Source organism: Nonlabens sp. (assembly GCF_039941875.1).
GTDB lineage: Bacteria > Bacteroidota > Bacteroidia > Flavobacteriales > Flavobacteriaceae > Nonlabens.
The window spans coordinates 57,672-115,342 of sequence record NZ_JBDVDQ010000007.1 but is presented as its reverse complement, the minus strand read 5'-3'; the positions used below and the strand labels follow the sequence as shown (position 1 = coordinate 115,342).

The following is a 57,671-nucleotide window of genomic DNA, read 5'->3' as shown; positions in this document are numbered from 1 at the left end:
TAGTAGTTACGTTAGTACTCATAGTTTTTTTTTATTTAAAGGTATGAGACGAATTACTGTAATTGCGTTAATAAAAAATCAAGACTTCTCATTATAATCTTTAATTAACAAGCTATTAAAAGTCTATTAACAAAGGAGGTACGAATCGTTAATGCTTTTAAGAATTTATCTCATACAATCATGTGCACTGAGACGCAACCATTACGATAGCTTTTATACTATAAGATGTAACCTAAATTATAAGCTATGAAAAACCTTAAAAAAATTATCCTTTTGCTCATAACTGTATTAAGTATAGTTTCCTGTACGTATGAAGATTTTGATGACACTATAACAAAAGATTTAATAGCAGTTGATTCTGAATTATATGAATTGCTAACTGACGTATCTGGAGATGCTGAAACTGATGAAGAAACTATCTCATGTATTCAGGTAATATACCCTATAAACGTATTTACCTACAACTCAAACGATATGGAAATAGCTAATACCTTTATTATAGGAAATCAAGCCTTTCGTGATTTTTTAGATGTTTTACCTAGCACCAACTCAATAAGTATAAGCTACCCTATCTCTGCTACCTTAACAGATGGAACTGCTATTGATATCAATACTAATGAGCAATTAAAAGAGAGTATAGATAATTGTATCGATGAAGAATTAGAACTTATACGTTACTGTCAGGGTTTACTAGATGAATGTGTATGGGAAGTAGGTTATTCTAAAACCTCTTCTAATGACTACCTAGGAGGCTCATTCTTTGTAGAAAATGGAGTGATGAACTTTAGTTACTATTCTGATACAGCGACAGGGTCATGGACATCTATCATGATAGAAAGTCAATTACATGTAAACATAAGTCTAAGTGCTGATGTTGATACAGAAACTCAATTTAACCGCAACTGGAAAGCTGAAATTCTAGATTCAGATTCCATGAGGCTTACTGACGGACTAGATGAGCTGATCATTCACAAATACTGTAATGTATCAAATGATGATTGTTATGACTTTAACTTTACAAAGTGTGAAGATGTTGCTACACCAGGTTTTACAGAATTGACTTTGAATGAATACGATAACTGCATCTATGAAATTTTACAAGAAGACAATAACTTAATAGATATTACCTACTACAGTTCTGAGGCAGATGCTGATACAGAAACCAATCCTATAGATAGTACTGTTCCATTTATGAACACTATAGAAACAGAGACCTTCTTTGTAAGAGTTGATAATACTGTAGAAAATACCTATTACATAGTAGAAATAAGTGTTACTGTAGAAACCTGTCCATAATTAGTATAAAGACTAAAACGTAATTAATTATAAGCATGCTGGGTCTAAAGACTTAGCATGCTTTTTTATTAATTCAAAATCTGTTTTAATTCTTTGCGGTATTTACTAGCACTCTTTCCTGTAAATTCTTTAAAAATCTTGTTGAAGTGAGAAAAATTATTAAAGCCGCACTCAAAGCAAATCTCAGTTATACTCATTTGAGATTCTGATAATAGTTTTGTGGCATGCACAACTCTATATTCATTTACTATTTTAGTAAAGGTCTTACCAGATGTCTTTTTAAAATACCTACAAAAAGCAGGAACCGTCATACTTACCTTACTAGCTATTTCTTCTAGAGGTATTTGCTCTTTATAATTCTGATTAATGTACTTATATATTACCTCGGTCTTCGAGTTGTCTTGCAGTTCTGTTTCAAAAGTGAAGGTTTCTGCATTTAAAACCTCATAATCATCAGTAGTGGCTAGATCATGTAATATTTTTAATAAAAGAATAGTTCTTTCAAAGCCATGTACATCATTTAAATCGTGTATTTGTGTACCTAATCGTTCTATAGTATCCTTCTTAAAAAGCAATCCATTCTTTGCACGTTCAAATAACTGTTTAATAGGTGCCATTTCTGGTACGGTGAAAAAGCCTTCTCCTAAAAAATCAGGAAGAAACTGTACCAATAATTCAGATCCATGATTGGGTCTATCTGTATAACCTATATGCGGTAACATCGAACCTATAAGTAGTAACTGACTGTCATTATAATAAGACATATGATTACCTATATGTCGTTTTCCTTTTCCTTCATTTACATATACAAGCTCTATCTCTGGATGAAAATGCCAGAAAGGCTTATTATCACCTCTTTCTGTTGTGCTTTTTTGAACAAACACAGAACCACCGAATTCTGGCTGTATTTTTTTTAAAGTAGCTTTCTTATATAACATCCAGTAAAATTTTGATCAAAACAATGATTTTAGAGACTACAAATATCGCTATTTTAAACTCAATATTATAGTATATTTACACTATAACGTTATAGCTAAATCAATAAAGTTAATTTACCATATAATTAGATCAAATATGTTGTTTTCTGTGCTTGCATAGCATCTTACATTTGTCATGTAAATCATCATTAAAATATTATCGAGATGAAAGCAATGAAAAACCTATTATTTGTAGCTCTTATGTTAACCGTATTAACAAGCTATGCAGCAGACGTAACATCTATCGTACCACCTAAAAGTGTAACTGTAGTACAATTTGACAATGTTAAAAAAGGACATCAATTAACTATTAAAGATGCCGCTAACATTACTTTATATAACGAGACAATTAGTTTAACTGGAAATTATACAAAACAATTTGATTTAACTACTCTAGAAAATGGTAGTTATACTATAGAATTAAATAAGGATAGCGAAGTACTGACTAGAACTTTTAATGTAGAAAACGGAATCGTAGATCTTTCTACAGAAATGACTTTTTACAAGCCTGTAGCAACTAAAAGAAATGATCAGTTATTTGTTTCTCAACTAAGCTCAAATGACGAAGTTCTTGATGTGTTGATTTACTATAACAATGAATTAGTACATAAAGAAGCTATTTCTGACTCATCTAATCTAAAACGTGTATTTCAATTATCTCCAGATAGAAAAGGTGAATATTATATCATAATGAAATCTGCAGGGAAGTCATTTTATAAGACATTTACTTTATAGGGAATAATAAAATTTTAGGTAAAGGCTACTTTTTTAAGTAGCCTTTTTTTTATGTCTTTATTTTTCTGTTTAAAATTTAACACCTCTCTAAGCAGTAGTTAACTAATTTATTTAAAAATACGTAATAGTTAGCCGTGTCTCTTTTCTCATTTCTTCACTGTGCTTCTATTTGTAATCATTATCTCTCTTTCTCGCCTTCTCTTCTTCTCGCCTTCCCTTCTTTTTGCCTCATTTCTCTAATTGATCTAGTAAATGAGCTCACTCTTTCTATTGATATAGATATTAGTACATCTTTTACTTTATCTACTCTCTATAGTTCTTCCTTATTAAATAGAAATAGTCCATAAACATACTGTATATAATTAGGGTAGTTTGCTACGAAAATAAGGAATCAATAGAGAATAAAACGATCATTTTGAGCAATAATAAAAACGGCATTTAGCCTTTAAAATACACTATATTCACACTATAACGTTATAGATGTTTTAATAAAGTTAATATAGTATACAATATGGTCAAATACGATGTTTTCTAAACTTGTATACTGTTCTACATTTGTCATGTAAATCATCATTAAAATATTAACAAGATGAAAACAATGAAAAACCTATTATTTATAGCACTTATGTTAACCGTGTTAACAGGCTATGCAGCAAACGCAACATCTATCGTACCACCTAAAAGTGTTACTGTAGTACAATTTAACGACGTGAAAAAAGGACATCAACTGACTATTAAAGATGCAGATGATATTACTTTATATAGTGAGAAGATTAAAGAAAACGGTAATTACACACAACAGTTTGATTTAACTACTTTAGAAAACGGAACCTACAGTATTGAATTAAATAAAGACTGTGAGATCCTTACTAAATCTTTTAATGTAACAAATGGTATCGTAAAATTCTCTGTAGAAAATACTTTTTACAAGCCCGTAGCAGTTACTAGAGAAAATCAATTATTTATCTCTCAACTAGCCTCTACTGACGAAGTCCTGGACGTGAACATTTATTACAACGATGAGTTGATACATCAAGAAGCGATTTCTAACTCTTCTAATTTGAAGCGTATATTTCAATTATCTCCAGATAAAAAAGGAGATTATTTTATCATAATGAAATCTGCAGGAAATACTTTTTATAAGTCATTTACATTATAAGAACACATCCTCCGTTTAAAAAAAGGCTACTTATAACAAGTAGCCTTTTTTTATGCTTTATAATCTGTGATAACTATTTATTACATTTACCCTAAATAGAATTCATATTTTAAGTAAAGGACAAAAATTAATTAATATCATTCTCCTCATTCTAGCAGGAGAAGCAAATTTTATACTTCCTTTTGTACTAGCACGTATTTTTAGACCTACCGTCTTAGACGTTTTTGAACTCACTAACCTAGAGCTAGGAGCCTGTTTCTCCATATACGGCATAGTAGCATTTGTATCTTACCTCATAGGTGGTAGCCTTGCAGATAAGTACCAGCCGCGTTACCTCATGGCCATTTCTTTACTCCTTACCTCACTAGGCGGTATTTATATGTCTACTTATCCTTCCTATTTAGGACTGACTATACTTTATGGATACTGGGGATTTACTACCATATTTTTATTTTGGGCAGCGATGATTAAAGCAACTAGAGTTTGGGGCGGTACATCTAGACAAGGTTTAGCTTTTGGACTACTAGATGGCGGTCGCGGTTTAGTCTCCTTTGCATTCGGATGGTTAGGTATTCTTATATTATCTGTCGTTTTTATAGATGGAACAGAAACCGCAAGTCTATTGGAGCGTAAAAGTGCTTATCAATATGTAGTCATTATAACTTCTATAATCGTAGCACTAATAGCTTTATTATTAATTTTCATTTTAAAGGACCATAACAGTGATAGGAAACAGTCTCCTAAAATATCTAATAGACAAGTTCTTAAAAATTATATAGCCGTTTTAAAAATCCCATCGGTATGGTTATTAATGGTCATTATTCTCTGTGCTTACACAGGTTATAAAATTACCGACATATACTCACAATATGCAAACGAGGTCATGGGATATAGTAAGACAGAGTCTGCTGCGATAGGCAGTAATCTGTTAGGTATACGTATTATTATAGGTATTATCATAGGTGTACTAGCAGATAAAACTCGCTCTTCTCTAATGATGATTATAAGCTTTGCAATAACCATTCTAGGCGCTCTACTATTTGCTTCTGGCCAGATAGAACCTCATACCACGCTCTTTTTTGGTTTTACCATTATCACTGTTGCAACAGGTGTTTATGCCTTTAGAACCCTATATTTCTCTGCTATACAAGAAGGTAAAATACCTATGGCTGTCACAGGTACCGCAGTAGGTTTAATGTCTATAGTAGGATTTACTCCAGATATTTTTATGGGACCTGTTATAGGTATTTTATTAGACAATTATCCTGGAGAATTGGGCTTTCAAAAAGTATTTTTAATGCTTTCCATATTTGCGCTCATTGGTTTTATAGCCTCTTATGCTTTTCATTATATCAATACTAAAAAAGTATCTCGTTAGATGGATATTTATTCCGCTTTCGCGAAAGCGGAACACAAAAAAAGCAACCTTCTCAGATTGCTTTTTAAATAATAAAATAAGTATGACCTCTATCTAGGATTCAAAATTAAATCTACACGAGCTAAAAGGTCTTCATAATGGTAACGATTTACCTTACTAGATGAAGCATTTCTTTTACTGCGTAAAGTAGACTGTAACGTTTTAAGCTCTCCTCTTACTAGCGCTCTCACATCACTTTGCGCTACATTATAACCAGAACGTCTAGGAGTTTCTGTCATTAGATAGTTTAATCTATCCACATAAGCTCTTTGAATATTTCTCTTGTAAATATCTACTTTAGCACTAGAAAACACTGCTTTTCTTACATCCTGTAACATATCTAGTGCGCTGTAATAATCTGTGTCCACAGTCTCAGAATTGATCAATCTACCTATACGATCGTGACTTAAAAGACTATTTAGGTGTCTTACTTGTACAGACCTAAGCACATCAAAGTAACCATCTGGATTTATGTTTTGAACGATTTTCTTATCTACTAACCATGTAGGCGTTTCTATCACGTTATTCTTAATCCACTCTACCGACTCTTTTTGCGTTTTTTTATCTACCGTACGGTACACTGTTCCCGACTGTGTAGGTTTTTTAAGGTCTTCATTAACACCACCTACATTAGTCACTACATGACCTACATATCTAGAATACACACCTAAAAGTTCTCTGTAAAGCTCTTGAAGATCGTCATAATTATCAGTTTTTTGTGAGGTCCATTCTGGTAAATTTAAAGCAACGTACTTTAAGTTTTTCACACCATATGTACTCGCTTTAATAGGATCGTTACCTATAGCCTCAGTTTGCGATTGCGGATCAAATCTACTGCTCTGACGACCAAATTTATATACCGGATCGTTTGCCTTTTCCATAATCCAGCTATTCAACGTTGCCGTTTCTTGTTCTGGAGATGTTGCGTTAGGTATAACCCTATAACCCCAGTTAGTAGCATAATGATCATAAGGTCCCATCTGGCGTACAAATCTTATGTTCTTATCACCTGGTTGTGCTATATAGTTGTAACGTGCATAATCCATAAGACTCGCTGCGATACCATTCTTTTGAGTAAACTCACCATTTCTATAGTCTTCTACATTATAAGCATAACTAGCTGCCATGTTATGAGGAAAACCTAATGCATGACCTACTTCATGCGCTATTACCTGGCGCATCATCTCTCCTATTTCCTTTGCGTCTGTATCTAGAGTTCTTGCATTTGGGTTTGCAGCACCAGTTTCTAATAAATACCTATTTCTATAAGATCTTAAATGGTTGTGGTACCATATAATATCACTTTCTATTATCTCACCACTACGTGGGTCACTTACCGATGGACCTACCGCATTACGCGTGGTACTTGCTACATAACGCACTACGGAATAACGTATATCCTCTGGGCTAAATTCTGGATCTTCTTCAAGTGTAGGCGCATCTTTTGCAATAATGGCGTTCTTAAATCCTGCGGTTTCAAATGGTTTCTGCCAGTCTTCAATTCCCTGTTTGATATATTCTTTAAGACTCTCTGGTGTTCCAGGATCTAAATAGTAAACGATAGGTTTTACAGGCTCTACTAACTCACCACGAGCATAAGCCTCAGGATCTTTAGGCTCTAGTCTCCATCTACGTATGTACGTTTTCTCGTCTGCTTTGAGAGCCTGACTAGAATAATCTATTTGGTCTACGGTAAAGAAACCTACACGTGGGTCATATAATCTAGGTTGCATAGCTACCTCTGGAAGTAAAATCATAGATTGATTTACTTGCATACTTATAGAACCTACAGATCCGTTAGATGGCGGCTCTGATGCTGTGAATGTAAAATCTTGCTTTACCTCTATATTTTCTGGAAACGATTTTACCGAGTTGATAAAACTCCTGCTCTTATCCAGACTTCTTACTTTATATTGTTTTCTCAATCTAGGATTTAAACCACTTATAGAAGGAACATCAGAGTTAAAAAACTTAGTCACATTAACTACTACAGCTGTAGAATCTTTACTGAAAGCCTGTATATCAAACGCATACATAGTAGGCTCATAATTATTTACCTTAACCGAGTTGTTAATAGCCGCAGTTTCATCCAGTGCTACTTCAGAATAAGACTTAACTTTAAGTAAAATCTTATCTTGAAAACGCTGCCATGACACTACTTGCTGGTTAGTCTTACTTCCAGCATTCATATAACCACCACCTAAATTAGAAGGGATTTGTGCTATACGAGTAACCCATAACATGTCTTTTTCTAATAAGTCAGTTGGGATCTCATAGAAAAAATCTTCGTCTACTTGGTGCGTTTTAAATAAACCGTCATCAGTTACCGCATCGCTTGTAATAACTTTAGAATACGATTTAAACTTAGGTTTCTTCTTACTACTTTTTTCTGTAGGTGATTTACTTTTTGCAGCAACGGCATCTCTAGTCGTTTTACAACTACTCGACAGTAAAACGAGCGATAGCAACATACTAGTTATAATAATTCTTTTCATTTGTATAGGGTAAAGTTTAATAGGATGACAAAATAGAGCATAAATCTTATCTATAAATTGAGATCATAAAAGCTTAACAAAAATCTAAGAAATACTCTACCATTTGGCAGATTTTTCTTATAAATTTAGAACCTTGATCCTGTGATATGAAAATTAACTACTTTATCTTAAGTCTTAGTCTTAGCCTACTCTTCCATTCTTTTGCTCAACAAAAAGAAGAAATGATTATTAAGGATGCTAGATTCCATTTAAAAACTGTAGACTTAGAAAATGAAAACCTAGCCTTTTACTGGAAAGATGAAACAGGAAACCAAATCAACACTTTTAAAAACCTTGAAAAGCACTTAAAACTTAAAGACCAGAAACTTATCTATGCTATGAACGGCGGTATGTATTTAAAAGACCACTCACCGCAGGGTTTGTATATAGAAAATAGTCATGTAATTAAAGAATTAGACACGGTGCAAGAGGCCTATGGTAATTTTTACCTTCAACCTAATGGAGTTTTTGGGATTCATAAAAATGGATCGCCCATTATACTATCCAGTACATCCATCAATATCAAAGATTTAAAATATGCTACACAGTCTGGTCCTATGCTTGTGATAGATGGAAAAATACATAAAGCATTTAATGAAGGTTCAAAAAATGTTCACATACGCAATGCAGTCGGCATTTTACCAGACGGCAAATTACTTTTTGCTCTTGCTAAGGAAAAAATAAACTTCTATGACCTGGCTACATTCTTCAAAAAACAAGGTTGTAAAAATGCTTTGTACCTAGATGGATTTGTATCTAGAGTTTACGATTTAGATAATAACATAAAACAAATGGATGGGAATTTTGGTGTTATGATAGGCGTTTATAAATAAGAAGTGATGGATGGTTGTTCCGCTTTCGCGAAAGCGGAATAAAAATACCTTTCTAGAAAGCATAAAATAATTGCTCATATCCACAAAGTAGCTTAACTTTACTATATATGACTGATGTCGAGATTAAAGAAGAAAACAAGCAGATAGCTAAAGGTTATAAGGACCTTTTAAAGATAAGTTATCAAATGCTCACTGACGAAGATAAAAAGCTGATTAGAAAGGCTTTTGACATCGCGGTGGAGGCACACGCACCACAGCGCCGTAAATCTGGAGAGGCCTACATCTTTCACCCTATCGCAGTTGCAAAAATAGTTGCTAAACAGATAGGTCTAGATGCCACTGCCATCGCTGCAGCGTTACTACATGACGTTGTAGAAGATACAAAGTACACGTTATCTGATATTGAGCAACTATTCGGTGAGACCATAGCACGCATAGTAGATGGACTTACTAAAATAGCGCATCTTAAAAAGGATGCAGATATATCTCAACAGGCAGAAAACTTCCGTAAGATGTTGCTTACTCTTAATGATGACATACGTGTTATTATTATTAAGATAGCAGACAGGCTGCACAACATGCAGACTATGGACAGTATGCCTGATTATAAGCAGGTTAAAATAGCGAGTGAGACTTTATATATTTATGCACCTATTGCTCACAGACTAGGTTTATATAATATTAAAACAGAGTTAGAAGATCTAGGTTTAAAATATACAGAACCAGAGGTTTTTAATGATATTCAAAAATCCATAGTAGAGAGTAAAGAAGAACAAAAAGCATATATAGAAGATTTTAGTCATGTTATAGATGACAGTTTACAAAGAGAAGGTCTAGAATACCGTATTTCTGGTAGACCTAAATCTGTTTTTTCCATACGTCGCAAGATGTTAAAGCAAGGAGTCACCTTTGATGAGGTGTACGATAAGTTTGCGGTGCGTATCATATTTAGAAGTGATCGAGCAAACGAGAAGTTTCTTGCATGGAAAATTTACTCTGTAGTTACAGACCACTTTACACCTAATCCGGTACGATTAAGAGACTGGATAAGTTCTCCTAAATCTACAGGTTATGAGGCATTACACATCACTGTAATGGGACCTGATGGTAGATGGGTAGAAGTACAAATAAGATCTGAGCGTATGCATGAAATAGCCGAAAAAGGTTATGCTGCACATTATAAATATAAACAAGGTAGTAAAGAAGACGGTCTAGAAGAATGGTTAAATAGACTTCAAGAAGCTCTAGAAAATCAAGATGGCAATGCCGTAGACTTTGTAGAGCAATTTAAACTGAATCTTTACAGTAAAGAGATATTTGTCTTTACACCAAAGGGAGAATTAAAATCATTACCTAAAAACTCTACACCTCTAGACTTTGCTTTTTCTATACATACAGAAGTAGGCTTGCACACTCGTGGTGCACGTGTTAATGGTAAACTAGTACCACTATCTCATGAATTAAAGAGTGGTGATCAAGTAGATATTATTACATCTGAAAATCAAAAACCTACCAAAAACTGGCTAGATTATGCTACCACGGCAAGAGCTAGGGCAAAAATAAAGGGTGCACTTAAGGAAGATCAAAAGCTTATCGCTGCAGATGGTAAAGAGATTTTAGTAAGAAAATTAAAATCTCAAAAAATCAACTTAGATGAGACTAGTGTTAACCAGATGGTTACTTTCTTTAAGTTAAAAACAAGTCACGATCTGTTTTATAGAGTAGGAAATGGAACGATAGATAATAAAGCTATTAAGGAATATGCGAGTAGCCGTAGTAATGCGCTCTACTCCTTTCTTAAAAATAAAATTAGAAAACCGAAGGAAAATCCTGATATTAACAAAGAAGAGGTAACAGAGAATTATGATGCTCTAGTATTTGGAAAAGAAGGTGCTACACTAGATTATACCTTATCTAAGTGTTGTAATCCTATTGCTGGTGATTCTGTTTTCGGCTTTACCACGGTGAGCGAAGGGATAAAAGTACATAAGAATAACTGTCCTAATGCCATAAGTTTGCAAAGTAAATTTGCTTACAGAATTATAAGTGCCAAATGGATAGATTCTACTCAAAGAGAGTATAAAGCAGAATTAAAATTAACTGGTATAGATAGAATGGGACTGGTACAAGATATTACCAAACTCATTTCAGAGAGTATGCATGTGAATATTAGAAATATTTCTTTTAATAGTAATCATGGAATATTTACGGGAGAAATTACAGTAGTAGTTCCTAATAAGAATTTACTGACTTCTCTTATACAAAACCTAAATAAATTAAATGGTATCGATAAGGTAACCAGATCATAAAATATGAGTGAAATTATTAACACCCTGGAAAAAGAGCAGGAAATAGTAAGGAATGTTTTTACTCAATTTCTAAGTGAAAACAAGCATCGCAAGACACCAGAACGCTATGCGATATTAGACGAGATTTACGCTAGTGAAGATCATTTTGACGTGGAGTCATTGTACGGTAAAATGAAAGAGCAAAACTACCGTGTAAGCCGCGCTACGCTTTACAATACCATAGAATTATTATTAGAAAGTAAGCTGGTAAGAAGACATCAATTTGGTCAAAATCAATCGCACTATGAGAAGTCATATTTTGATAGACAGCATGATCATTTAATTCTTACAGATACGAGTGAAGTGATCGAATTTTGCGATCCAAGAATAGAGTCGATAAAAAAGACAATTGAAGAGGTATTTAATGTAAAGATTACCAATCATTCTTTATACTTTTACGGCGTTAAAAACACAACTGAAAAACAGTAAAAATGGCAGTAGATTTATTGCTCGGTCTTCAATGGGGCGACGAGGGAAAAGGTAAAATTGTAGATGTTCTAACTTCTAATTATGACATTATTGCAAGATTTCAAGGTGGTCCAAACGCTGGACACACCCTAGAATTTGACGGTATTAAACACGTATTAAGAACTATTCCTTCAGGTATTTTTCATGAGAAATCTACTAATGTAATAGGTAATGGTGTTGTTATAGACCCTGTAGTATTTATACAAGAACTGGATGGGTTAAAACAATTTGATTTAGATATCAAGAGCAAATTAATTATTTCAAGAAAGGCTCACATCATCTTACCTACACACCGTTTATTAGATGCAGCATCTGAAGCATCTAAAGGAAAGGCAAAGATAGGATCTACACTTAAAGGAATAGGCCCTACTTATATGGATAAGACAGGTCGTAATGGTATTAGAATAGGTGATCTAGAACTAGATAGCTGGAAAGAAAAATATAGAGCTCTTGCTAACAAGCATGAAGAACTTATTGCTTTTCACAATGTAGATATTCAATACAATCTTGTAGAGATGGAAGAAGAATTCTTTAAAGCAGTAGAATTGCTTAAAGAACTTACTTTCATCGATTCTGAAGAGTATTTACAAAAAGCACAAAAGAATGGTAAAACTATTCTTGCAGAAGGTGCTCAAGGATCTTTATTAGATATAGACTTTGGTACATATCCATTTGTAACATCTTCTAACACCACTGCTGCTGGAGCATGTACTGGTCTAGGTGTTGCGCCTAATCAAATAGGTGAAGTTTATGGAATCTTTAAAGCATACACAACTCGTGTAGGTAGTGGACCATTCCCTACAGAGCTTTTTGATGAAGTAGGTGCAGAAATGGCAAAGGTAGGTCACGAATTTGGCGCTGTAACTGGTCGTGCACGTAGATGTGGATGGTTAGATCTAGTAGCTCTTAAATACACTTGTCAAGTAAATGGGGTAACTCAATTAATGATGATGAAGGGTGACGTACTTTCTGGTTTTGATAAACTTAAAATCTGTACAGCTTATGAATATAAAGGAGAAGTAATCGATCACTTACCTTATAACATAGAGCCAGAAAATGTAAAACCTATTTATTCTGAGTTTGACTGCTGGAAAGAAGATCTTACTAAGATGAGAGAACCTTCTCAGTTTCCTAAAGAATTAAACGAATACATAGACTTCTTAGAAAAAGAATTAGAAATTCCTATCAAAGTAGTAAGTGTAGGTCCAGATAGAACACAGACTATTCATAGATAAACCGTTCTTTCTTATATAACTATTTTAAATCCCAAGCTTCAAACACTTGGGATTTCATTTTAAACAACCATTATGTCTTTAAATAAAAATATCACTACCGTATTAAAAGGACTACTCATGGGCGCGGCAGATGTTGTTCCAGGAGTTTCTGGTGGTACCATCGCATTTATTACAGGTATTTATGAAGAATTAATTAAAACCATAGATAGTCTTGATCTTCATGTGTTTAAAGACTTCTTTAAAATAGGATTTAAGAACACTTTTGTAAAATATAACCTTGGTTTTCTATTAAATCTACTCGCTGGTATAGCTATAAGCATATTAAGTCTATCTAAGCTTATCACCTATTTACTGCACACCTTTCCTGTATTAGTATGGGCGTTTTTCTTTGGACTGGTGCTAGCTAGTGTTCTCTATATAGGTAAACAAATTACTAAATGGAATCTAGCCGTTATAATAGCTATAATTATAGGTACAGTCATTTCTTATTACATTACTATAGCAGAGCCATTAGGGTCTCCAGATAGCTGGTGGTACATTATATTTTCTGGTTTTATAGCCATTATAGCTATGATTTTACCTGGAGTCTCTGGAGCTTTTCTACTATTACTATTAGGTAGTTATAAAACCGTTTTAGGTTCTATATCCGGATTTCTAGAAGCTGTTCTAGCTGGTGACTGGACAGCGGCATGGGATTATTTTGTGAATCTATTCCTATTTGCCATGGGTTGTATAGTGGGATTAAAAGTCTTTTCTAGAATATTAACTTGGTTATTTGAAAATCAGAAGAATCTAACCCTAGCCTTACTAACTGGTTTTATGATAGGTTCTTTAAATAAATTATGGCCTTGGAAACAAGTCATTAAGACACGTATAGATAGTCATGGTGTAGAAGTACCGTTTTTAGAAAAAAGCATATCACCTTCTTCATTTAATGGAGATCCACAAATATTATATGTAATTTTACTTACCATCACAGGCTTTTTATTGATACTGGCGTTAGAAAAATGGGCAAATAAAAAACCAGCATAATTGAGACAATCCACGAGAAGCTTTACCGATAAACTATTCCTTATTCTAAAAGGAGTAGCAATGGGAACCGCAAATAAGGTTCCTGGTATAAGTGGTGGTGTGGTTGCATATGTAGGTGGTTTTTATGAAGAATTTATTTACTCGCTTCAAAAACTTAATCTCAAAGCTTTTAAATTACTTATTTCTGGAAGGTATGCGACATTTTTCCATTATATAAATGGACGTTTCTTAACCTTATTAATTCTAGGAGAAGCACTTAGCTATTTTACTGTTAGTAAAGGTTTTGATCTATTGATCCAGTACTACCCTATACTCGTATGGGCTACTTTCTTCGGTATGATATTGGGCTCTATTTATTATATATCTAGAAGTTATGGAGAATGGACACGTAATAATGTAATAATTCTTATCATAGGTATAACCATAGGTGTCGGCACTTCCCTACTCGATCCTGCTAGAGAAAATCCCAATCTTATATTTGTCTTCTTTTGCGGTATGGTGAGTATATCTGGGATGACCTTACCTGGTCTCAGTGGTAGTTTTATACTTATCCTTTTAGGTAATTATGTCTTATTATTAGTAGACAGTATCAATACTTTTTTTGATACTATGGTAGCTGTTGTACAAGGTGATTTTTCATGGTGGTATGATCCATTGCACATGGATATGCTGGCTATTCTCACCTCGTTTGTTCTAGGTTCTATAGTAGGTCTTATCAGCCTTTCTCATCTCTTAGGCTGGACTATTAAACACTATCGCAATGAGACTAATGCTATGATTATAGGTTTTATCGCAGGTTCTTTGGGCGTAGTATGGCCATGGAAAAAAGAAATTTATCAACTAACAAATACAGGCAGTATAGCCATAGATGCTAGTGGTAAAAAAATATTAGAAAACTACAGCCGATACTGGCCAGAAATTAATGAAACTCACACCTGGATAGCCATAATAATGGTTGTCATAGGTTTTTTAAGTGTATACATATTAGACCGTTATGGAAATAAAGCAAATCCCATCTAGTGTTTTTGGATTAGTAGGAGAACGACTAGATTATAGTTTTTCACGTGCCTACTTCTCAGAAAAATTTGAGAATTTAAAGTTGGATGATCATCATTATAGAAACTTTGAAATGAGTAGAGAGTTTTTGCTGTCTCGCTTTCGCGAAAGCGTAACCTACAACAAAGATTCTCGCACCACAAATGGCAAACCTGAAATTATAAGAGGTCTTAATGTGACCATACCTTATAAAGAAGATATGCTAAAAGTAGTAGACGTGTTAAGTGATGAGGCAAAAACAATAGGCGCGATAAATACGGTCACTATAGAAGATAATGTATGGACAGGTCACAATACGGACTGCTATGGATTTGGAAAAAGTCTGGAGCCTTTTCTTCCTATTCAAAAAAATGCATTGATTTTAGGGACTGGCGGTGCGTCTAAGGCAATAGCTTATACCCTAGAAGCGTTACAGGTGCCGTATCTCTTTGTAAGTAGAAATCCACAAGATGAATTTACTATAGATTATAAATCTATTACTAAGGAAGTTATGGAAATGGTAAGCCTTATCGTAAACACAACACCACTAGGTGTAACGCCAGATGTGGAGTTGAGACCTAATATTCCTTATGAATATCTTAATGAATCTCATGTTCTTTATGATCTGGTGTACAACCCTGCATTAACCATGTTTATGAAACTAGGACAGCAAAAAGGAGCACGAGTTACTAACGGATATCAAATGTTAGTTCACCAAGCAGAAAAAGCTTGGGAACTTTGGAATAAGTAAACAGCTATAGAATTGTGGTTCAAGAAAATCTATTTATCTTGCCACTACTATTAAAAAATAGATAATGGATAAGAATGACAACCTGCACAACGCAGACGGAAACCAACCAGAAATGGATAATGTACATATGGAAGCACAAGATTCTCTTGAAAATGCAATGGTAGAAGAATCTACCACGCCTAAGCAAATGCTTGAAGGTCAAGAAACAACAGACAGTGATGGTTCTAATGATGAGCCGATTAAGGAAGGTAGTAATAAAGTAGAAGAAATGGTAGAAGATGCCTCTACTACTCATGAAGATGCTATCGTAGAAGAAAAAGATACTGTAGAAAACAGTGCAGATCCTATCGTAGAAGTGGATGAAGATGATAACGAGCCACAGGATGATAGCGTAAAAGAAATCCCTGAAAAGGATTATAATGCTATGGAAATGCCAGCTCTTATTGCAGAGCTAAGAGAGTTAATGCAGGAATACCCTATCAACAGTTTTAGAACACAAGCTGATGATATCAAAAAAGCATTTGAAACTGCAGATGCTGATGCTAAAAAAGAGGCACAAGCAAAGTTTACAGAAGAAAATCCTCCTGTAGAAGATGAGCCAGCACCAGTATTTGAATATAAAAATGAACTAGCAACTCAATTCTATGAGCTGCATTCTTTATATAGAAAACAAAAAGGTCAATTTCAAAGAGATAAGCGCAAGCAACAGGAAGATAATCTTGAAAAGCGTCGTCAGATCATTGAAGGAATCAAGCAATTGATTAACCAAGAAGAAAATATAGGAACTACATTTAAAAAGTTCCATAATTATCAAGATGAATGGAAAGCTACTGGTAACATACCACACGATGCTTATAACATTACTTGGGAAGATTATAGACTAGCGACTCAAAATTTCTATGATTATATAGATCTAAGTAAGGAGTTAAGAGATAAAGATTTTGAACGCAACCTTGTGTTTAGAAAGAAAATTATAGCTCGTGCTGTAGAATTAGGTGCTGAAGAGAACATTCATAAAGCCCTTAGAGAGTTACAAGAGCTACACCGCATGTGGAAAGAAGATGCTGGTCCTGTTGCTAAGGAAGAGCGTGACCCTATTTGGGACGAATTCAGTGCTGCTACAAAAATAATTCATGATAAGAGACAAGCTTATTATGAAGAGCGTGATAAAATGAGCGCACAAAACCAGCTGGTAAAAGAGAACATCGTTGCCGAAATTCAAAAGATTACGCACCAAGGGGCTAAAAATCATAAGGAATGGCAGGATAGACTAGAAGAAATCAATGTATTAAGAGAATTATTTACTAAAACAGGTCCTGCACCTAAAGCGGTAAACAATGAATTGTGGAACCAGTTTAGAAACGGTACTAGAGAATTCAATAAAGCCAAAAACGATTTCTATAAAGGTCTTAAAAAAGAGCAACAAGATAATCTAGATGCAAAAATGAAATTGATCGCGATTGCTGAAGAGCATCAAGACAATGAAAATTTTGCTGAAGGTCTTCAAATCATGAAGCGTGTGCAGGCAGAGTGGAAACAGATAGGTCATGTCCCTAGAAAAGATAGTGATAAGATCTGGAAACGTTTTCAAAAGGCTTGTAATGGTTTCTTTGATAAGAAAAGCGCTCAAAAGAAAGAAGACAGTAAGGAAGAACTGGAAAACTTTGATGCTAAGATGAAAGTCTATGACGCATTAAAAGAAATGATTCCTCAGGATGATAAAAAAGCAATGCTTGCAGATGTTGAGCAACACATGTCACAATGGGCTGCTATAGGTCGTGTACCTTACAACAAACGCATGATTCAAGAAAAATTTGAAAAACTGCTTCATGCAAAATTAAAGGCTGCTGGATTAAGTGCTGTTGATGCAGAAATGTTGAAGTATCAAAACAAACTAGCAAGTCTAGAAAATGGCGATGCAAACGATTTTAAAAACGAGCGTTTTTACCTTAAGAAAAGACGTGATGAAATACAGGATGAGGTTAGACAACTAGATAACAACCTGCAGTTTATCAACGCAAAAGATGATAAGAATCCATTCTTAGTTCAAACTAAGAAAAACATTGCAGAGCTTTCTAAAGAACTAGATGTTATTAAAGAAAAGCAAAAGCAATTGAACATTCTTCAAAGACAAATAGTAAAGCAGGAAGAAGAAGCGGCCGCAGCTGCTGAAGCTGAAGCGGCAGAAAAAGCTAACGAAAACGAAGCTTCAGAAGAAAACGAGTAATATTTCGTATAATTATTTCAAAAAGCGCTGATTTACATCAGCGCTTTTTTAGTTTTAATCATCTTAAAATAGGTTATTATGTTTAAATATTTAGAAAAATTATTAGGTAAACCCATCAAGTATTATGAAAACTTAATGGCTAGTAAAAAAGAACATACAGAGATTACTAAGTTAGAGATAGAGACTATTACAAATACTTTAAAGCCTCATGTTTTAAAAGCCTATGCACTAGAAAAGGATACCATGCACTTTGATACCTATCCTCTGACTGACATTTATCCTATCCCACAGAATAAAAAAGAAATCCCTTTTAAATACACTGGGACTTACCTATTTGATAATGTAGCCATAAGTTTATACATAGATCTAACTAAAGGTTTTAATGATAAAAAGAATTATGACTATGTAGTACATAAATCAGAAGATTTACCTGCTAGCTTAAAACAAGAAGTATCTAATATTGAGAAAATAGAACAACAAAGTCTACCTATATGGGAAGAGGTAATTCATAGATTTCCAGACATACATAAAGCGATAACGACCATGGAACCACAACATCCATGGACACTTTACAAGAAGGTTAAAGAAACTTTTAAACCTACTAACGCTCCTATTGTAATGGGCGGCTATCCTCAATGGCGTGTTAATGATGTTGACTTTAGAAAACTCAAGAACTTACAATTCTTAATGGAATATAGAGTGAACGAAAAAGATTATTCTATTTATTTTTTTAACGATCTTACCACTGAACAACTATTAATAATGGAACAAAAAGCATAGTTTATTAAGGAAAATTTACAATTAGGACATACAATGTTGATGATTAATAAACGTTAAACTTGTATAATGTGAAGTTGTGGACTAATTTTGCATACCCCTAATTTTAAATTCCCCTGAATGATTAAAGTTAATAAAATCGTTCCTACCGAGATTACATTTGGTAAGGAGCAATTGAGATATCAATGGTTGCCCTTTGATGATCGAGTAACTGGAGGTAAATCTTCTAGTATAATAGAACAGCATGATAACCACATTACTTATAGTGGTACGATAAGAAATATAAATAATAGTGCATGGAGCTGCATAAGATCTAATAAAATAGATCAAGATTTAAGTCAGTACACTTCTATAGAAATAAAACTTAAAACAGATGGACGTCCTTATGCATTTGAAATAGAATACAATGAAGGATGGCAACATGAAAAAATAGGTTTTATGATACATACTTTACCAGATAACTGGACTACTGTTCACTTTCCTATTGCAGATTTTCAACATGTAAAGTTTGGTGAGATAGTAGCTCACGACGTAGACCTTTCTGTTCTAAAGCACATTCTTAGATATAATTTCTATGTGGCCGAAGGTATCGTAGGAGATTTCAAGTTAGAAATAGAATCTATTAAATTCTTCTAATTCATCTATTTTTATAAAACAAAAGCCGTTTCTATTTTACAGAAACGGCTTTTGTTTTTAATAAATTTGAAATTATTATTTTGCTTTCAATTTATTGATATGGTATTTCACTAAACCATCTATAGGCCTGCGTACTATATTACCTACTTCATAATCAAACTCGTCTGCAACCTGTTTGATACGTCGTTCTGCAAAATGTGCTATACTACCTACAAAATGCACTTTGTACTGTTTGATCTCTTCATGAAACTGAAGAATCATATTTCTAGAGAATTTTCTCAATCCGCGACGTAATACTTTTTTAATATAAGGTTCGTCTAGATTTTGAAAAATAAACTCGGCATGAGAAGCTAGAAATGCATTAGGATTAGGTTCTTTATATAGATTGCGTTTCATATAATCACATTCTAGATTATAATTTGCTGCAAAACGTTCTCTGATAATTTCTGGCATTCTTTTAAAGCTGTAATCTCTTATCAACTCTTTACCATACCAGTTCCCACTAGCCTCATCCATAATTGTATAACCTAGAGAGACTACTTTCTGATGGATTTTTTTTCCGTCAGAATAACAACAATTAGATCCTGTACCTAAAATACAAACTATACCAGGCTTATCTCCTACCGCCGCAAATACTGCCGCAGCTGTATCTTCTCTCACGACTACCTCGCTTGCCTTATCAAAATAGGACTGCAGTAAATCTTCTAGTGTAGCACGTGGCTTTTCAGTACCACATCCTGCACCATAAAAGTAAACTCTTTCTACCTTTTCTTTTACTGCAACTAGCTCATCACTAGCTAGAATACGTTCTTGTAGCTGCTCAACGGTTAAAATAGCTGGATTTAAACCTTGAGTACGTACTTTAAATAACTGTTCACCATCGTTATTAATGGCTATCCAGTCACATTTAGTAGAACCACTATCTGTTATGAGGATCATAAGTAATGTTTAATTTTGTGTAAAAATAAAAAAGCTGCTAGATGATTACCTAACAGCTTTGATATTTATTTTATAAAGAGTTAACTTCCTCTGCTAGGTCAACTAGCTTGTTAGAATAACCAAACTCGTTATCATACCAGCTTACTAATTTGAAGAAAGTAGGATTAAGCTCTATGGCAGCACTTGCATCATAGATACTTGTGCGGTCATCGCTTACAAAGTCTTGAGATACAACAGCCTCAGTAGTATAACCTACTACACCTTGCATATCAGCTTTAGAAGCTTTTTCAAAAGCAGCATTAATTTCTTCTATGCTAGTTTCTTTTTCCAATTTAACTGTAAGATCTACAACAGACACATCTACTACAGGTACACGGAAAGCCATACCTGTTAATTTACCAGCTAATTCTGGAATTACCTTAGTTACTGCTACAGCAGCACCAGTAGTTGCAGGAATGATGTTATTTAAAGCACTACGTCCTAAACGGTAGTTTTTCTTACTAGGTGAATCTACAGTTTGTTGAGTTGCCGTAGCAGCGTGTATAGTAGTCATTAATGCTTCTTTGATACCAAAGTTGTCATTAAGGATTTTTGCCATAGGCGCAAGACAGTTAGTAGTACAAGATGCATTTGAAACGATCTTATGATCTGCAGTTAATTCAGAATCATTAACACCCATTACAAACATAGGAGCCGTTTTTGATGGAGCAGATATTACTACCTTCTTTGCACCAGCATCTAGGTGAGCTTGTGCACTATCTAGATCTGTAAAGATACCTGTACAGTCTGCAACAACATCTACATCTACTTCATTCCACTTTAAGTTCTTAGGGTCGCGCTCGCTAGTTACACGTACTTCAACACCATCGATAACTAGATTACCATCTTTAATTTCAATAGTACCACCGTATTTACCGTGTACAGAATCATATTCAAGTAAGTATGCAAGTTGCTCAACATCTACAAGATCATTGATAGCTACTACTTCTACATTTTCTCTCTTTAATGTAGCTCTAAAAACGATACGACCGATACGACCGAATCCGTTAATTCCTAATCTAAGTTTTTTACTCATCTTTTAATATTTAAATTTTTTAATAATCTTTTTTAAGTAATTAATAAAGCAGCAAAAAACTGCTTTATTAATTTTCTTGCTTTCTCCTTTTATACAGTTAGAGTCTGTTAATTATTTATTCTAGTAATTAGAATCTATTTTAAGTAGTCATAATATCACTTACACGTATTAACTCTAGATCTATATCTGTTTCACCTTTTACCGCTTTTTCTATTGGGCAAAGAACCATTTTAGTGTTTTGTATACCTACCATAAAATTAGTTTTACCTTCTAGTAAACTTTCTACAGCCTTTACGCCCATTCTACTCGCAAGAACACGATCCCAACAAGATGGAGAACCACCGCGCTGCATGTGACCTAATACAGATACTCTTACCTCATACTCAGGTAAGTTTTCTTCTACATAATCCTTAAGTTCAAAAACATTGTCACCAGTCTTATCACCTTCGGCAACCACTACTATACTAGATGACTTTCCAGACAGTCTAGATCTTTTAAGACTTTCTATTAAACGTTCTTTACCTAAGTTTTCTTCTGGGATTAAAATTTCTTCAGCTCCAGCACCTACACCAGCATTGAGAGCTATGTGACCTACATCACGTCCCATTACTTCTACAAAGAATAATCTATTATGAGAACTGGCCGTATCACGTATTTTATCTATCGCTTCTACCACGGTATTTAGTGCTGTATCATATCCTAGAGTAGAAGATGTACCATAAATATCATTATCAATAGTACCAGGAATTCCCATAACAGGAAAACCAAATTCTTGAGAGAATACCATCGCACCAGTAAAACTACCATCTCCACCTATTACTACTAGTGCATCTAGCCCTTCTTCTTTCGCTTTCGCGTAAGCGGTAACACGTCCCTCCTTAGTCATAAACTCTTTAGAACGAGCACTCTTTAATATAGTACCACCTTTATTAATGATGTTATTAACGCTACGAGCATTCATTTGTTTAAAATCACCTTCTATCAGACCTTGATAACCTCTGTAAATACCTACACATTCTATTTCATGAAATGCACACGTACGAACTACGGCTCTTATCGCGGCATTCATTCCAGGAGAATCACCTCCAGAAGTCATAACACCTATTTTGTTTATCTTGATATCCATTGCTTTTTTGATAATAACTACGCTAATCTATTAAAGTTTTGCGATTATAAACAGTCATTTATTCTATATTTAGCTTTTTAATAAAATTCAAACGTTATCGTTAATAACTTTTATTCATGAAATTAGAATTAATCGACATTTGCATCATTATTGTCTTCTTTTTAATATCTCTAGCCATAGGTGTAATAGTCTCTAAAAAAAGCTCCAAAGACAGTTCTTCCTTTTATTTATCTGGTAGAAATATGCCCTGGTGGCTCTTAGGGGTTTCCATGGTCGCAACTACATTTGCGGCAGACACGCCCAACCTTGTTGCCGGTCTCGTACGCTCAGACGGTGTTTCTGGTAACTGGGTCTGGTGGGCATTTTTACTTACCGGTATGCTTACCGTATTCTTTTATGCTCGTTTATGGCGTCGCAGCGGTATCACAACAGACTTAGAATTCTATGAAATGCGATACAGTGGTAAGAGCGCCGCATTCCTACGAGGTTTTAGAGCCTTATATCTAGGTGTAATTTTTAATATTATCATTATGGCTACCGTGTGCCTCGCTGCTATTAAGATAGGACACGTTATGTTCGGTTTTGATGCGTGGACCACACTTACCTTTGCCTCTATCATTACCCTAGCCTATTCCTTATTAGGTGGATTAAAAGGCGTTCTAATAACAGATTTTGTACAGTTTATCATCGCCATGGTAGGTTCTATATGGGCTACCTGTTACATACTCGACCTACCAGAAATTAATGGAATGGCAAATCTTATTACACATCCTAATGTACAAGGCAAACTAGATTTACTACCAGATTTCTCTAACACCGATTTACTCATGGGTATATTTATAGTTCCCATAGCCGTACAATGGTGGAGCACCTGGTATCCTGGAGCAGAGCCTGGCGGTGGTGGTTACATCGCACAACGCATGCTGGCGGCAAAGGATGAGAAAAATGCCACCTGGGCAGTACTTTTCTTTAACCTAGCACATTATGCCCTACGTCCATGGCCGTGGATTATCATAGGACTCGCATCACTTATTATATTTCCTAACCTAGAATCACTAGCTGTAGCATTCCCAGACCTAGAACCAGGTTTTATAAAAGACGATCTCAGTTATCCTGCCATGCTTACCTTTTTACCAGCAGGATTATTAGGACTAGTCGTTACCTCGTTAATAGCAGCCTTTATGAGCACCATTTCTACCCATTTAAATTGGGGTTCTAGTTATGTAGTAAACGATTATTATGCTCGATTTGTAAATAAAAAAGCTACCGAAAAGGAAAAGGTAATCACAGGCCGTCTCTCCATGATAGTTATGATGGTAGCCGCCGCATCACTCTCCTTTGTGTTAGAAGAAGCAAAATTCGCCTTTGAACTTATTATACAAATAGGTGCAGGATCTGGATTATTATTTATTTTAAGATGGTTCTGGTACCGTATTAATCCATGGTCAGAGATCACCGCTATGGCAGTATCCTTTACCATGGCAGTACTCTTTTTTATTAACTCTAGCGAACTATTAGGGCTTGAAGGACAGCTTTTTGGTGAGTTGCTCAACTGGCACATGATATGTATAAACGTACTTATTACCAGTATCGCATGGCTAGCCGTAACCTTCATCACCGAAAAAAGCGACCAAAACACTCTAGATAAGTTCCAGGCAGCCATTTTTGGTACAGAATCTAAGTTTCATAATTTCCAGTACAAGACCCTAGGTTTTCTACTAGGCGTTATAGGAATCTATAGCCTTTTATTTGCCACTGGTAAATTACTCTATGGCGACCTCACCATGGGACTGTCATTGCTTGTCGTTTTTACAGCATGTGCCACAAGTGTCATAGCATTAAGGAAAAAGTTGTTTTAGAAAAGTTCCGCTTTCGCGAAAGCAGAACACCATCCATCACCTTGCCCTTATCCTATTCCATAGATAAGACCAATTATAAAAGCACTCCATTAGGTAGTTATATCCATAGGAGTGCTTTCTTTATATACTTACTTTTAAGGCTGCTGCGTATAACCCATTGCGGGAAACCGTAAACGCAATTTAGGTAAATAGGTATATTGCTGGAAATAAAATAAATTTAGAACTGCTGTTTTTAATTAATCGGTATTTTTATGGTGAAGTTTATAAAAATGGTCTATTGATTATAGGATATCCTAGAACAAAAGATCAATTCACAACTTTAAATGATTTATTATCAAATTCAGGATATAAAATTAGCAGATTATGGATATTAGATTTTCAAAACTTAGATCAGCAATATTCTTTATCAAAAAATAAAGAAATGACTATAAAAATTAATGCTAGAGCTAAAAGAAATAAAGTAATTGAAGAGTTAGTTAACGACTCAACTATTACTTCTAAAATTAATATTGAAACGATAAACAGTTGGAATTCAGAAACAATGAAACAAAAAATAATCTCGATGCATAGAATTTAACATACGTATAGTTATACATATTAATAGTCACTCCAAAAACTAACTATCTTTAGACAATGAGAATATTTTTAAAAATTCTATCTTTTATATTATTAATCGCCTTAACTAGTATTTCTGGATGGAAATTCAGAAAGGAACTCTCTAAATCTCAAAATTTTGGTGATAAATATATTGGTTTAAATAAAGAACAAATAATAGCTGAATTCGGTAAACCTGATTATTTAAATCAAAAATTAGCTTCAGAATTAAATGACGATTTTAACCATTTCTTTAAGGACATATATTGTGAAGCTAATACTAAAGTTCTTTACTTAAAATATGAGAAAATATGGTTTACATACGAGTTTTGGCTTGTAAATAATGCTAACTCTGAAGTTGTAATCTTAGTAAAATAAATAACCATGTTTGGAATCATTATTATATTTATCCTTATCGCTAATTTCTTATTGTTTAAAAAAATCATATTTAAAATTATAGGAAGCGGAATCATAGTTATCTTCTTTGGCTTTTCATTTATTTTTTCTCAACGATACATGAAAACCCAATCCATAAATTATCAAGCTAAGAACCAATTGTATTCCGTTTTAATAAATAATACAAAATCTTATAGAGTGGATAGTATAAAAAAATATCCTTTACATTCTATACAAGACTTTGATGTTCCTAAAAGAATAAGCGTATTATCTACACTAACAAACAATTGTAATCAAAATGATACCATCATAGAGTTAAATGTAACCGGACACATACATAAAAATCAATTTTGGTACATAAAAAAAGATAGTTTAGAACCTATTGGGATTTTGAAATATTAGAATGTAATCCATTAGTAAAATTAAGTAACATGAATAAATTCTTAATAATATTCTTAATGACACTATCCTACTCCGTATTTGGGCAGACTAGTGATAGTATCTATAGTCAAGACAAAGAAACAATTATAGAGTACTTTAAAAAAGAAACCATAGGTGGAAAACTGGATTTTGAGTTGAAAATGAAAGATGACTCTACACCATTTTATCGCGTGGAAAACACCCTTTATAACCATAAAGACATAGGTATTTTATTATGGGCAAAAGCTATTAAAATGACCGAGCAATTTACAGAAGAAGAAGCCTACAAACTTTGGGAAGAAATACAAGAAAGAAAACTAACTGAAGCAGAACTAAGAGCATTTGATAAAGGTTTAAGTATGAAATCTGAAAAATAATTTGCTGATATTTATAAGAATAAAAATCTTACCAATTACTAAAAACAACATAACTCAATAGCATAGATTTGAATGATACACTCAGGAAAACATATCGAGTATTATTGGATTGAAATATTATCTAACGACGATAATATGAAGTCTCTAATTTATAAATTCCCTGAATTCATTCTTGACAAGTATCTTGCGATAGTTTCTTTTGATAGTGATTCATTTTTACCAACAAAGTCCGAGTTAAACCGAGGCTGGATTTACGAGAACGAAATCGCATATTTTGACCAAATCACTGAATCTGAATTATCACAAGATTCATTGTTTGACATTTATGATCAATGGCTGATTTTTGACAATAGACAGAGATTTAATTCTATGGATATTTATGTGAATTTTAGCGGATTTTCAGTAGACATGAATGAATCTAGAAAAACATTTGAATTATCAGTCACAAAAAGGTTTTGGAATGAAGTTGATCAAATTAAACCACAGAAGTTTATTTTGAATGGTGATAAATTTATTATTGGAACCAATAATCAAATGGAATTTGAAAAAGTAAAATCCATCTACTCTCTAAACAGTAAAAAACATTTAGGATGAAATTAAAGCTTTGCATTTTAACTTTTCTATTGAGTAATCTACTATACTCTCAAATTAAAAAAGATAGTTTATTCAAAAAAGATATTTCTTCCTTAGTTGAAGAAATGGAATTCATGTATGGTTATGACCAGCTGTTAAGAGAATATACTATTTATAAAACATTTAATATAGCTGTTACCGATAGTATTGAAAAATTAGATAGTGACAAAATAGAAGCTTTTAAGAATAATAGAAAATTTGCATCAGATTCATTACAATCAAAAATATGGAAAAACTACATTAATCCTAAAGATGAACAACATACTAAAAGAATGATTGAGATAATTAAAAAATATGGATTCCCTTCAAATTTGAGAATTAGAAAATATTATAAAGAGAAATTTGAAAATCCAGAATTTACGGCTTTATTACTATTAGTACATTCCCCAAAATTATATTGGGAAGAATTAAAAAATATCATGAAAAAAGAATTTGATCAAAAAAGAATAGATCAATGTAACTATGGCTTTTTTCTTTGGCATATTTCGGGAAGAAAAAGCTGGCAACCATTATTAGACAACGGTTACATAATGGTGGAAGAAAATGGTAGGTCAACACTTAAATCAACTTGTAAATAAGCGTAAATAATATATTGGTATCAACTAGTAAAAAACACCCAACTAAACCAAAAACTTTGAAAAATATAATTTTACTTTTTTCTCTTTTATTCTTTACCAACTCCTATGCTCAGGTGCAGAAAAAATTCTTTGTAAACGATGTCACTACTATCGAGTATGTTACAGTTAATTTTTGTGTGAATAATAAAGCTCAAATTAGTGAAGTGTCTATTGTTGCAGATAAAACAACTTATGACAACAAATCTAATATAGAACAACTTAGAGCGTACTTACTTAGCATTGAATATTATCCAGATAGTAAATTAAAAAATAATTGTTATGATTCAACTTTTGAATTCATCAATTCTTCATATGAAAAAAAGAGTTTGAACAAAGAAGAATGCCTTGCTTGTAAAAAATTCAAAACAGGATTATTTGCATATAAACATGTTTTATATAAAGACGTTATTATCAAAAGAAACAGAAAGATTCAAAAAGAGATGAATACAGATGACAAGCAGGTTTACAAAATTGAATGGTTGTCTGACTGCACCTATGTATTAACTTACAAAAGAATGACTGAGCAGCGATTAAAACATTTAATAGGTGAGAAAATTCAAGTTGAAATTATTGATATAATAGATGATGATAGTTACGTCTTTAGATCCAAGGCTAACTTTAAAGATACATTTGATTATGGGGTAATTAATAAAATCAAATAATCAACTCTACAAAATAGAACAAATGAAAATTGAGCTGGAAAATTTACAATCTCAAATAAAGCGCAAGCACGTTTTTAAATATAAACCAGAATTTTCTGAATCATTCACTACTGATATTTCTGAAAAACAGATCATACCTTTAGTGTTAGAAATTTTTCTACAGTTAGAGTGGCCTGTAGTTTATTCAGACAAGGTATGTGTAGAAGCTAAAAGAAAAGGAAGTTATAACAAACTCACAGAAAAGATAACTGTAAAAAAAATCAGTGCAAATCGTATAGAAGTACATAGTAAAACTATCGAAGGTCATCTTTGGGACAGTGGAAAAAACTCTAAAAGAACTGGTTTATTTATAGCCCTTTTCAAAAAACTTGCCCTAGAATATAAAGATAATGGTCAGCTTATTAATTTAGAAACAGAATATGAAAAGCAAAATAACTGGACAGACTATGTTGTACCTACAGAATTACCTCAACCTAAATTTCAACAAGAACCTAATCTAGCAATTACTATATTAGGTGGTCTTATCATTTCAATAAGTATCGGACTTATAATAGGGTTCTTAACTCAAAAATTTATTTACATCATAGGTATTTATGAACTAGCAATAGGAATATCTATGGGCTACTTTTTGGGTAAAGTTTTAAAGAAAACAAATTACATTGAATTTGATAAAATTAAAATTATCATCGGTTTCATGTGTTTTTTAGTCTTTTTCACGAGTTTATTTTTTCAGTATGTATTAATTATATTAGATAACAATATAACTGATTTGAGTTTTATAGAATTTATCAAATTTAGAATTGAAAGCGGATTAATGATAAAAACTTTAAATACCGGTTGGATCGGGCTACTTTTAAGTTGGGTTTTTCAAATTGTATTTCCTTTCTTTCTAGCGATGTCACAAATAGCTAACTCCATAATGAAGTATTCTATAGAAAAAATACCAGAAAAAGTATTAGAATATGTCTTTTATCTATTGGACAATGATAAATCTGAAAGTGAAATAAGAGCAGAATTAGCCTTAAAAGGATGGAACAATCCAGAAGATCAACAAGCGATATTTGACGCCATAGGTGCCATCTATGATTTTCAACAAAGTAACCGTGAGTAAGATTAAAATTAAACAAAATCAATATAACATTGACTAGTTAAAACAATAACCAAATTAAAAAGAATGAAGAATATTAAAATTACGATCTATCTCATCGCTATCACTTTTCTTTTCTCTTGTAGCAGTAATCAGTCAACAAGTAAAGACTCTGAAGTGAACACAAAATTAAATTATCAGTACAGAAAGAGTAGAACAGAAAACTTTAAAACTCTAACAAAAAATGAGTTAGTAGAACTAAGGAAAAAAATTGAAGAAGGACTTCACACAAAAATATCTGCTAGTAAAACTATCTTTATTGATTTTAATCAAAAAGCCAGTAACTGTATAGATGCTGCTTTTACTCTTGACGAGAATAAAGATTTAATAGATAGACATCTGGATAAAATCTTACGTTATTCAAAGGAAAATAATGTTGAAAGTTATTTTGTATACACTTCAGATTCTCATAATAGAACTATATATAAAAGTAGTAATTATTATATATTAGATTCAGGTATTTTCTACAATGAAATATTTACAAAACATGAAAATTGCGTCGCATTTTTAATTTTAAAGCCTAACGGAGATTTTTATGAATATTATGGAGAAGACTACTTTTCTGAAGTAATAAAAATTATAAACCAATAATCATTATTAGCACTCCATATATGACAGAAAAGACATATGAAGAAGAGCTTTACAAATCATTTGATAAAGAAAAAGTTCTCATTTTAAAAAATCTTAATTCTTTTTTACGACAGGTACCGCCAGAGGCAATAAGAGTAAATATAATCATTTCCCCTAATCAAGAGGGAGACGGTAGTTTCTGCATTCATGGAGGTTTAAATGGTCCCAATTTATATGTTTTAAATAAGCAAGTTGAAGATTGGAATACCATTATCGTAATAAAAAATACTTCTCTTGGTTTCGACTTAGACTTTCCTATGCTCGATCCTTTTTCTTTAGATTTTTATGCAAATGATGTTATTGATCAAGTATTTATTAAATGGTTTGATGATCATTGGAATGAAATTGATGATTCAAAAATTACTGTTGCTATATCTATTTACTCAGACCACATTTAAAACAAATTCGTGATTAAAAAAAATATTAATGTTGTAATTGGTTTAATGCTTATGGTCTTATCCGCATTCTGGATATATCAAATGACAACTCTTTACTATCGATATCACTTTACAAATATTGTTTTTGCTTTTGAATATCCTACTTGGTTGATAGGAACTAATATTGCTCTAGGCATATTAGTTATCTATCATGGATTTCAGCTTACAAAATATAAAAGTAGGCTAAAGAAAAATATACTTACTGCTGGTTTCATATGCATAACAGGTATACTAATTAATAATTTTTATTATTTAATACAATTAGTATAACTGTCTTAACCACCACCCTATTACACTCACAAGATCTTACCCTAGATTCTGTGAGTTTTTTTTAGTCTCGCTTTCGCGAAAGCGGAATTATTTTAATTAACATAACAAAAACATACTAACTGGTATTTTTATATATCTTTACCACATGCAACAGGAATTAAAATCTGAGTTTACCAAACAACTTATTATAGATAAGGCATTTAACCTTTTCTATGAACATGGATTTAAAACGACCAGCATTGATAAAATAATGAAGGAAACAGCATTGAGTAAAGGTGCTTTTTACCATCATTATAAAAGTAAAAAAGAACTGGGTCTAGAGGTGATTCAGCTTAGGGTACAAAAGAGAGTTGTAGACGGTATGATAGCTCCTTTAAAAGAGCCTGGTAATGCCTTTGACATTTTAGAGTCTGTGTTTATCAATAGACTCAAGGAGTTTCCTTTTTATGATAAGCAACATGGTTGTCCCATGAATAATTTTATTAATGAACTAGGCGACAACGAGGTTTTATATCAAACTGCACTTAAAAATATTATTGAAAAATGGAAAGCTGCCTTAATCAAACTTATAGAAAGAGGTAAAGAAGAGAATAGTATAAAACAAGAGATATCTAGCCAAGCGGTTGCAGTGTACTTGATAAGTTCTTTTGAAGGGATAAGAGGTATCAGAAAACTGTATGATAATGATGCGATTCTAACTGACTACTTATCTGGTTTACAACTATATCTAAAACAAATAAAAGTTTAATATTTTTTTAATCAAAAACATACTACTAGGTATGTTTTATAAAACATTTTATAAATGAGTAACAATAGAAGAGATTTCATCAAGAAAACAGCCGTATTAGGAATGGGGCTAGCAGCGGCACCAGCAATAGCAGCTACCTCAACCAGAACAGCCTCTACTGTTGTAGAAAATACAACACGACCAAAGGTGTTATTTTTTGATGTGAATGAGACATTATTAGACTTAACAACCATGAAAACTAGTGTGGGAAATGCATTAGGTAATAGACCAGACTTATTGCCTTTATGGTTTACTACTATGTTACAGTATTCTCTAGTAACTACGGTGGGGAGACAGTATAATGATTTTGGTATAATAGGTGCCGCTGCCTTACAAATGGTTGCCGCTAACCATGGAATTACAATAAGCGAAGAAGAAGCAAAAACTGCAATTTTAACGCCATTACGTTCTATACCTGCACATCCAGAGGTTAAAGAATCTTTAGCTCGTTTAAGAAAGGCTGGTTATAAGTTAGTTTCTTTTACTAACTCTTCTAACATAGGTGTAAAAACACAGTTTGAAAACGCTGGTTTAATAGAGTATTTTGATGAGCGTTTAAGTATAGAAGATTTAGGAAAATATAAACCTCATACCGATGCTTATGATTGGGCAGCTAGAATGATGGGTGTACAATCAGAAGAGTGTATGCTAGTCGCTGCACATGGTTGGGATATTGCTGGCGCTTTATGGGCAAAATGGAGAGGTGCTTTTATTGGTAGACCTGGGGCGCAATTATATCCGCTTGCTCCTAAGCCTGAGTTTAATGAAAAAGATTTAAAGTTGATTACCGACCATTTAATCGCATTAAAATAAATAGAAATTATGAGTGATGTAAAAAATAAAGTGATTATTGTTACTGGTTCTTCTAAAGGAATAGGTAAAGAAACAGCTATCCTATTAGGTAACAACGGCGCTAAGGTGGTAGTAAATCATTCTAACAGTGAAGAACAAGCAAATGAGACCGTTGCCACTATTATTAAAAATGGTGGTGATGCCATAGCTATTAAAGCCGATGTAAGTGATAGAGAACAGGTAACGATGTTATTTGACAAAGCTATTGCGGCATATGGTAAAATAGATGTACTGGTAAACAATGCTGGTACCATGATCTCCAAAAAATTAAAGGATGCTACTCAAGACGATTTTACAAAACAATTTGAGGTTAATGTGAGAGGTATTTTTAATACACTACAAGAGGCAGATAGCAAACTAGCTGATAACGGTATTATTATAAACTTCTCTTCGAGTACTACAAAATTAATGTTGCCCACCTACTCTATTTATTCAGCTACCAAAGCTGCGGTTGAGCAAATGACTCGTGTATTTTCTAAGGAAATAGGAAGAGGTGTATCTGTTAATGCACTGGCACCTGGAGCTACAGAAACTAAATTATTTCTAGACGGTAAGTCGCAAGAACAAATTGATAAATTAAGTTCTATGAATGCATTTAATAGACTAGCAAAACCTATGGATATTGCAAAGGTGGTTTTATTTCTAGCATCTGACGATTCTAAATGGATCTCTGGACAAGTGATAGGAGCAAATGGTGCCTTAGTATAATTAATGTAGTAATCTGTCCAAACTAGTTTTCATGAAGAACTCATAAAATCAATTTATCGATTTTATGAGTTTTTTTTATTAGATCACAAATACTGATTAAACTATTATCAGATGAAGAAGTCTTATGAAATATAAAAATATATTCTATGAAGTTTCTATTCTACCTTTCTATTTCCATTTGTTCAATTATCGTTACCAAGACTATAGATATTGCTTCAATATCTAGCGACCCAATAAAAGTAACTGATGGTCTAGTGGATTATAAAGTATCTGATGACAAAGAATACATTTATGTAAATGTTAGTACCAAAGATCAAAAAACCTCTTTGTCTATTTTAAGACATGGGCTTTCTGTTTACTTTGACGTAAAAGGAAATGAGGATAAAAATGTTTATGTAAAATACCCTTATGATTCTGCACCAGTACAAATGCCTAGAAAACCTAGAAATGAAAGTACCGAAGAAGAAAAACCAAAGATAGATTTTAACGCAATAATCGCCGAGTTACCAGGAGAGGCTGAATATGTTTATTATGATGACAGACAGCAGTTTCATAAAGATCTTAATGCGCTTGAAATAACTATGGGCTATACAGTTACCGATGATTTATTTGAGTACGAATTAAAGATTCCTGAATCAAAAATAAGTAACGATAGTAAAGCAGACTTTTCTGAATTAACTGTAGGTGTGGTGACTAATACATTTGACAAAAAGCCGGAAAAAGATAGCAATGAAGCCTCACAAGGTGGCCGTGGAAGCGGTGGTCGTGGTGGCCGCGGCGGTGGCGGTGGCGGTGGCCGTGGTGGTCGCGGTGGACGTGGACAAGGTGGCGGCCGTGGTGGAGAAAGATCACCATCTCAAGAACAAGCTGTTTCTATAGATTTTTGGTTTGCTGCTCCTTTGAGTAATTAAACAATACTTCATAAATGATTTAAAAGCTATCCTATTATACATAGTTTTTCGATACACAACTCACCGTTTCTATTTTTGATGCGGTGAGTTTTTTTATGCCTTATAAGAATATTAAAAACCAGAATAAGCATTTCTAAATTTAGTAATTTTGGTTTCTATGAATAAAATTGATATTCGTACCGTAAATGTGGTGCAATATGTACAGCCTTTGAGAGAAGGTGGTTCACTGCCTGCTATTGTAAAAGCAGATGATGGGTTTCTATATGTAATCAAGTTTAGAGGCGCAGGACAAGGTAAAAAAGCACTTATATCAGAGTTTATAGGTGGTGAACTAGCTCGCACACTCGGCTTGCATGTTCCAGAAATAGTTTTCATGAACCTAGACGACTCTTTTAGTAAAACAGAGCCAGATGAAGAGATTCAGGATTTATTAAAATTTAGCGTGGGTTTAAACCTAGGGCTTCATTTTTTAACAGGTTCTATCACTTATGATCCTTTAGTTAGTGAGGTAGATGCTTTAACCGCTTCTAAAGTGGTTTTGTTAGACAGTATTATAAGCAACATCGATAGAACAGCAAAGAATACCAATCTATTGCAGTGGAATAAAGAACTGTGGATTATTGATAACGGTGCTAGTTTTTATTTTCATCACGATTGGAAAACATGGGAAAATCATTTGACCAGAACATTTCCTTTGATAAAAGATCATGTGCTATTAGAAAAGGCTACCCAATTAGAAGAGGCTTCTAAAGAAATTATACCGCTTTTTACTCCAGAAAGAATTAATGAAATAGTCTCTAACATACCAGAAGACTGGCTTTTAAATGAATCTGACGCAATGACTAGCGACCAGATAAGAGATGCATATAACCTGTTTTTAAACACGCGCATGTCTAAAATGGATTTACTTATTAAAGAAGCTCAAGATGCAAGGTAAATATACATTTGAGTATGCTACGATAAGAATCGTACCTAAAGTAGAGCGAGAAGAGTTTATTAATGTAGGTGTTATTTTATTTTGTAAACGCAAGAAATTTGTAGGCATGAAATACTACATCCATCCAGAAAAGTTCAAGGCTTTTTCTCCTGATGTAGATATAGAAACTTTTGAGAGTTATTTAAATGCATGGATAAAGGTATGCGATGGCTCACCTGCTGGTGGTAAAATAGGTGCAATGGAATTATCAGACCGTTATAGATGGTTAACTGCTTGTAGAAGCACCATTATCCAAAGCTCAAATACACATTCTGGACTGTGTGAAGACCCACAACAGACGCTAGAAGAGTTATTTAAAAAACAAGTTCTCTAGGTATAGTGTGCAATTAAACGGTAGTACTACCCTACTGGATTGCTGTAAAATTTTTAATTAAAAAAAGATGGGTTGTTATGAGTTCCGCTTTCGCGAAAGCGAAACTAAAACCAACTAAGAGATTAGTATGATAAGAAAAGGTAGTTATGTCTAAGGTTAATATACGACTCTATAAATCAGTGAAGTAAGCCACTAGTTTAGGCTGTTAGAAAGTAGTTAAAATAAACATTAGGAAAAGTTTAAAAGTCCTCGCTGGGTAACTAAAATAAATTAGCTTCCCTTTGCAAAATAAATGGCTATCAAAATGAGCAATGATAAGTATTTCAAGGCTTATTTGTTAGATGGCAACAATAGAAAATAACGTATATTATTGACCATTAATATGGTAAAATTATGGAAAAGAATAAAATGCTAGATTATATTAAAGACGTTTTAGATAATATGCCATCTGGTTGGGTGGATATTACAACGCACAGACTAGATATTTATAATGAAGAGCTTGCAAAAACTCAGTTTCTAGAGCAATTTGAAGCTTTATATAATGATAATAACTCAGAGAAGTCTGCGCTAGAAATACTGCCTACTGCTTATGATTACATAAGATTAGGACATCCTTTATCTTGTGTCCTAGAATGGGGTATTGCACAATTAGATGGTCTTAAATCTGAAAATGTAATTAGTTTTTCATCAAAGACAGTACCTGTTCTAGCGGTGTTGAGAAAAAACCTTTTTGACCATAAGAACACCCAAATTATTTATACTGGTACTTTACCAGACTCTTTTGACGCGGAAGCAATAGAGCGAGTTTATGGATACCAATTTGAATTAAAGAAGGTAGATTCTATTAAGGATGTACCTGCCTTTGACGGTAGTACCATCTTTATTAAAAATGAAGAACAAATAGGTGCTATCGAACTACATGACCATATCGATTTTTATATAAGTCTACACGGTAAGTTAGGTAGTGTACTGGTTATAAATGGTCAGGAAAATGAGAGTTATGTGGCAGACATACAGCATGTACGTAGAAGAGAAACGATTGCGATGACTCCTGCAAACTCTGTCCTAGCTATACAATCTCTTGTGTCACAAACTGCTTTTAAAGTAGAAGAAACTAATGTAGCAAGCGACAAAGCAAGTGTTTTAAACTCTATAAAAGAGATTACTAGATCGAGTACAGAACCTCTAGTAGGTTCTAGTGGTTTATCGATTCAGTATGCCATTATGATGGGGCTTATTAACGATGCCAAAGAGAACCATAAAGGAAAAGCGATTAAAATAGTCGTACCACCTAACTGTTATGGTGGTACTAATGACCAAGCAAGAAGAGTCGCGGCATGTATTGATAATGTGGACATTGTAGATTTACTAGTGGATGGTGATAACGATATGGTACAAAGTATCGATACCGTTTTAAATCAGATTGCAAAGGAAGACGCGATACCTTACATTATTGCTGAAATACCTACTAATCCTAGAGTTGAGGTACCGGACCTGGTTCAATTAAAAGAGGTATTAACAAAAGAACGTAAAACACCTAGTGGTGATCTTGCGATAGATCCTGTATTTATTTTAGATCAAACATTCTGTCCTAATGTTCACTTTTTAGGTGAGGACGATATGTTATCTGACGTGCGAACTATTTCTTTTGCTAGTGGTTCTAAATTCCCAAGTGGTGGTCGTTGTACGGCTGGTTACTGTGTAGGAAATAAGAAAACTACTGCGTTAATGGAAAAAATAGAATTGCACTTAGGTATTTGTGATAATGAAGCTACAGATCTTCAATATGAAATACTTGCAGAGCAGTTACCATCTATGAATCAAAGAATCACAGATGCATATAAGAATACTCGCGAATTTGTAAATTATATTCACGAGACTTTACCTGGTGCTAAGATCAATTTTGTATCAGAAGAACTGGCACAACAAGGGTTTACACCTTCTGTATTTTCACTAGACCTACCTACAAAAGGCGCTACTGCTGAAGAGAAAGAAGCACACAAAAGAGAATTGAATCTTAAATTGATCAATTTAATGATCACAGAGATTCCTAATGAAAGTAAATTTTGTGTGAGTTATGGACAGTTAAAAGGCTGTTACTGGACTATACCAGCTACGTCTACACAAGGAACTACTAAAGAAGGTGATAAAGACTACATCGTACGTGCGTCTCTATCTCCTAACCTAGATCTTGAATTACATAAAAAGATGTTTTCTAAATTTGTAGCATCTATTTAAGAGATTTTAATCTTAAACTTAAAACGCCGCTTCATTTAACATGAAGCGGCGTTATTATTTATTATAAAAATGAAGTTTATTTCTTCTTTGACATGATATCAGCTAGGTAGCTAGCGTCTTTAGAAACACCTCCTAGTGTGGCAGATCCACGAGTGTACATCCATGGTAAGCCCATAAAATAAAGTCCTTCTATATTACTTACACCTCTATAGTTTTTAGGGTAATTATCTGCATCGAGTTCTAGACCTTCTATCCATGAAAAGTTAGGACGGTACCCTGTAGCCCAAATTATATTTTTAATGGTAGAAACGTTTTTAGATTCAAAGAAAATCTTTTCCTTTAAAGCATCTTTTGTTCTTCCTACAGGAAAAACGTTCTCTCTAGCTAGAATACCCTTTACGTCCGTACCTATGACAGGTTGCGTAGAAGAATTGATCTTCTTCCCTATCCAACTGTATTTGTTATAGCTTAAAAAACCTATTTTAGTAAACCACCACCATAGCGTTTTACCTAAGAAATTTTGAGGTAATGATTTTACAGTCGTATCACCAGAAAAATAGACCTTGCGCGTGCCATCCTTAGATATTTCGTTTAGAATCTGATAACCAGAATCTCCACCACCTACTACCAGCGCGTCACCATCTTGTAATTGATCGATTCCTTTGTAATAGTTACTGTGCATTTGCAGTATACTGTCTGATGCTTTTACGTGACATGGTGGTGTATACGGAATATGAAAAGGTCCAGTTGCTACGATTACATTTTTGGTCTCAATGACACCATCTTTATGTTCTACACAAAAAGTTTTCTCTTTCTTTTTTACAGAAGTAACTAGCGTGTTTAACTGAACAGGAATTTTAAATTTATCTACGTAATTTTTAAAATAGTTGGCTACCTCAAATTTAGATGGATAATGGTTTTTAGGAGCGTCAAAGTCCAATCCTGGTAAGTGATTATATTCTGTAGGAGTAAATAGCTTTAAGGAATCCCATCTATTTAACCAGGAGGCGCCTATTTCATTTTCTCCATCAAGAACTATGAAATTTTTATCCATTTGTTTTAAATGATAAGCCATAGCTAGACCTGCTTGTGCACCACCTATTATCACATAATCTAACATCTTGCTATTCATTACAATTTTATAAAAGTTCTTGCAAAATTAAGAATCCTTTGAAGATACCCTAATTAAATAGACACTTTAAGCAGATTAAATAATAAATTGATAATGATAAATAGGAATAGGTAAATAATCAATATCTCGAATAGTAAAGAGAAATTTTTCTATGTTATTACAATTCTCTAGTAATCAAACCCTATCGGACTTCCATCGGGAATGCTAGGTAATTGTTTTACTTTAAATAATTCTGGATGCGTATTAAAGTTCTTGATTTGAGAAAGTAATTGATTTTCAAAAACATCGCGCTTATTCAACTCTTTTTCAATAGAATTCAACTCATTTCTAGCAGCTGCTTTTACTTCTATATTAGTTCGCGTACTTGCTATAAGATTCATTAAGTGATTTAAGAACAATTCCTGACTTCTATAAGAAATAGCTATGCTATAAGAATCATCAGTATTTGAGATCTTAAAGACTTTATTAGTTACTTCATTCATAATAGCTACTAAGCTCAAAACATCTGAATTTGAAGACTTACTTTCATTTTTAATAGAATTTTGAGTAGCAATTCTATTCATACGCTGTGGATGAAACAATAAATCAAAAGTCATGTCTACACTAGTTGCTGCAGCATTAAGTGCGTCGAAGGTAACTCCAGTTTCAGATTTAAAGCTTTCTCTAGTTCTTCCATATCCATAAGCTCGTGGTGGGAATAACTGGAGAACAGAATTAGGTATCTTCAACATTTCTGGATCTATACTATTCAATATGCTCTTTAGAGCTTGTCTTTGAGTCTTGGCGCTTATAGTTTTAAAATCTTGTGACTCATCTTTAGTTAAATACCCATACTCTACGCCACCTATTAATTTAGCCGCAGCCTCTACTTGGTAACGATGTGCAAAATAAACTGGTACAAAAACATCTTCTAAAACACTCAAAGGCTCGCCTGATTTTATGTTATGAATAGAAAATTGATTCATAGCGATTTCACGTACTTTTAATATATGGTCCAACTCTTCACTAGGGTTAGATCCATTATCCCATAAGTGACCACTTGCACTAGCGCCACCAGTAGCTCTTGCATCACTATCAGATATGAATTTTAAACCTGCAACATCAGCCTTTTTAATAATAGATTTTAAATAAGCTGACTCAGTTTGACTACCTGTTGGGTTTCCATAAGAATATTGAACTATCAGGTTATCCCAACTTCCCATACTTACTCCATAAACATCATCTAGACTTATCTCTCCATTTACGATGTCGTACTTAGGATGCGGATAATCCATAACACTAGCGCGATCATTTACACTTGCAGCAAAATTATGTGCAAAACCAAGTGTATGACCTACTTCATGAGCACCCAACTGTCTAATTCTAGCCAGCGCCATTTCCATCATAGGTTTATAATTATCATCACTGTCTTTAAAAGGTTCTTTAAGCAAACCTTGTGCGATTAAAAAATCTTGTCTTATTCTTAAACTACCTAGACTTACATGACCTTTAATAATTTCTCCTGTACGTGGATCTGTTATACTACCACCATAACTCCAGCCGCGTGTACTGCGATGTACCCATTGAATCACATTATATCTTAAATCCATAGGATCTGCATTTTCTGGTAACATCTTTACCTGAAAAGCATCTATATAACCAGCACTTTTAAAAGCCTCATTCCACCAGCCTGCGCCTTCTAATAATGCTGCACGTATAGGTTCTGGTGTGCCACGATCTAGGTAATAAATTATAGGCTCTACCGCTTCACTTTGTGCTGCATCAGGATTTTTCTTTTCTAATCTATGTCTGGTAATAAAACGTTTCTGTATAGGTTCAAAAACTGGTGTACTGTAATCCATATAACTGGTATAAAAAGAACCACTACGTGTATGAAATTCTCTAGGTTCATAACCAGCATCTGGTAATTTCACAAAACTATGATGCTGTATCACAGATATACTACTCGCATCTGGCGCAACACTTCTTACATCACGACCTATAGGTGTCCCAGTAAAGGTGAGCATTGCTTCAAACTCTGAATTCTTTGGAAAACTCTTGGTATTCTCCATCCATAAAGCACTACGAGATTTATCAAGCTTGTATGTGCCTTGTCTACGATCTTTTAAACGTTTTGCAACGCCATGAGCATCCTGCATTAAAAACGGAGTCAAATCAATGATATAAGTACCATTTTTAGATTCCTTAATTTCAAAACCAAATAATACCGATCTTGCAAATGCCTGCTCAATAGATGCTTTTTCATCAACATTAGAAGAACTCGCACGGTATTTTAAATTGGGTTGCATGAGTAATAGTTTATTACCACTCTTCACCCATTTGACTACCACGCCACCACCTAATTGACCTCTATCCAGTCCTATATCATTAGATCCTAGGCCACTAGTTAAAGAATGTACATATAGAAATTCTTTACCCAGATCTTTGACTTCTAGTATTATACGACCTTTATCTTCTTGATAAGTAAAGTTATAATAGCCTGTAAATTGTTGAGTGTTAGATGTAGATTGCGCTTTCGCGAAAGCGGAAACCAATAAAAACAAAGAAAAAATATAACAGGTGCTTTTCATGTATGGATATTTAAGGTCAGAAAGATAATTCATAAAAATAAAATATGAATCTAACCACGCAACCTATTCATTTAAATCGCATCTACCATAAAATCAACACCCATGAAAAAACTTCTATTTATTCTGACGCTAGCTATTGTATCCATCTCCTGCAATAATGATGATAGTAATGATAGCATAACACCATTAAGGATAGTAGGAAACTGGAACCTAACAGCAACTCTTGCAGATCCTGGCGATGGTAGCGGTACCTTTCAACCAGCTAGTGGTAAAAGTTTAAATTTTACAGATCAAGGTGTGGTAAATTGTAATGTGAGTTTTTGTTTTGGTAGTCTTACACAAGCAACTTCCACAGGTACTTATGATGTAGCGACCACAACTATAGATGTAGATAACTGTACAGGAACCTATATTTTTATTGATGCAAACACGATAGAAATTTCACACTTTTGCATTGAACCATGCATGGAGCGATATATTAGAGTGAATTAATCTTTGCGATACTGAGACGTTTTCTCAAATACTTTATCTAGAATATCGATATCTACCTGCTCTAGTGAGAGACCGCGACGTTTCATAACCACATCGGCCACTTCATATGCTTTATTTGTTTTATAAGTCATGTTTCCTTGTGGTCCACCCCAATTAAAGGATGGAATAAAATTACGTGGATAACCAGCTCCATAAATGTTTGCGCTCACTCCTATTACAGTTCCTGTATTAAACATGGTGTTGATACCACATTTAGAGTGATCACCCATCATAAGGCCGCAAAACTGCAATCCTGTTTTTGCAAAACGACTGGTTTCATAATTCCATAATTTTACTTCGGCATAGTTGTTTTTAAGATTACTGGTGTTAGAATCTGCTCCTATGTTACACCATTCTCCTAGAACAGAGTTTCCTAAGAAACCTTCATGTCCTTTATTAGAATAACCAAAAATCACAGAATTACTAACCTCTCCACCTATCTTAGAATGTGGTCCTACCGTAGTAGGCCCGTAAACCTTAGTCCCTAGTTTTGTTGCACTATGATCACATAATGCAAATGCACCACGTATGATAGAGCCTTCCATAACCTCTGCATTTTTACCTATGTAAATAGAACCTGTAGAAGCATTTAAGATAGCAAACTGTAATTTTGCACCTTCTTCTATAAAAATACGATCTTCATTTATAGACTGTACCGTTGCCGGTATAGGCTGCGATTTTCTACCTTGAGTAATGAGATCATAATCTGCCTCTAGTGCTTTTCCATTCTTAGAAAATATATCCCAAGTAAAATTAATAGCGTCTACCTCTTCTTCTAAAAACAGTACTTGTTCTAGCTCTATAGTAGGCGTGTGTAAATCTTTAACCCTATAAGCGATAATAGCATCACCAGCGAGTAATTTTTGTTGTGGTTTTAATGCTTTTATTGCTTTACATAAGGAAGCAGTTGCAAAGACATTACCTGCTATAACCACATTATCATCGGTCTCTACCAGTGGATATTTAGTCTGTAAATAGTCCTCTGTCTGGAAACTCACGCTCCCTCCTAGCTGCTTTTCCCATTTCTCACGTAATGTAATGATACCACAACGTATCTCGCAAGTAGGTCGTGTGTAAGTAAAAGGTAATAATGCTTGGTGCTTATTAAAGTCTGCTAGGATAAAATTCATGGTGGTCATTCTTTTCTAAGTTCAAAGGTCGTAAAACTATTCTCATTTTACATTTTCCTTACGTACTTATTCTACTTTAATTAATAACTTAGCCCTATGCATAAAAATAGATCCTTACTTCTTGCCCTATTTTTACTATTGGCACAAATTACCTTCTATTATAGTTTAAGGTTTTTTCCTGCTTTAGTAGAGTCATTATATAGTACAGGTATTTATCCCTACATTTCTAAAGCCATGAGATTTGGACTAGGCTGGTTGCCGTTTTCCTTTGGAGATTTGGTATACAGCATAGCTATCGTTATGATCATAAGATGGTTGTGGATAAGTAAGAAGGATTTGATCTCGCTTTCGCGAAAGCGTTACACACAACTATTTCTTTCACTGAGTATAATTATCGCATTATTTCACTGCATGTGGGGTTTTAATTATTACCGAGAACCACTGCACAAAGTACTAGAGCTAGATAACGAGTACTCAACAGAAGAACTGAAAACCGTGGTGAAACAACTGGTTTACACCTCTAATAACTTACACGAGCAATTACAAGAAGTAGATTCCTTGCCAGTAGCATTTACACGTTCACAGTCAGAAATTTTTGATCTTGCACCACAGGGTTTTGAAAAGATAAATCATGTCTATCCAGCTCTAGATTATGGTAATGCTAGTATTAAAAAATCATTGCTGACTATGCCACTTTCTTACATGGGATACAGCGGTTATTTAAATCCTATTACTGGAGAGGCGCATACTAATGCCTGGATCAATAACTATAAAACACCTGTCCTTACTTTACATGAAATGTCTCACCAGTTGGGATTTGCAAAGGAAAATGAGGCCAATTTTATAGCCATAATAGCAGGTATGAATCACGACGACCTTTATTTCCAGTACAGCGCGAGTATTTTTGCCTTACGTTATTGTATTAATGACTTGTACCGCCGTGATCCTGCAGCTTATGAAGAAATAAGACCGTTAATTAAGAACGGTATTTTTAAGAATTATAAAGAGTTACGAGATTTTTGGGTACAATATGAAGGCGTTATAGAAGATGTCTCTCAGGCCACCTACAACACTTATTTAAAAGCAAATAATCAACCTGGTGGTATGGAAACCTATAGCTATGTAGTAGCCTTATTAGTAAATTATTATAAGTAATCAAAAAACTGCATCGGTGAGTTTTCTCTTCTTAAGTTATGAAGTATAAGTTAAACACAAGGACTTTATACCGTTTAACGTCATAAGAGAGAATAGATGAGATTTCAAAGAACACATTTGTTAATTACCTCATATAACTATTACCTTTTTAAGAAATCTTTAAGAAACGACTTTATAGGACTTTGATCTATCTTTATAGGCTAAACCTTTATTCATGAAAAGATTATTATCTCTCATGCTTTTAGCTTGTTTTTCCATGCAAGCACAAGAGTATTTTCCCAATAACGATGACATAAGCGCAGTAAGCAATGTCACACGTGCTATTACTAATGCTACCATAATTACCAGTCCTGGTAAAATGATTTCTAATGGTACTATTATTATTAAGAATGGTAACATAGAAGCCATAGGTAGTGGTATTTCTATTCCTAAAAACGCAGTCATTGAAGACGCTGCAGGTAATTACATATACCCTTCTTTTATCGAGTCTTATGGAGACATAGCCATGAAATCTCCTAAAAGAGCTGCTGGTAGTAGAACAGCGCAATATGACGAAGGTCGTAAAGGATATTACTGGAATGATCACATAAGAGCAGAACAAAGTGCTATGGATCATTTTGAATACGATTCTAAGGAAGCAAAAAAGTATGTAAACGCTGGTTTTGGTACCGTACAAACTCACTTTGCAGACGGTATTGCACGTGGGAACGGTATGTTAATCGCTCTAGATAATACAGGAACAGATGCCGACCGTATTCTTAAACAAGAAAGCGGTAACTTCTTTTCCTTAAGTAAAAGTCGTCAGTCTAGACAGAGCTATCCAACATCACTTATGGGAGCACTGGCTTTATTACGCCAGACGCATTTTGACGCAGACTGGTATGCAGCAGGAAATTCACAAACAAAAGATCTTTCCCTGGAGGCTTTAAATGCAAAGAAAAATCTTGTTCAAATCATTGAAGCTGGAGATAAGAAAAATGTTTTGAGAGTTGATAAATTAGGAGATCGCGTAGGTAAACAATTTGTTATAGTAGGTGGTGAAGACGCTTATGAAATGATAGCAGATGTAAAAGCTACTAATGCAGCACTCATCGTACCTATTAATTTCCCTGATGCTTATGATGTTTCTAACCCAAATCTAGAGTGGTTTGTAAATCTAAGCGACATGAGAGAATGGAAACAAGCTCCTGGTAACTTAATGATGCTATCTGAAGCCGGCATTACTTATGCTATTACTACTAAGGACTTAAAATCTCCTGCAGATTTAATGAAGAAACTGAAAATAGCTATGGAATATGGTCTTACAGAAGATCAGGCTCTAGCAGCTCTTACTACTACTCCAGCAAGCATATTAAAGATAAATGATATGGTAGGTACACTTGAAAAAGGGAAACTTGCTAACTTTATCATTACCTCTGGAAAATTATTTGAAGACGATACTCAGATCTATGAAAACTGGGTAAAAGGATCTAAACAAGTAATTAAAAACAGAAATACTAAAAATATAGATGGCTCCTATGTAGCAACTTTAAATGGTGTTAAATATAATATCTCAATTAAAGGAAATGGTAAGAAGTCTACTGTAAAAATAGATAGTACGACATTGGGTTCTAAAATAACTTATGATGACAACTGGATTAATATCGTTACTACTCAAAAAGATAAAGAAGATACATCTTATACTAGATTATTAGGTGTCATAAGTGATGATAATAATTTTCATGGTATCGCTTACCTACCTAATGGTCAAGAGCCTGCCTTTGTAGCTGTAAAAGAATCTACTGATTCAAAAACAGATGGTAAGGATGGAAATAAAAAAGACGATGCCAAAGAAGTTAAAAAAATGGGTCGCATGACTTTTCCTAACGTAGGTTATGGTAGTGAAGTTAAACCAACTGAAGAAACTGTATTGTACCGCAATGCAACGGTATGGACTAATGAAAAAGATGGGATTTTAGATAATACTGATGTACTCGTTAAAGATGGTAAAATATCTAAAATAGGTAAAAACCTAAGTACTAGTAATGCAAGAGTGATAGATGCAACAGGAAAACATTTAACCAGTGGTATAATAGATGAACACAGTCACATCGCTATCGATAATGGTGTGAATGAGGCTGGTCACAACTCTACTGCAGAGGTTACTATAGAAGACGTCGTAGACCATGAAGATGTAAATATTTATAGAGACCTTGCTGGTGGTGTTACTACCTCACAACTACTACACGGTAGTGCAAATCCTATAGGTGGTCGTAGCGCTATTATTAAATTAAAATGGGGCTATAAGGCAGACGAGATGATCTACTCTGACTCTCCTAAATTTATCAAATTTGCTCTAGGTGAAAACGTAAAACAATCTCGTTATCAAAATGGAGTACGTTTTCCACAAAGTAGAATGGGTGTAGAACAGGTTTTTGAAGATTATTTCTCAAGAGCTCGCGCTTATGCAGATGCTAAAGGAAATAAATACTTCCGTTATGATGAAGAGATGGAAGTACTTCTAGAGATTCTAGAAAGTGAACGCTTTGTTTCTTGTCACTCCTATGTACAAAGTGAAATCAACATGTTAATGAAAGTGGCAGAGAAACACGGTTTCCGTATCAACACATTTACACACATTTTAGAAGGTTACAAAGTAGCAGATAAAATGGCAGAACATGGTGTAGGTGGCTCTACTTTCAGCGACTGGTGGGCCTATAAATATGAGGTAAACGACGCAATTCCTTATAACGGTGCCATCATGCACTCACAAGGTGTTGTAGTTGCTTTTAACTCTGATGATGCTGAGATGTCTAGACGTCTAAATCAAGAAGCTGCAAAAGCTGTGAAATATGGTGGCGTTAGTGAAGAAGATGCATGGAAATTTGTGACTTTAAACCCTGCAAAACTTTTACACATTGATGACCGTACAGGAAGTATCAAAAAAGGAAAAGATGCAGATCTTGTTTTATGGAATGTTAATCCATTAAGTGTTACCGCTAGGCCAGAAATCACAATGATAGACGGAATTGTGTTTTTTGATAAAGAACGTGACTTACGCTTTCGCGAAAGCATAAAAGCAGAAAGACAACAACTTGTTAATGAAATGATCATGGCCAAAAACAAAGGGATGAAAACCCAAACGCCTAAAAAGAAAGACAAGACATTATATGAATGTGATACAATTCACTGGTAACATGAAGACAATGAAAAACTTATTTTATACGATTTGTGCCTTATTTGCCATGAATGCAACAGCACAACAGACACCAGCACCTGTACAAACAGGTATTTACACGATCATGAATGCCACTGCACACATAGGTAATGGTGAGGTTATCGATAACTCTATAATAGTTATGGAAAATGGTACCATCACAGCTATTGCAGACGCGACTGTGGTTAAAATGGACATAAAAGGAGAAAGGATAGATGCATCTGGCATGCATGTTTATCCTGGATTAATTGCTATGAATGCCACTATAGGTCTAGTTGAAATAGATGCGGTTAACGCAAGTTCTGATGTACGAGAGATAGGAACCTATAACCCACATATAAGATCTATTATAGCCTATAATGCAGAGAGTAAAGTAATAGAATCTATGAGACCTAATGGGGTACTTATCGCTCAAATCGTACCTAGAGGAGGTCGTATTTCTGGAAAATCTAGTGTTGTACAATTAGACGCTTGGAACTGGGAAGACGCCTCTATACGTACTGATGACGGTGTACATGTAAACTGGCCATCTAGTTTTAGAAGAACAGGTACATGGTACGAGCCAGGACCTATAGAGCCTAGTAAAGATTATGAAAAGCAAGTAACCGAATTAACCGATTTCTTGAATAATGCAAAGGCATATAACGCAACATCAAAGCCGGTAGGTTTAAACTTAAAATATGCTGCATTACAACCTGCTATTAATGGTAATGAGAACTTTTACATTCATGTAGATGGAGAAAAAGCCATAAGAGATGTATTGAAATTTGTTAAAGCAAATGGAATTAAAAAACCAGTTATAGTAGGTGGTCGTGAAGGTGATAAAGTAGCTACAGAACTTGTTGCTATGAACATTCCTGTACTAGCTGGTCGTGTACACGATCTACCTTCTCGTGAAGATGAAGACTTTGACATGCCTTATAAGTTTCCTAAGCTATTAACTGACAAAGGAGTTATGGTAGGTCTAGAAAATTCTGGAGATATGGAAAGACATCAAACACGTAACTTCCCTTTCTATGCAGGTACAGTTGCTGGTTATGGAATGGATATGGAGCAAGCACTAAAGATGATAACTCTTACACCTGCTAAAATATTAGGTATTGATAAAGAATATGGTTCTTTAGAGCAAGGTAAGAGCGCTACTCTATTTATTTCTAAAGGAAATGCATTAGACATGCGTGGTAATCAAATTACACGTGCTTTTATAGACGGCAGAGATATTTCTCTTAACTCTCATCAAACAGAATTGTACGAGCGTTACATGAATAAATTTGGAGAAGAAATAAAGAGATAATTTTATTGATAGCATATCAAATCGTTCATTATTCATTTAATGGACGATTTTTTTTATCCAAACATTACAACCATGAAACATACCATAAACAGAGAAGAAAAAGTATTTGATCAATTTCTAAAAATATACAAGGCCCAAGTAACTCAAGATAGCTTTGATGGTAAAAAGGAGATCACAACCACTCGCCTAGCCTTAGATCGTGGTAATGCTATTGCTGTATTACTTTATGAAAAAGATACCGACAGCTTTCTTTTCATACGTCAGTTCCGATATCCTAGTTCGCGTCGTGATCAAGGATGGATCGTAGAAATACCTGCCGGAGCTATCGATAAAAATGAATCTGCAGAAAAAGCTGCAATTAGAGAAGTTAAGGAAGAAATAGGCTACGAAATAGAAGAACTTGAGTTTATAGTAGAATATTTTCCATCTCCTGGAATGTCATCAGAACAAATAAGTATTTTTTATGGTGAAGTCACCTCGAGTCAAAAAACACTACAAGGTGGTGGCGCTACTTCAGAAAATGAAGATATAGAATTAATTAAAATACCTAGAACAGAAATAAGGCAGAAAATTAAAGATCATTACTTTAACAACTCTATCAGTATTATAAGTTTACAATGGTATTTATTAAATAAAACTACTAACTAACCTTGATATAAACATTACGTAGGAAAAATTTATAGGTATCTATTAAAAATACAAAAGCCGACTCATAGGAGTCGGCTTTATGCTTATAAATTCTTATGGTATTAAAAACCATTAGTCTCTTTACCCAACTCCATTAAATCATCAAAGTAGTTGAATAATTGACCTTTAGTAATAATTGCACCAGATTCAATCAGTTTAAATTTATCAGCATTAGGATCTTCTCCATATGCTTTTTTTGCAGTAAAAATTTTAACTTCATCATCGAGCAGGTTTTTTTGAAGCCACTTATAACCTTCTGGTGTGGTAATATCAATTAACTCGTCTCCTACCATAATAGAAATCAATTCCATTTCTTTTTCTCCTAGAGAGAATAAATTCATGGTTCTAGCAGATATGTGTTCTAGAAACTCTGCTTTGTTTAGAACACCTTCCCAGACCAGGTCAGAGAATACGTCTATCTCTTGCTCTGCTACTTCAGGTTGATTAGTTTTTAAATCATCCCATTCTTTAGCAGTAATAGTTTGAGTAGCAAGAAAGTTAATGAACTCTGGATGCATTTCATCCAGTTGTTCTTTAGTAAGTCTTCTATATTTCATAAAAAGCCTAATTAAAAGTTGATATTAAAAAAGCCGTTTCAACTTAATGAAACGGCTTTAAAATTATAAGAATAAGTCTTATTTATCTTCTACAACAGTAAAAGTAACTTTTGCAGTCACATCTCTGTGAAAACGTACATCAGCATCGTACTGACCTAATCTCTTGATAGAACCACCAGCAACAGAGATAAATTTCTTCTCTATTTCGATACCGTTCTTTGCAAGTAAGTCAGAAACATCTGCAGTAGTAATAGAACCAAATAATTTGTTTCCGTCACCAGTTTTTGCAGCTATTTTTAATTCAAGAGCAGCAAGTTGATCAGCTTGCTCTTGAGCAGCTTTTACATTTGCAGCTTCTTTATGAGCTCTTTGCTTAAGTGTTTCGGCTAGCATTTTCTTAGCACCAGATGTAGCCATTACAGCCATACCATTAGGGATTAAGAAGTTACGACCATAACCAGGCTTAACACTCACTAAATCGTCAGTAAAACCTAAATGTTCTACATCTTTCTTTAATATAAGTTCCATATTGTTAATCTGATTTTATTATTTAAGTAAATCACCTACATAAGGCATGATAGCGATGTGACGAGCACGTTTTACAGCTACTGCAACTTTACGTTGGTATTTTAAAGAAGTTCCTGTAAGGCGACGCGGAAGTAATTTCCCTTGCTCATTTACAAATCCGAATAACCAATTAGCATCTTTATAATCAATGTATTTGATACCACTACGTTTGAAACGACAGTATTTCTTTCTTTCTTGAGTCTCGATCTTTAAAGGAGAAAGGTAACGGATGTCACCATCTTTCTTTCCTTTAGCTTGTTGTTGTAATGATGCCATGTTTTAAGCTTTAGATTTTTTAGACATTTTCACTCTTCTCTTCTCTGCCCACTCAACAGCATACTTGTCAAGTTTTACAGTAAGGTATCTCATGATACGCTCATCACGACGGAATTCTACTTCGAAGTCGTTGATTACCTCACCAGGTACGTCAAATTGGAAAAGGTGGTAAAAACCACTTTTTTTGTTTTCGATTGCATAAGCCAGTTTTTTTAGGCCCCAATCTTCTTTGGCTATCATTTTAGCACCACGGTCAGTAAGGAAATTTTCAAACTTCTTTACTGTTTCCTTTACCTGATCATCAGATAAAACGGGATTCAAAATGAAAACAGTTTCGTATTGATTCATAATTAATATTGTTTTAAACGGCTGCAAAAATACTCCTTTTCCTTTATACACACAACTTTAGTTGAAATCATTATTAATTAACTTATAATAGGTTCATTAAATAATGCTTTAAAAACACAATTTAAAACAAAAGTTAAATCCTTTTAAAGAATGATAAAAGCTTATACAATTAACATATGTTAAATATAAAGTTAACTAAAGACTTGTTTTTCAGTATTTTCATACATTCCTTTTATGAAGACTAAAATTATTTTCTTGAAAAACATCGACGAAGTACACATCTAACTCGCTACAAACTAAATATTTACATATTACAAAAACTGTGATAAATTCGCTAAGTCGTTAAAATATCCGACAAAATGATAATTTAACTTGTATTTCATCCATAAACAGTTTAATATTGTCTTATAACTATTGATAAATAATAATGAGCAACACCATCCTTAACTGTTTTGTAGTTGACGACTCTAGTATACAGAGGCTAGCTATTGTAAAGATGATAGAAAGTCATCCTAATTTAAAATTAGTAGGTGAATTTAGTAATGCTGTAGAAACTAAAGCTGCACTAAAAGAAACCACCGTTGATCTAATTTTCTTAGACATTGAAATGCCTATTCTAACAGGGTTTGATCTTTTAGACGATATTACTGAAAAACCAGGTGTTATCTTTGTCACTGGCCAGACTAAGTATGCATTTAAAGCATTTGATTATGCCGCAATAGATTATTTACAAAAACCTATTAAAAAGGATCGTTTTCTTTATGCTGTAGAGCGTGCTCTTCTATCCCACAAGATGAAGACAGAAATGATTGAAGATCGTGGTGAATTCATCTTTGTAAAGAGTAACCTTAAGAAACGTAAGGTATACCTTAAAGAACTAAGATACATACAGGCTCTAGGTGATTATGTAAAGCTAATTACCGATGAAGATAGCCTTATCGTACTTTCTACCATGAAATCATTTGAAGGTACCTTACCATCAGAGGATTTCTTACGTATTCATAAATCGTATATCGTAAATTTAAGAAAAGTAGAAAAGTTCAATTCAAAAGCTGTAGAATTAGGCTCTGAGGTACTTCCATTAAGTCGCAATAGAAAATCAGAACTAGTAGAGGCGCTTTCCCAATTCTAGTAACCTTACTTTATTTATAAAATTTAAAGCCACTCTCGCGAGTGGCTTTTTGTGTGTTAAAAACACTTCCTAGGATAGTTTATTATATGATTGTATTTATTCCGTTTTCGCGAAAGCGAACCCTAAACCATCAAAACTTTAATAATTATCTACATCTATATTACAACGCACAGACCTATATAATTTAATAGATTCAAAACTCTTCTTAACTCTAGTAATGTAATTTTTTATCACGTCAGGCTTTTGCTGCCTGTTCATTTTTATAATTACGTTTATATTATACAAGTTGCGCACACGTGATACAGGAGGAAACTCAGGACCTAACACCACTACTCCATGCGGTATCTGGTTTAAAGCATCGACAAACCACTGACTAGAATCTAGCGTGGTCTGGTAATCTCTATGCTTAAATGTAATTTTAATTAACCGTTGAAACGGCGGATATTTAAACTGATAGCGTTCTTCTATTTGCTCCCTATACATCGTCCCATAATCATAAGAACTGACCTGTTGTAATATCATATGATCTGGATTATAACTCTGTATCAACACCTTACCTCTTTCTTTAGTACGACCAGCACGACCAGCTACTTGTGTAAGTAATTGAAAACATCTTTCATGTGCTCTAAAATCAGGAAAATTAAGCATAGAGTCTGCATTAAGAACTCCTACCAGGCTAACGTTTCTAAAATCAAGCCCCTTAGTGATCATTTGAGTACCTACCAGACAGTCTACCTCTCCGGTATCCATTTGGTTAATTATTTTCTCGTACGCATTTTTACCTCTTGTAGTATCGAGATCCATGCGAGCCACGTTATGATTAGGAAATAGCATTCTAAATTCCTGCTCTATTTGTTCTGTCCCAAATCCTTTAGTATCGATAGCTGTACTCGAACAAGCAGGACATTCTTTAGGTACAAATGTATGATAGCCACAGTAATGACATCTTAATTGACCTTTATACTTATGATAAGTAAGACTAACATCACAGTTAGGACATTGCGGCGCATGACCACAGGTATCACATTCCATGATAGGTGCATAACCTCTTCTATTTTGAAATAAAATAACTTGCTTGTTATCCTTAAAAGCCTCAGTCATATGCTCTATAAGCGTGTCAGAAAAATGGCCATTCATTTTCTTACGTTTATGCTTTTCCTTAATATTCACCATATTAATTTCGGGCATAAGAACGTTTCCATAGCGTCTTTTAAGTTCTACCAGTTGGTACTTACCTGTACTCGCGTTATGGTAACTCTCTAAAGACGGCGTGGCACTACCTAAAAGAATATTTGCCTTTTTCATGTAACCTAAAACAATAGAGGCATCTCTTGCATGGTATCTAGGTGCAGGATCAAATTGTTTAAAACTACTTTCATGCTCTTCGTCTATAACTATCAGCCCTAATTTTTGATAAGGTAGCAGCATTGCACTGCGTGCCCCTATAATTACATAAGGTTCTTTTTGCTCTAGAACATGATGCCAGACTTCTTGCCTTTCATTAAGGTTGTACTTAGAATGATACACCAGTACTTGATGCTTAAAAAAGGTTTTAAGTCTAGATATCAATTGTGTAGTAAGTGCTATCTCAGGAAGTAAATAAAGTGCCTGATTTCCTTTTTCTAATTGTTCTTTAATCAGCTGCACGTATAACTGTGTTTTACCACTAGATGTTACTCCATGTAATAAAACCGTTTTATTAATCTCAAAACTAGATTTAATTTGCGCTAAGGCACTAACTTGGTCTTCATTGAGACTATATAAATCCTGACCATCTTCTACATCATCCTTTACTCGATCTACGTCTTTTTCTATCTCTATTAAAACATCTTTATTGATAAGACTTTTAATGACAGTACTCGTAACATTTGCTCGTTCTATTAAATCTTTCTTAGAAATATCTTTACTCGCACCAGCCTGCATCATAAAAAGAGTCATGACCGCATCTCTTTGTTTAGGAGCTCTACTTAAAGTATCTAACAAGCTTTTAAGAGCATCTTCTTCTTTAAAATCTTGATGCAAGTAAATGAACTTTTGTTTTTTTGCTTTATACGTACTGTAAAGCTCTTCCTGTAAGAGAATCAAATCCTTATTAAGCATTTTTTGAAGTATAGGAAGAACCGTTTTACGGTCCAGAATATCCATTACTTCTTGCACTTTAAGTGCATTGCGGTTTTCCAGCGCCTCCATGACTAGATATTCACGATCATCTAGATCTAGCTCTTCTATAGAAACAGCATCTTTCTTGAGAATTATAGTTTCACTTTCTAATAAAAAAGATTTAGGTAACGCAGCTCTCATCACCTGCCCTACAGCACATAAATAATAAGAAGCTATCCATTCCCAAAATTTAAGTTGGTCTGCAGTTACTACCGGTTGCTCGTCTATGATAAATTCTATGTCTTTTACCTCATAGGTCGCCGTGTTTTCTTGATGGATTTTATGCACTATCCCTGTATAGATTTTTGATTTACCGAAGGGCACAGCCACTCGCATTCCTGGTTTAAGAAACTCAGATTCTGCAGGATTAATGGTGTAGGTAAAAAAGCGCTCTAATGGAAGCGGTAAAATGACATCAATGAAGTGTTGCATAAGATGTAAAAATAAGAAGCTCTTTTTACTTTTAAAGCTACAGATAGAAAAATTATATTAGTTTTTAAAAGTTCCGCTTTCGCGAAAGCGAGCCTCGTATCTAACTCTTTATAACTAAAAAAAACACTGTTAAAAACATGTTGAGAAAACTAATTCTATTGCATGTACAATTAAATCACAGCTTTACTACCTTTATTAAAACCCTAAAACTATGAATAATCGAGACGAATATCTAGTCGCTTTAAGACCAGAAATCTCTAGTATACGTGTAGATGCACAAATGAGCGAGGAAGAACGTTTTCAAAACTTAACCTTACGTCCTATTGCAAAATTACAACACGATCTTATTATTGCCGTTTTTAGAAATTATATTAAGAAGCATAAGAATGTTTTTTATGGTTTAACTGCTCATAAACGCATCGATTACATCGAAAATGCGGTAAATAGAGATCAAAAATTCAGAAATTCTCTAAAAGGGATCATGATGGGACATTTCACTATTGCAGAATACAGCCTTTACATCACTAATTCTAGTGCATTAAACAAACGCATGATGAATCTTGTGCGCGAGAGACTAATTAGTAGTATTCAAGTATTTGAAAAACCACAGTTAGACTTATAGAAGTGATTCTCCGTTTAAATCTGTGGTAAGCACGTCTGTCATGTAGTCTAAAAATGGCCTGCCTATTTTAAATGACTCTATAACTTTAGATATAAAATCTGGAGATGTTACCTCTTTATCTGTAAAGCTTCTCATAAAATAAAAGGCTTTAAACCTTATTAAATCAATATCTGGATGGTTTTTATCAAAATTTCTAGGTGCTGTTTTAAGTTGTTCTCCTTTTAAATCTCCCCAGCAGGATTTAAATTGAGAATCTGACAAGATATCACGTAAGTCTTGTGCATCTAATTCTAGCTCTTTTCTTACTCTTAAAAGATCTTCTTTCTCTGGCGCAAAAAAGCCTATACCTATTACATTTTCATTAGGTTTAATACGCATGTAATAACTACCGCGCCTGTCTGCTCCTGCTCTTAACCAGTTTACACTGCGATGTGCTTTAAAAGGTGTTTTATCCTTAGAAAACCTTATATCTCTATAAATCCTATAGTTTTTTGCTTTTTCGATCACATCGTTATGATTCAACTCTATCATAACCGAGTTTGTAAAATCTTTATATTCTGAATCTAATTTTTTAAAATATGCCTTGCGCTCTTCAAACCATGGTTTGTTATTATTTTGAGCTAATTCTTTTAAAAATTCTAATAATGCTGGATCAATCATAAAAAGACACTTTACTTAACAAATGGCAAGTTATTGATTATTTAAAATGTAAGATGGCTATTTAACATGTTTGTAATAATAAAACCTCTTTTTCTATATAGCTTAATTTCAGATTAGACCCCTTAAGATTTACCAGTTGCAATACCATATGTTCAAGAAAAATGATCACAAAAGAACTGTATCTCATAAAGACACCTTGCAACTCATGAGTTTATTTATAAAAAGGGCTTAATTGTTAATAAGTAAGTTATGTTACTAATTATATATAAAATATCTTTGTGACTGTAGAATAGACTTTGAATACACGTATTTAATAGAGTTCTATTTTAGTAATTCCGTTTAATTAAAAATTCGGAATTATCATCACAAAATAACAATACCAAGATGAAATTTATAGTATCTAGTTCATATTTACAAAAACACCTTCAATTACTAGGTGGAGTAATTAATAACAATAATACCTTACCTATTCTAGATAATTTCCTTCTAGAATTAACAGGTAATGAACTTAAGGTTTCTGCTAGCGATATGGAAACTACCATAGTTAGTAAACTAGAGGTAGAAAGTGAAGATGATGGTAGCATCGCTTTACCTGCAAAATTACTTCTAGACACTTTAAAAACGTTTCCAGAGCAGCCGTTAACATTTCACGCAGTAGGTACGATGATTACTGTGAGTCATGATAAAGGTAAATCTGAAATAGCATGTGCTGCTGCCGAAGAATTTCCTAAAGCCGTAACTATTTCTGAGCCTAGTAGCACCACTATTATGGGTGACACACTAGCAACTGCGGTTAACAAAACCATTTTTGCCGCTGGTAATGACGATTTAAGACCTGTAATGAGCGGTGTATTCTTTCAGTTTACAAGCGATTCATTAACATTTGTCGCAACAGATGCACATAAACTAGTACGTTATAAAAGAGAAGATATCGCTGCAAGTGAAACTGCAGAGTTTATAATGCCTAAAAAGCCTCTTAATCTTCTTAAAGCAATGCTACAAGGAAGTGAGTCTGAAGTGTTAGTAGAATACAATGATAGTAATGCGCAGTTTAGTTTTGACGGCACAACTATTATCTGTCGTTTAATCGATGGTAAATACCCTAATTACGAAGCTGTTATACCTAAAGAAAACCCTAACAAACTTACTATTTCAAGAACTCAGCTTCTTAATTCTGTAAGACGTGTTAGTATATTCTCTAATAAAACAACACACCAGATAAGACTTAAAATGGCTGGTGCAGAGCTCAATATAAGTGCAGAAGATCTAGATTACAGTAATAAAGCAGACGAGCGCCTAACTTGTGACTATCAAGGAGATGATATGCAAATAGGTTTTAATAGTAGGTTCTTAATAGAAATGCTTAATAACCTAACTTGTGACGACGTATCTCTAGAAATGTCATTACCTAACCGTGCTGGTATTTTAACACCTGTAGACGGACTAGATGAAGGTGAAAACGTAACAATGCTTGTAATGCCAGTAATGCTTAACCAGTAAACTGACATATTTAACATATTAAAAAAGGCTCGCAAATTGCGAGCCTTTTTAAGTTTTAAACTATTTTTAATTATGCGTGCTGCAATTCATGCTTACCTTCACGCACTTCTTCTACCATTTTTGCATTAAAAGCATCTAGATCGTCTGGCGTTCTACTAGTGGTAAAACCTTCATCTACTACTACTTCTTGGTCTACCCAATTACCTCCTGCGTTCTCTACATCTTTCTGTAAAGAAGGATAAGAGGTTAATTTACGCCCATTAAGCACGTCTGC

The 57,671-nt window shown here is 33.9% G+C and carries 57 protein-coding genes (2 of these 57 cut by a window edge); 40 read left to right on the top strand and 17 right to left on the bottom strand.

Annotated features, from left to right (window positions below):
- Nucleotides 1-22, bottom strand: partial view of an NAD-dependent succinate-semialdehyde dehydrogenase gene (locus ABJF08_RS05250; RefSeq protein WP_348115016.1) — the start only. Its footprint begins 1,358 nt before the window's first position; only the first 22 of its 1,380 coding nucleotides appear in the window; its start codon is at nucleotides 20-22; the stop codon falls past the left edge of the window.
- Between the two features lie 224 nt (nucleotides 23-246).
- Between ABJF08_RS05250 and ABJF08_RS05245 the strand changes: the two genes are divergently transcribed.
- Nucleotides 247-1,296, top strand: a complete 1,050-nt coding sequence (locus ABJF08_RS05245; RefSeq protein WP_348115015.1) for a hypothetical protein — start codon at nucleotides 247-249, stop codon at nucleotides 1,294-1,296.
- 68 nt (nucleotides 1,297-1,364) lie between these two features.
- Here ABJF08_RS05245 and ABJF08_RS05240 read toward each other — a convergent pair whose 3' ends face one another.
- The gene (locus ABJF08_RS05240; RefSeq protein WP_348115014.1) at nucleotides 1,365-2,234 is read right to left on the bottom strand and encodes an AraC family transcriptional regulator; all 870 of its coding nucleotides are present in this window, start codon (nucleotides 2,232-2,234) and stop codon (nucleotides 1,365-1,367) included.
- A 213-nt stretch (nucleotides 2,235-2,447) separates the two neighbouring features.
- Between ABJF08_RS05240 and ABJF08_RS05235 the strand changes: the two genes are divergently transcribed.
- Both ABJF08_RS05235 and ABJF08_RS05230 read left to right on the top strand, forming a co-directional pair.
- On the top strand, nucleotides 2,448-3,008 hold the full coding sequence (locus ABJF08_RS05235; protein WP_348115013.1) for a DUF3244 domain-containing protein: 561 nt from the start codon (nucleotides 2,448-2,450) through the stop codon (nucleotides 3,006-3,008).
- Between the two features lie 598 nt (nucleotides 3,009-3,606).
- Nucleotides 3,607-4,167 carry a hypothetical protein gene (locus ABJF08_RS05230; protein ID WP_348115012.1) on the top strand — a complete coding sequence of 187 codons (561 nt, stop codon included), beginning with the start codon at nucleotides 3,607-3,609 and terminating at the stop codon, nucleotides 4,165-4,167.
- A gap of 102 nt (nucleotides 4,168-4,269) precedes the next feature.
- Here the strand turns inward: ABJF08_RS05230 and ABJF08_RS05225 are convergent, their stop codons facing one another.
- The gene (locus ABJF08_RS05225) at nucleotides 4,270-4,440 is read right to left on the bottom strand and encodes a hypothetical protein (RefSeq protein WP_348115011.1); all 171 of its coding nucleotides are present in this window, start codon (nucleotides 4,438-4,440) and stop codon (nucleotides 4,270-4,272) included.
- Here ABJF08_RS05225 and ABJF08_RS05220 point away from each other — a divergent pair.
- Nucleotides 4,364-5,545, top strand: coding sequence for an MFS transporter (locus ABJF08_RS05220; RefSeq protein ID WP_348115020.1), 1,182 nt, complete (start codon nucleotides 4,364-4,366; stop codon nucleotides 5,543-5,545). The two genes, ABJF08_RS05225 and ABJF08_RS05220, sit on opposite strands and share 77 nt — an antisense overlap.
- Before the next feature lie 89 nt (nucleotides 5,546-5,634).
- On the opposite strand, the gene ABJF08_RS05215 is transcribed toward ABJF08_RS05220, so the two are convergent.
- Complete coding sequence (locus ABJF08_RS05215) at nucleotides 5,635-8,079, bottom strand: zinc-dependent metalloprotease (RefSeq protein WP_348115010.1); 2,445 nt, start codon at nucleotides 8,077-8,079, stop codon at nucleotides 5,635-5,637.
- Nucleotides 8,080-8,225: 146 nt separating this feature from the next.
- Here ABJF08_RS05215 and ABJF08_RS05210 point away from each other — a divergent pair, with 146 nt between their 5' ends.
- The 10 genes from ABJF08_RS05210 (at nucleotide 8,226) to ABJF08_RS05165 (ending at nucleotide 19,460) form a co-directional block, all read left to right on the top strand.
- Nucleotides 8,226-8,951 carry a phosphodiester glycosidase family protein gene (locus ABJF08_RS05210; RefSeq protein ID WP_348115009.1) on the top strand — a complete coding sequence of 242 codons (726 nt, stop codon included), beginning with the start codon at nucleotides 8,226-8,228 and terminating at the stop codon, nucleotides 8,949-8,951.
- 107 nt (nucleotides 8,952-9,058) lie between these two features.
- The gene (locus ABJF08_RS05205; protein ID WP_348115008.1) at nucleotides 9,059-11,260 is read left to right on the top strand and encodes a RelA/SpoT family protein; all 2,202 of its coding nucleotides are present in this window, start codon (nucleotides 9,059-9,061) and stop codon (nucleotides 11,258-11,260) included.
- 3 nt (nucleotides 11,261-11,263) lie between these two features.
- Entirely contained in the window at nucleotides 11,264-11,728 is a 465-nt protein-coding gene (locus ABJF08_RS05200; RefSeq protein WP_348115007.1) for a transcriptional repressor, read from the top strand.
- A 2-nt stretch (nucleotides 11,729-11,730) separates the two neighbouring features.
- The gene (locus ABJF08_RS05195) at nucleotides 11,731-13,002 is read left to right on the top strand and encodes an adenylosuccinate synthase (RefSeq protein ID WP_348115006.1); all 1,272 of its coding nucleotides are present in this window, start codon (nucleotides 11,731-11,733) and stop codon (nucleotides 13,000-13,002) included.
- Between the two features lie 72 nt (nucleotides 13,003-13,074).
- Entirely contained in the window at nucleotides 13,075-14,034 is a 960-nt protein-coding gene (locus ABJF08_RS05190) for a DUF368 domain-containing protein (RefSeq protein WP_348115005.1), read from the top strand.
- Nucleotides 14,035-15,054 (top strand): DUF368 domain-containing protein, encoded by a 1,020-nt coding sequence (locus tag ABJF08_RS05185; protein ID WP_348115004.1) that lies wholly within the window; start codon nucleotides 14,035-14,037, stop codon nucleotides 15,052-15,054.
- Nucleotides 15,029-15,820, top strand: coding sequence for a shikimate dehydrogenase (locus tag ABJF08_RS05180; protein WP_348115003.1), 792 nt, complete (start codon nucleotides 15,029-15,031; stop codon nucleotides 15,818-15,820). The genes ABJF08_RS05185 and ABJF08_RS05180 overlap by 26 nt, the downstream gene beginning before the upstream one ends.
- 64 nt (nucleotides 15,821-15,884) lie before the next feature.
- Complete coding sequence (locus ABJF08_RS05175) at nucleotides 15,885-18,047, top strand: DUF349 domain-containing protein (protein ID WP_348115002.1); 2,163 nt, start codon at nucleotides 15,885-15,887, stop codon at nucleotides 18,045-18,047.
- Between the two features lie 78 nt (nucleotides 18,048-18,125).
- Nucleotides 18,126-18,827 carry a hypothetical protein gene (locus ABJF08_RS05170; RefSeq protein WP_348115001.1) on the top strand — a complete coding sequence of 234 codons (702 nt, stop codon included), beginning with the start codon at nucleotides 18,126-18,128 and terminating at the stop codon, nucleotides 18,825-18,827.
- Between the two features lie 117 nt (nucleotides 18,828-18,944).
- On the top strand, nucleotides 18,945-19,460 hold the full coding sequence (locus ABJF08_RS05165) for a CIA30 family protein (protein ID WP_348115000.1): 516 nt from the start codon (nucleotides 18,945-18,947) through the stop codon (nucleotides 19,458-19,460).
- A gap of 75 nt (nucleotides 19,461-19,535) precedes the next feature.
- Here ABJF08_RS05165 and ABJF08_RS05160 read toward each other — a convergent pair whose 3' ends face one another.
- The 3 genes from ABJF08_RS05160 to pfkA all read right to left on the bottom strand — a co-directional run bounded on the left by ABJF08_RS05160 (nucleotide 19,536) and on the right by pfkA (nucleotide 22,600).
- Complete coding sequence (locus ABJF08_RS05160) at nucleotides 19,536-20,399, bottom strand: N-acetylglucosamine kinase (protein ID WP_348114999.1); 864 nt, start codon at nucleotides 20,397-20,399, stop codon at nucleotides 19,536-19,538.
- Between the two features lie 70 nt (nucleotides 20,400-20,469).
- Entirely contained in the window at nucleotides 20,470-21,474 is a 1,005-nt protein-coding gene (gap, locus tag ABJF08_RS05155) for a type I glyceraldehyde-3-phosphate dehydrogenase (RefSeq protein ID WP_348114998.1), read from the bottom strand.
- A 139-nt stretch (nucleotides 21,475-21,613) separates the two neighbouring features.
- A complete protein-coding gene (gene pfkA / locus ABJF08_RS05150) occupies nucleotides 21,614-22,600 on the bottom strand; it encodes a 6-phosphofructokinase (protein ID WP_348114997.1) in 987 nt (328 codons plus the stop codon).
- A gap of 116 nt (nucleotides 22,601-22,716) precedes the next feature.
- Here pfkA and ABJF08_RS05145 point away from each other — a divergent pair, with 116 nt between their 5' ends.
- The 18 genes from ABJF08_RS05145 (at nucleotide 22,717) to ABJF08_RS05060 (ending at nucleotide 37,448) form a co-directional block, all read left to right on the top strand.
- Entirely contained in the window at nucleotides 22,717-24,459 is a 1,743-nt protein-coding gene (locus ABJF08_RS05145) for a sodium:solute symporter family protein (RefSeq protein ID WP_348114996.1), read from the top strand.
- A gap of 277 nt (nucleotides 24,460-24,736) precedes the next feature.
- Nucleotides 24,737-25,036 carry a hypothetical protein gene (locus ABJF08_RS05140; RefSeq protein WP_348114995.1) on the top strand — a complete coding sequence of 100 codons (300 nt, stop codon included), beginning with the start codon at nucleotides 24,737-24,739 and terminating at the stop codon, nucleotides 25,034-25,036.
- Nucleotides 25,037-25,092: 56 nt separating this feature from the next.
- The gene (locus tag ABJF08_RS05135; RefSeq protein WP_348114994.1) at nucleotides 25,093-25,431 is read left to right on the top strand and encodes a hypothetical protein; all 339 of its coding nucleotides are present in this window, start codon (nucleotides 25,093-25,095) and stop codon (nucleotides 25,429-25,431) included.
- A gap of 6 nt (nucleotides 25,432-25,437) precedes the next feature.
- Nucleotides 25,438-25,851 carry a hypothetical protein gene (locus ABJF08_RS05130; protein WP_348114993.1) on the top strand — a complete coding sequence of 138 codons (414 nt, stop codon included), beginning with the start codon at nucleotides 25,438-25,440 and terminating at the stop codon, nucleotides 25,849-25,851.
- A 29-nt stretch (nucleotides 25,852-25,880) separates the two neighbouring features.
- On the top strand, nucleotides 25,881-26,246 hold the full coding sequence (locus ABJF08_RS05125) for a hypothetical protein (RefSeq protein ID WP_348114992.1): 366 nt from the start codon (nucleotides 25,881-25,883) through the stop codon (nucleotides 26,244-26,246).
- 135 nt (nucleotides 26,247-26,381) lie between these two features.
- Nucleotides 26,382-26,840, top strand: coding sequence for a hypothetical protein (locus ABJF08_RS05120; RefSeq protein WP_348114991.1), 459 nt, complete (start codon nucleotides 26,382-26,384; stop codon nucleotides 26,838-26,840).
- Nucleotides 26,837-27,457 (top strand): hypothetical protein, encoded by a 621-nt coding sequence (locus ABJF08_RS05115; protein ID WP_348114990.1) that lies wholly within the window; start codon nucleotides 26,837-26,839, stop codon nucleotides 27,455-27,457. Before ABJF08_RS05120 ends, ABJF08_RS05115 begins: the two co-directional genes overlap by 4 nt.
- Nucleotides 27,458-27,513: 56 nt before the next feature.
- Nucleotides 27,514-28,158, top strand: coding sequence for a hypothetical protein (locus ABJF08_RS05110; protein ID WP_348114989.1), 645 nt, complete (start codon nucleotides 27,514-27,516; stop codon nucleotides 28,156-28,158).
- A gap of 22 nt (nucleotides 28,159-28,180) precedes the next feature.
- Nucleotides 28,181-29,269: a hypothetical protein gene (locus ABJF08_RS05105; protein WP_348114988.1), complete on the top strand. Its 1,089-nt coding sequence runs from the start codon at nucleotides 28,181-28,183 to the stop codon at nucleotides 29,267-29,269.
- 63 nt (nucleotides 29,270-29,332) lie between these two features.
- A complete protein-coding gene (locus ABJF08_RS05100) occupies nucleotides 29,333-29,896 on the top strand; it encodes a hypothetical protein (RefSeq protein WP_348114987.1) in 564 nt (187 codons plus the stop codon).
- Nucleotides 29,897-29,916: 20 nt separating this feature from the next.
- Nucleotides 29,917-30,333: a DUF6389 family protein gene (locus ABJF08_RS05095; protein WP_348114986.1), complete on the top strand. Its 417-nt coding sequence runs from the start codon at nucleotides 29,917-29,919 to the stop codon at nucleotides 30,331-30,333.
- A gap of 454 nt (nucleotides 30,334-30,787) precedes the next feature.
- Complete coding sequence (locus tag ABJF08_RS05090; protein ID WP_348114985.1) at nucleotides 30,788-31,390, top strand: TetR/AcrR family transcriptional regulator; 603 nt, start codon at nucleotides 30,788-30,790, stop codon at nucleotides 31,388-31,390.
- A 54-nt stretch (nucleotides 31,391-31,444) separates the two neighbouring features.
- Nucleotides 31,445-32,242 (top strand): haloacid dehalogenase type II, encoded by a 798-nt coding sequence (locus tag ABJF08_RS05085; RefSeq protein WP_348114984.1) that lies wholly within the window; start codon nucleotides 31,445-31,447, stop codon nucleotides 32,240-32,242.
- Between the two features lie 9 nt (nucleotides 32,243-32,251).
- Nucleotides 32,252-32,989 (top strand): SDR family oxidoreductase, encoded by a 738-nt coding sequence (locus ABJF08_RS05080; protein WP_348114983.1) that lies wholly within the window; start codon nucleotides 32,252-32,254, stop codon nucleotides 32,987-32,989.
- 146 nt (nucleotides 32,990-33,135) lie between these two features.
- Nucleotides 33,136-33,900 (top strand): hypothetical protein, encoded by a 765-nt coding sequence (locus ABJF08_RS05075; RefSeq protein ID WP_348114982.1) that lies wholly within the window; start codon nucleotides 33,136-33,138, stop codon nucleotides 33,898-33,900.
- A 157-nt stretch (nucleotides 33,901-34,057) separates the two neighbouring features.
- Nucleotides 34,058-34,837 carry a HipA family kinase gene (locus ABJF08_RS05070; protein ID WP_348114981.1) on the top strand — a complete coding sequence of 260 codons (780 nt, stop codon included), beginning with the start codon at nucleotides 34,058-34,060 and terminating at the stop codon, nucleotides 34,835-34,837.
- Nucleotides 34,827-35,210, top strand: a complete 384-nt coding sequence (locus tag ABJF08_RS05065; protein ID WP_348114980.1) for a DUF3037 domain-containing protein — start codon at nucleotides 34,827-34,829, stop codon at nucleotides 35,208-35,210. Before ABJF08_RS05070 ends, ABJF08_RS05065 begins: the two co-directional genes overlap by 11 nt.
- A 393-nt stretch (nucleotides 35,211-35,603) precedes the next feature.
- Nucleotides 35,604-37,448 carry a cystathionine beta-synthase gene (locus ABJF08_RS05060; protein ID WP_348114979.1) on the top strand — a complete coding sequence of 615 codons (1,845 nt, stop codon included), beginning with the start codon at nucleotides 35,604-35,606 and terminating at the stop codon, nucleotides 37,446-37,448.
- A 76-nt stretch (nucleotides 37,449-37,524) separates the two neighbouring features.
- Here the strand turns inward: ABJF08_RS05060 and ABJF08_RS05055 are convergent, their stop codons facing one another.
- Together ABJF08_RS05055 and ABJF08_RS05050 are read right to left on the bottom strand one after the other, a co-directional pair.
- On the bottom strand, nucleotides 37,525-38,568 hold the full coding sequence (locus ABJF08_RS05055; RefSeq protein WP_348115019.1) for an NAD(P)/FAD-dependent oxidoreductase: 1,044 nt from the start codon (nucleotides 38,566-38,568) through the stop codon (nucleotides 37,525-37,527).
- A 179-nt stretch (nucleotides 38,569-38,747) separates the two neighbouring features.
- Nucleotides 38,748-41,150, bottom strand: coding sequence for a zinc-dependent metalloprotease (locus ABJF08_RS05050; RefSeq protein ID WP_348114978.1), 2,403 nt, complete (start codon nucleotides 41,148-41,150; stop codon nucleotides 38,748-38,750).
- Nucleotides 41,151-41,252: 102 nt separating this feature from the next.
- Between ABJF08_RS05050 and ABJF08_RS05045 the strand changes: the two genes are divergently transcribed.
- Nucleotides 41,253-41,642, top strand: coding sequence for a hypothetical protein (locus ABJF08_RS05045; protein WP_348114977.1), 390 nt, complete (start codon nucleotides 41,253-41,255; stop codon nucleotides 41,640-41,642).
- Here the strand turns inward: ABJF08_RS05045 and ABJF08_RS05040 are convergent.
- Complete coding sequence (locus ABJF08_RS05040) at nucleotides 41,639-42,811, bottom strand: GlmU family protein (RefSeq protein ID WP_348114976.1); 1,173 nt, start codon at nucleotides 42,809-42,811, stop codon at nucleotides 41,639-41,641. The two genes, ABJF08_RS05045 and ABJF08_RS05040, sit on opposite strands and share 4 nt — an antisense overlap.
- A gap of 96 nt (nucleotides 42,812-42,907) precedes the next feature.
- Between ABJF08_RS05040 and ABJF08_RS05035 the strand changes: the two genes are divergently transcribed.
- From ABJF08_RS05035 to ABJF08_RS05020, 4 genes are all read left to right on the top strand, one after another.
- Complete coding sequence (locus ABJF08_RS05035; protein WP_348114975.1) at nucleotides 42,908-43,966, top strand: DUF3810 domain-containing protein; 1,059 nt, start codon at nucleotides 42,908-42,910, stop codon at nucleotides 43,964-43,966.
- A gap of 214 nt (nucleotides 43,967-44,180) precedes the next feature.
- Nucleotides 44,181-47,141 carry an amidohydrolase family protein gene (locus tag ABJF08_RS05030; protein ID WP_348114974.1) on the top strand — a complete coding sequence of 987 codons (2,961 nt, stop codon included), beginning with the start codon at nucleotides 44,181-44,183 and terminating at the stop codon, nucleotides 47,139-47,141.
- 10 nt (nucleotides 47,142-47,151) lie between these two features.
- On the top strand, nucleotides 47,152-48,456 hold the full coding sequence (locus tag ABJF08_RS05025; RefSeq protein ID WP_348114973.1) for an amidohydrolase family protein: 1,305 nt from the start codon (nucleotides 47,152-47,154) through the stop codon (nucleotides 48,454-48,456).
- A 72-nt stretch (nucleotides 48,457-48,528) separates the two neighbouring features.
- Nucleotides 48,529-49,104, top strand: coding sequence for an NUDIX hydrolase (locus ABJF08_RS05020; RefSeq protein WP_348114972.1), 576 nt, complete (start codon nucleotides 48,529-48,531; stop codon nucleotides 49,102-49,104).
- A 101-nt stretch (nucleotides 49,105-49,205) separates the two neighbouring features.
- On the opposite strand, the gene ABJF08_RS05015 is transcribed toward ABJF08_RS05020, so the two are convergent.
- The 4 genes from ABJF08_RS05015 to rpsF form a co-directional block, all read right to left on the bottom strand.
- Nucleotides 49,206-49,700: a DUF6495 family protein gene (locus ABJF08_RS05015; RefSeq protein WP_348114971.1), complete on the bottom strand. Its 495-nt coding sequence runs from the start codon at nucleotides 49,698-49,700 to the stop codon at nucleotides 49,206-49,208.
- Between the two features lie 78 nt (nucleotides 49,701-49,778).
- On the bottom strand, nucleotides 49,779-50,228 hold the full coding sequence (rplI, locus tag ABJF08_RS05010) for a 50S ribosomal protein L9 (RefSeq protein WP_348114970.1): 450 nt from the start codon (nucleotides 50,226-50,228) through the stop codon (nucleotides 49,779-49,781).
- 18 nt (nucleotides 50,229-50,246) lie between these two features.
- Complete coding sequence (gene rpsR / locus ABJF08_RS05005; RefSeq protein WP_104515892.1) at nucleotides 50,247-50,543, bottom strand: 30S ribosomal protein S18; 297 nt, start codon at nucleotides 50,541-50,543, stop codon at nucleotides 50,247-50,249.
- A gap of 3 nt (nucleotides 50,544-50,546) precedes the next feature.
- On the bottom strand, nucleotides 50,547-50,891 hold the full coding sequence (gene rpsF, locus ABJF08_RS05000) for a 30S ribosomal protein S6 (RefSeq protein ID WP_104515891.1): 345 nt from the start codon (nucleotides 50,889-50,891) through the stop codon (nucleotides 50,547-50,549).
- A gap of 427 nt (nucleotides 50,892-51,318) precedes the next feature.
- On the opposite strand from rpsF, the gene ABJF08_RS04995 reads away from it, so the two are divergent.
- Nucleotides 51,319-52,023, top strand: a complete 705-nt coding sequence (locus tag ABJF08_RS04995) for a LytTR family DNA-binding domain-containing protein (RefSeq protein WP_348114969.1) — start codon at nucleotides 51,319-51,321, stop codon at nucleotides 52,021-52,023.
- 138 nt (nucleotides 52,024-52,161) lie between these two features.
- Here ABJF08_RS04995 and priA read toward each other — a convergent pair whose 3' ends face one another.
- Nucleotides 52,162-54,615, bottom strand: coding sequence for a primosomal protein N' (gene priA / locus ABJF08_RS04990; RefSeq protein ID WP_348114968.1), 2,454 nt, complete (start codon nucleotides 54,613-54,615; stop codon nucleotides 52,162-52,164).
- 211 nt (nucleotides 54,616-54,826) lie between these two features.
- On the opposite strand from priA, the gene ABJF08_RS04985 reads away from it, so the two are divergent.
- Nucleotides 54,827-55,237 (top strand): glyoxalase, encoded by a 411-nt coding sequence (locus tag ABJF08_RS04985; RefSeq protein ID WP_348114967.1) that lies wholly within the window; start codon nucleotides 54,827-54,829, stop codon nucleotides 55,235-55,237.
- Here the strand turns inward: ABJF08_RS04985 and ABJF08_RS04980 are convergent.
- The gene (locus tag ABJF08_RS04980; RefSeq protein WP_348114966.1) at nucleotides 55,232-55,897 is read right to left on the bottom strand and encodes a DUF2461 domain-containing protein; all 666 of its coding nucleotides are present in this window, start codon (nucleotides 55,895-55,897) and stop codon (nucleotides 55,232-55,234) included. The two genes, ABJF08_RS04985 and ABJF08_RS04980, sit on opposite strands and share 6 nt — an antisense overlap.
- A gap of 384 nt (nucleotides 55,898-56,281) precedes the next feature.
- On the opposite strand from ABJF08_RS04980, the gene dnaN reads away from it, so the two are divergent.
- On the top strand, nucleotides 56,282-57,397 hold the full coding sequence (dnaN, locus tag ABJF08_RS04975) for a DNA polymerase III subunit beta (protein WP_348114965.1): 1,116 nt from the start codon (nucleotides 56,282-56,284) through the stop codon (nucleotides 57,395-57,397).
- 70 nt (nucleotides 57,398-57,467) lie between these two features.
- Here dnaN and ABJF08_RS04970 read toward each other — a convergent pair whose 3' ends face one another.
- Nucleotides 57,468-57,671 carry the final stretch of a type 1 glutamine amidotransferase domain-containing protein gene (locus ABJF08_RS04970; protein ID WP_348114964.1) on the bottom strand. The gene runs 345 nt beyond the window's last position, so only the last 204 of its 549 coding nucleotides appear in the window; its start codon lies off the right edge, out of view; it ends in the stop codon at nucleotides 57,468-57,470.

Excerpts from the sequence above, each read along its gene's own strand:
- ABJF08_RS05245 (WP_348115015.1), top strand. The coding sequence starts at position 247 with ATGAAAAACCTTAAAAAAATTATCCTTTTGCTCATAACTGTATTAAGT.
- ABJF08_RS05240 (WP_348115014.1), bottom strand. The coding sequence starts at position 2,234 with ATGTTATATAAGAAAGCTACTTTAAAAAAAATACAGCCAGAATTCGGT.
- ABJF08_RS05235 (WP_348115013.1), top strand. The coding sequence starts at position 2,448 with ATGAAAAACCTATTATTTGTAGCTCTTATGTTAACCGTATTAACAAGC.
- ABJF08_RS05230 (WP_348115012.1), top strand. The coding sequence starts at position 3,607 with ATGAAAAACCTATTATTTATAGCACTTATGTTAACCGTGTTAACAGGC.
- ABJF08_RS05225 (WP_348115011.1), bottom strand. The coding sequence starts at position 4,440 with ATGCCGTATATGGAGAAACAGGCTCCTAGCTCTAGGTTAGTGAGTTCA.
- ABJF08_RS05215 (WP_348115010.1), bottom strand. The coding sequence starts at position 8,079 with ATGAAAAGAATTATTATAACTAGTATGTTGCTATCGCTCGTTTTACTG.
- ABJF08_RS05210 (WP_348115009.1), top strand. The coding sequence starts at position 8,226 with ATGAAAATTAACTACTTTATCTTAAGTCTTAGTCTTAGCCTACTCTTC.
- ABJF08_RS05205 (WP_348115008.1), top strand. The coding sequence starts at position 9,059 with ATGACTGATGTCGAGATTAAAGAAGAAAACAAGCAGATAGCTAAAGGT.
- ABJF08_RS05200 (WP_348115007.1), top strand. The coding sequence starts at position 11,264 with ATGAGTGAAATTATTAACACCCTGGAAAAAGAGCAGGAAATAGTAAGG.
- ABJF08_RS05195 (WP_348115006.1), top strand. The coding sequence starts at position 11,731 with ATGGCAGTAGATTTATTGCTCGGTCTTCAATGGGGCGACGAGGGAAAA.
- ABJF08_RS05190 (WP_348115005.1), top strand. The coding sequence starts at position 13,075 with ATGTCTTTAAATAAAAATATCACTACCGTATTAAAAGGACTACTCATG.
- ABJF08_RS05180 (WP_348115003.1), top strand. The coding sequence starts at position 15,029 with ATGGAAATAAAGCAAATCCCATCTAGTGTTTTTGGATTAGTAGGAGAA.
- ABJF08_RS05175 (WP_348115002.1), top strand. The coding sequence starts at position 15,885 with ATGGATAAGAATGACAACCTGCACAACGCAGACGGAAACCAACCAGAA.
- ABJF08_RS05170 (WP_348115001.1), top strand. The coding sequence starts at position 18,126 with ATGTTTAAATATTTAGAAAAATTATTAGGTAAACCCATCAAGTATTAT.
- ABJF08_RS05165 (WP_348115000.1), top strand. The coding sequence starts at position 18,945 with ATGATTAAAGTTAATAAAATCGTTCCTACCGAGATTACATTTGGTAAG.
- ABJF08_RS05160 (WP_348114999.1), bottom strand. The coding sequence starts at position 20,399 with ATGATCCTCATAACAGATAGTGGTTCTACTAAATGTGACTGGATAGCC.
- gap (WP_348114998.1), bottom strand. The coding sequence starts at position 21,474 with ATGAGTAAAAAACTTAGATTAGGAATTAACGGATTCGGTCGTATCGGT.
- pfkA (WP_348114997.1), bottom strand. The coding sequence starts at position 22,600 with ATGGATATCAAGATAAACAAAATAGGTGTTATGACTTCTGGAGGTGAT.
- ABJF08_RS05145 (WP_348114996.1), top strand. The coding sequence starts at position 22,717 with ATGAAATTAGAATTAATCGACATTTGCATCATTATTGTCTTCTTTTTA.
- ABJF08_RS05135 (WP_348114994.1), top strand. The coding sequence starts at position 25,093 with ATGAGAATATTTTTAAAAATTCTATCTTTTATATTATTAATCGCCTTA.
- ABJF08_RS05130 (WP_348114993.1), top strand. The coding sequence starts at position 25,438 with ATGTTTGGAATCATTATTATATTTATCCTTATCGCTAATTTCTTATTG.
- ABJF08_RS05125 (WP_348114992.1), top strand. The coding sequence starts at position 25,881 with ATGAATAAATTCTTAATAATATTCTTAATGACACTATCCTACTCCGTA.
- ABJF08_RS05120 (WP_348114991.1), top strand. The coding sequence starts at position 26,382 with ATGAAGTCTCTAATTTATAAATTCCCTGAATTCATTCTTGACAAGTAT.
- ABJF08_RS05115 (WP_348114990.1), top strand. The coding sequence starts at position 26,837 with ATGAAATTAAAGCTTTGCATTTTAACTTTTCTATTGAGTAATCTACTA.
- ABJF08_RS05105 (WP_348114988.1), top strand. The coding sequence starts at position 28,181 with ATGAAAATTGAGCTGGAAAATTTACAATCTCAAATAAAGCGCAAGCAC.
- ABJF08_RS05100 (WP_348114987.1), top strand. The coding sequence starts at position 29,333 with ATGAAGAATATTAAAATTACGATCTATCTCATCGCTATCACTTTTCTT.
- ABJF08_RS05095 (WP_348114986.1), top strand. The coding sequence starts at position 29,917 with ATGACAGAAAAGACATATGAAGAAGAGCTTTACAAATCATTTGATAAA.
- ABJF08_RS05090 (WP_348114985.1), top strand. The coding sequence starts at position 30,788 with ATGCAACAGGAATTAAAATCTGAGTTTACCAAACAACTTATTATAGAT.
- ABJF08_RS05085 (WP_348114984.1), top strand. The coding sequence starts at position 31,445 with ATGAGTAACAATAGAAGAGATTTCATCAAGAAAACAGCCGTATTAGGA.
- ABJF08_RS05080 (WP_348114983.1), top strand. The coding sequence starts at position 32,252 with ATGAGTGATGTAAAAAATAAAGTGATTATTGTTACTGGTTCTTCTAAA.
- ABJF08_RS05075 (WP_348114982.1), top strand. The coding sequence starts at position 33,136 with ATGAAGTTTCTATTCTACCTTTCTATTTCCATTTGTTCAATTATCGTT.
- ABJF08_RS05070 (WP_348114981.1), top strand. The coding sequence starts at position 34,058 with ATGAATAAAATTGATATTCGTACCGTAAATGTGGTGCAATATGTACAG.
- ABJF08_RS05065 (WP_348114980.1), top strand. The coding sequence starts at position 34,827 with ATGCAAGGTAAATATACATTTGAGTATGCTACGATAAGAATCGTACCT.
- ABJF08_RS05060 (WP_348114979.1), top strand. The coding sequence starts at position 35,604 with ATGGAAAAGAATAAAATGCTAGATTATATTAAAGACGTTTTAGATAAT.
- ABJF08_RS05055 (WP_348115019.1), bottom strand. The coding sequence starts at position 38,568 with ATGTTAGATTATGTGATAATAGGTGGTGCACAAGCAGGTCTAGCTATG.
- ABJF08_RS05050 (WP_348114978.1), bottom strand. The coding sequence starts at position 41,150 with ATGAAAAGCACCTGTTATATTTTTTCTTTGTTTTTATTGGTTTCCGCT.
- ABJF08_RS05045 (WP_348114977.1), top strand. The coding sequence starts at position 41,253 with ATGAAAAAACTTCTATTTATTCTGACGCTAGCTATTGTATCCATCTCC.
- ABJF08_RS05040 (WP_348114976.1), bottom strand. The coding sequence starts at position 42,811 with ATGAATTTTATCCTAGCAGACTTTAATAAGCACCAAGCATTATTACCT.
- ABJF08_RS05035 (WP_348114975.1), top strand. The coding sequence starts at position 42,908 with ATGCATAAAAATAGATCCTTACTTCTTGCCCTATTTTTACTATTGGCA.
- ABJF08_RS05030 (WP_348114974.1), top strand. The coding sequence starts at position 44,181 with ATGAAAAGATTATTATCTCTCATGCTTTTAGCTTGTTTTTCCATGCAA.
- ABJF08_RS05025 (WP_348114973.1), top strand. The coding sequence starts at position 47,152 with ATGAAAAACTTATTTTATACGATTTGTGCCTTATTTGCCATGAATGCA.
- ABJF08_RS05020 (WP_348114972.1), top strand. The coding sequence starts at position 48,529 with ATGAAACATACCATAAACAGAGAAGAAAAAGTATTTGATCAATTTCTA.
- ABJF08_RS05015 (WP_348114971.1), bottom strand. The coding sequence starts at position 49,700 with ATGAAATATAGAAGACTTACTAAAGAACAACTGGATGAAATGCATCCA.
- rplI (WP_348114970.1), bottom strand. The coding sequence starts at position 50,228 with ATGGAACTTATATTAAAGAAAGATGTAGAACATTTAGGTTTTACTGAC.
- rpsR (WP_104515892.1), bottom strand. The coding sequence starts at position 50,543 with ATGGCATCATTACAACAACAAGCTAAAGGAAAGAAAGATGGTGACATC.
- rpsF (WP_104515891.1), bottom strand. The coding sequence starts at position 50,891 with ATGAATCAATACGAAACTGTTTTCATTTTGAATCCCGTTTTATCTGAT.
- ABJF08_RS04995 (WP_348114969.1), top strand. The coding sequence starts at position 51,319 with ATGAGCAACACCATCCTTAACTGTTTTGTAGTTGACGACTCTAGTATA.
- priA (WP_348114968.1), bottom strand. The coding sequence starts at position 54,615 with ATGCAACACTTCATTGATGTCATTTTACCGCTTCCATTAGAGCGCTTT.
- ABJF08_RS04985 (WP_348114967.1), top strand. The coding sequence starts at position 54,827 with ATGAATAATCGAGACGAATATCTAGTCGCTTTAAGACCAGAAATCTCT.
- ABJF08_RS04980 (WP_348114966.1), bottom strand. The coding sequence starts at position 55,897 with ATGATTGATCCAGCATTATTAGAATTTTTAAAAGAATTAGCTCAAAAT.
- dnaN (WP_348114965.1), top strand. The coding sequence starts at position 56,282 with ATGAAATTTATAGTATCTAGTTCATATTTACAAAAACACCTTCAATTA.